This is a genomic window from Rhodococcus sp. NPDC056743, assembly GCF_042790355.1.
In the GTDB taxonomy this organism is placed as follows: domain Bacteria; phylum Actinomycetota; class Actinomycetes; order Mycobacteriales; family Mycobacteriaceae; genus Rhodococcus_F.
On record NZ_JBHTZI010000007.1, the window covers coordinates 57,672 to 114,806 of the forward strand.

Genomic DNA, 57,135 nt, shown 5'->3' on the forward strand with positions numbered 1-57,135 from the left:
CATCCGAACAACAACTGTGGGCCAGGTTGTCGGTGTTTGCCGGGACATTCGGGCTCGACGCCGCAGAGAGTATCTGTGGCGACGATCAGCCGGCAGGCGCTTTGCTCGACTCGTTGTCATCGCTCGTGGACAAGTCGATCCTGATCCGAGAGGAACAGGGGTCAGTGGTGCGGTTGCGACTGCTCGAGACATTGCGAGAGTACGGCCGTGAGAAGCTGCAGCAACTGGGTGAATCGCTGAAACTACGTCGGCGGCACAGTGATTGGTACGAGCAATGGGCGCTCGATGCGGAAGGGGATTGGATCAGCTCCCGTCAGCTCGAGTGGCTTGGTCGACTCGAACGAGAACAAGCCAACTTGCGGGAGGCGCTGGAATTCTGCGCGCGCGGCGACCAGGCGGCGGCCGATTCCGGGTTACGCATGGCTGCCGCGATGTTCCACATCACGAGTTCGCAAGGTATGCACGGGCAGGAGCGGGGGTGGTTCGACCAACTCCTTGCCAAGCATTCCGGGCGGCCGACCGCCGGGCGAATCAAAGGGCTCTACGCTGCCGGCATGTGCGCCGCGATGGCCGGAGATATGCAGGCAGCGAACGACCACGTCGAACAGGTCAGAGCTCTCGCGGGGATGATCGACGATCCGGTTATCGCTGCTCGCATCCCGCTTGCAGAAGGGATGTTGGCACTGTTCAGCGGTGACGCGGCCCGCGCCCGCGCCAGCCTGGAGACGACCTTGGGCATGTTCAACCCCGATGACGATCTCACTGTGCATGTCGGTGCATTGCATTCACTCGGGCTAGCCTGCGATTTGCTCGGTGACGCCGCCCAGGCCATCCACTGCTACGAGCGCGTTCTGGAAATCACCGCGGCCCGAGGCGAATTGATCTTCCGCACGTACACGTTGTGGACAATGGCCATAGCGGTGTGGCACCAGGGTGAACAAGTTCGGGCGACGGAGTTGCTCGAACAAGCACTGCGACTGGCAAGTCTGACGAACAATTCGCTGTCGATCGCCCTGTGTCTAGAAGTGCTCGCTTGGATCGAAGCCGAGAAAAGGATCTTTCAGCGTGCCGCGGTTTTGATGGGTGCGGCAGAGAAACTTGCTCAATTCGGTGGCATCTCGGTCTTGTTTCCCGACCTGCTCCGTTATCGCGAGGAGTCCGAGCGGACGGCTCGGAGTGTGTTGGGTGAGAGGGCTTTCGGGTCGGCCAGCACCCGAGGTCGGCAGATGCGGTTCGACGCCGCGGTCGCGTATGCGCTGGGAGAGCAGCCCCCTGACTCTGCCCCGGCCAGTGTAGGTGCATCCGAACTCACCAAACGGGAGCAACAGGTCGCCGATCTAGTCGCGCAAGGGCTGACCAACAAAGAGATCGCCACCAAGCTGGTGATTTCGCACCGCACCGCACAAGGGCACGTCGAGCATGTTCTCGCAAAACTCGGATTCAACACGCGCGCTCAAGTCGCGGCATGGGTGGTAGAACAGACGCAAGGCGAAACGGATTGACAGCGCAGCTCCCGCAGCCACATTCGGGCGTGCCGAGTCATTGTGGCACGATATGCCACAATGGAGGGTGTGGATGCATCCGACCAATCCAAGCTTTCCTTGACGGAACGCCGCAAAGAGACGACCAGGCTGGAGATCTCTCATCGTGCTGCTGAATTGTTCAGCGACGCACAAGCCGAATCCGTCACTGCCGACTCGATCGCCAAGGCATCGGGAGTCGGCTTGCGCACGTTCTATCGCTACTTCCGTACCAAAGAGGATGCAATCGCGCCGTTGCTGGAGAACGGGGTCGGGGATTGGCTGAATTTGATCGAATCAACCCCTGCCTCAGTATCTATCGGCGTCACACTCGAGCAAGCGGCTCGTCGTTCTTTCACCGAGCTCCGGACGTCTACAGAGAATGTCGCCCTGGTGCGACGACTTCTCCGCGTAGTGGTCCATGACCCGGCACTTCTCAATGTATGGCTGCGGGTAGTGAACGACACCGAGATCAAGTTGATATCGGTGCTGGAAACCCGGATGCGCCCTGGAACTGATCCGCTCGAGATTCAGCTGTTTGCGGTTGCAGCGAATACCGCTCAGCGAATGGCGATTTCAGCGTGGGTGCACGGCGCCAAACCGGAATCCGCCGAAAATGAGCCGGTAGATATCGCCGTGAGATGTCTCCGTATACTCACCGCGGGATTGGACACGGATGCACACGCATGAAGTGGCGTGATTTCAGGTGGATGGCTGTTCACAACTCGACAAGATCGCCGATGAAACATGTGGAAGGCCAGGCGCCGACCGCTGCCGGCATCGAGCGCAATGTTCGCACCCGCCTGCCGAACTCGGGGGATCGCGCGCCGAACTGACCCACCGCTTGCCAAATTGCTGTTGCGGTCGTCAGCAGCGGCACCGCGCTCTGGTGATCAAGTCGCAGGCGACTCGAAGGTCCACAAATAGACACTGCTGCAACAGCTTTCCCGATAGGCCCGATCGGGGTGGCCATGCAGTTCAATCCTGCGACTGTCACACCGGATTCATAAGCAATTCCGAAGTCTCGAATGCGCTCGATATCCTCGCGTATCGACTGTGGCAGATCCCTCTCGGCGGAAGCGTTTTCGCTGTACGCCAGGAGTGCGCGTCCGAGGGCGGTTTCGTGCGCGGCCCTCCGACCTCCGACCCGAGTGGGCACGGCTGCCGCATGTAGGCCGCCGATTTTCCCCAGATACACCACGTCGGTGCCGTCAAGGACGCCCAGATGGACGACCATGCCGCTGATTCTGTGCAGTTCGCTCAGTAGTGGCATTGCTGCCGCGTACAGTCGATTCTGCTGCACCACAGTCGATCCCAACTCGAAGAGTCTCATTCCAAGCTCGTACTCACGACCGACCTTCCGTAACCATCGTTTGGCAACCAGTTGATCGAGCATTCGATGCACGGATGAGCGAGGAAGTCCTACGTGTGCGACAACTTGGCGAAGTGTCAGGCGTCCGGAGTCTTCGAACGCATCCAGGATCGTCGACATTCGATCGAACACGGCGATCGGTGCATCCGGCGCCTCCAGGTTGTCAATTATCACGGTCTTCTCCTCAAGAAACAGCTTCATCCCCGCGCCTCGGTGGGCGAAACTAGTATGGCACGTTGTGCCACTCTGACATAGAGTGCTGTCGGTTTGATTCAGATCCGGGGTTGCGATCACGCCACAACTCTTGCTCGCGCAGCCAGATTGCGGGGCAGTCATATGGCCCGCACCCATACCCGTTTCACGATGACCGAGGCAACTTGTGTATTTGCTCGTCCTGCACCGTCAGATTCATGATTGCCCTGTAGGCGTCGGGTAGCGGGTTTCCGCACGTCCCGTCAACGGGAAAAGCGACCCTCACCGCGTTTTCCTCCGCGTTGACCAGCCACACGACAGGGGTGGGAATGGTTGCTGCGGTGGGGCATTCGCCGAACTAAGGCCGTTTGACCGAAGGGCGATTAAATCATTCCCGGGGGCGGCAACGGATCTACCGATGGCTCCGGTGAGAGCACAGGCACCGGGATCAGCGACGAAAGCACAGCGGGTGCCAGGCAGGTGGGTTGTCCGATCGTCACTCCTTGCGGTGCTGGTGTCGGATTTCGTCGTTCGTCGAGCAGGCCGAGGACCAGGATTCCCACAGCCAAGAGGCCTCCACAGGTTCCTGCCGCCGTTAACCACGTACGCAATCGCCGCATGGCTCACACTATCGAGTATGAGGGGATCGACGATGCGAACAGCGGGAGTTATCGGAGGCGGTATCGGGGGCCTGGCAACGGCGCTAGCGCTCGCGAACGCAGGCTGGACGGTCACGGTGTTCGAGAAGGCTCCGGTCCTTACCGAGGTGGGTGCCGGAATCACTTTGTGGCCGAACGCACTCGCCGCGCTGGATCACCTCGGAGTTGGCGATGACATTCGCAGCAGAGCCGCCCCAGGTTGGGTAGGCGGGATACGCAATCGCCAGGGTAGGTGGTTGCTCCGGACTGATGCGGAGAGGTTTCGCAAGTTGCACGGCAACTTCGTGGCCATGCACCGCGCCGATCTGGTCGATGTTCTCCGCACAGCACTTCCGGAGTCGGTGACCTTACGACTCGGCGGCGCAGTCACCGGGATTGAAGTGGGTGGTGGGATTCGGTGTGGTGATCGCACCGAAGACTTCGATCTGATCGTCGGCGCGGACGGAATAGACAGTCTCACACGTCGAGTAATGTTCCCCGAGTATCCGGCTCCGCGGTCGCTGGGAATTCGCGCGTGGAGGTGGATTGTCGACGACGTCGATCTTGTCGATGTCGGTGTTGTCGAGGTCGGGGGGATCCTCGGTGCAGGAGGAGAATTCGGCATCGTTCCGCTGGGGAACGGGCGGTTGTACGTTTTTGCTGCCGCCAGGCTGTCGAAGGAAGAACCGGACCCGTCTCTGGATGATTTTCTGCACTGGCCGGATCCCGTTCCTCAACTCATCTCCGCAGTTGCACCGCAGATGATTCTTCGGCACGACATCAGAGATCTTCCAGCGTTACCGTCGTTCGTTCGAGGAAGCGTTGTGCTCGTGGGTGACGCCGCGCATGCGATGGGGCCGCATCTCGGTCAAGGTGCATGTCAGGCCCTCGAGGATGCTGTCGCGCTGGGTGCTCATGCTCACGATGTGGCGACCTACGATTACCTACGCACCAAGAGGACCCATCGCCTTCAAATACGCTCGCGCCGGTCCGCCCGAATAATCCTCACTCGAGGTGCCGGCGCCACGCTCGTTCGAGACTTCGCACTGCGAGCGCTCCCAACCGAGTTGTTTCTTCGGGGTATGGGATCGAACTTCAGCACTCGCAACATGATGTAGTTCTTCGAGTCCTAGGAACGAGAAGGATCCCAGGTAGCCATACCCAGAATGATCAGTCGCAACTGCTTCTCGGCCCGCGCGATCACGAGATCTTCGCTGGGGTATCCGGGTGAGTCGGCGTCGAGTAGTGCAACGACCGCAGTGAACATCACGCCGACGATCAGGTCGGCTGCGATTTCAAGATCGTCGTGTCGCCAGTTTTCCAGGCCCGCCATTCGAGAGAGGTCGACGGTGAGCTCGCTGACGAACAATCGCATCTCGGTGTTGATGGCGCGTCGTATCTCGCTGATGCCGCCGTAGCGTTCGCGGCACAGGAAGCGAAACTCTCGCTCGTGTGAATGAACCTGGCGGACAAGAATATCGAGTGAGGTTCCGGCATTCTTGGGACTGGGGTCGCGTCTGGCGTCACGCAGCATTTGCCGAAGCATGCGCATGCTTTCCTCGACCAGGACGACTCCGAGGTCTTCCATCGAGGCGAAGTGGCGATAGAAAGCCGTGGGAACGATGCCCGCTTCGCGGGCCACTTCGCGGAGGCTGATGCCGGCAAAGCTGCGGTCGGTGAGGAGATCCATCGCAGTATCGAGCAGCGCTTGGCGCGTGCGCTCCTTCTTGGCGGCGCGATTTTCCGGCTCAGCCTTGGTCACGATGTACGAGTGTAGGTACCGGCACTGCGGACTCCTTCTGTGGATCGCGTAACCCACGTCACAATCATCTTGACATGTACCTGTGTGTACCTGTCACACTATTATCAGTGAACATTTGTACACTGAAATTATGCAACCCGGAAGGAGTGGCTGACAATGGCATCGACCTCCAAGACTCTTGCCCGACGCGGGCTGGCCCTGATCGAAGCCATGGCTGCTCCGCATCAGATCGACAGGTATCTCGAACTCGTCAATCCCATGGCGACGGTGCGCGATGTTCGCGCGCAGGTTGTATCGGTCGACCATCCGACTGCTGATTCAGTGACAGTGACGCTGCGACCGACGCGCCAGTGGCGCGGATTCTCTGCCGGACAGTTCGTCCAGGTGGGTGTCGTGATCGACGGGGTGCGTCATACTCGCTGTTATTCACCAGCCGGTTCCGCGTCCAGCCGCGACGGGCTTATCGAACTCACCGTGAAAGCTCATCCCGGCGGTCTGGTGTCGCAGTATCTGAATGCGCATGCCGAACCGGGACTTGTGGTCAGCTTGTCGCAGGCCGACGGCGTTTTCGTGCTTCCCACTCCACGGCCCTCCCACATCCTCCTGATCAGCGGTGGCAGCGGAATCACCCCCGTGATGTCGATGCTGCGCACGCTCGTCGACGACGGGCACAGCGGCGAGATCGTGTTCCTGCATTACGTGAACACCAAGAAAGATGTGTCGTATCTCGACGCGTTGACGGCCATCGCCGAGCAGTATCGGAATGTAAAACTGGTACTGGTGTACACCGAATCCGGTGGGGGAGACCTCGACGGTTTCTTCGGCGGCACGCACCTGAGCGCAGTGGCGCCCTGGATCGCTGATCCGGAAACGGCCGATGCGCAGGCGTACCTCTGCGGACCACCCGGACTGATGCACGGGGTACGTGAAGTCTTTCGTGAATTCGAGGTAGAGCATCTGCTCCACACGGAGGAGTTTGCGCCCACAGTCGCGGAACCTGGCGAGGCCGGCGGCGAAGTGCTGTTCACCAAAAGTGGAGTGGCAGCGGAAAACTCGGGTCAGACACTCCTCGAGCAGGCCGAAGCAGCTGGGTTGAGCCCCGAATACGGTTGCCGCATGGGCATCTGCTTCTCCTGCACCTCGGTCAAGAAACTCGGCCGCACCCGCAACGTTCGCACCGGTGAGACCGACGACGAACCCGACAAGAAGATCCAACTCTGCGTCAGTGCGCCCGTCGGCGATGTCACCGTAGAGATCTAAGCGCAACGATTTCCAAACGCACCAATACTCTTTGGAGACTGCCATGTTCGGACTTTCACTTTCCACCTTGCCTTTCCTGAACAACGGATCCGACAAGAACGACGCTCCGGTTGTACTCACCTACGATCAGGTCGAGGAAATCGGCCGCGAATTGGATGCGATACGAGATCGCACGGTCGCTTCGCTCGGCGCCGAGGACCGTGAGTACATCTATCGGATCATCAAGGCGCAGCGGGGTTTCGAGGTTGCCGGCCGAGGCCTGATGTACTTGGGCTTCCTGCCGCCGGTGTGGCTCGCGGCGGTTGGTGCGCTGAGTATCTCGAAGATCCTCGACAACATGGAGATCGGGCACAACGTCATGCACGGTCAGTACGACTGGATGCGTGAACCCGGCCTCAATTCCGAAGTGTTCGAATGGGATACGGTGTGCCCGGCGGACCAGTGGCGTCACTCGCACAACTACATGCATCACACGTACACAAACATCCTGGGTAAAGATCGGGATATCGGATACGGCATTCTGCGCATCGACCCCGCCCAGAAGTGGAACCCCTACTACCTCGGTAATCCGGTGTGGGCGTTTGCACTGATGATGCTCTTCGAGTGGGGCGTCATGATGCACGATCTCGAGATCGAGAATGTGCTCGCCGGAAAGCGGAAATGGTACGACGTCAAGCCGCTTCTCAAAGGCTGGTGGAAGAAGGCAGGCAAGCAGGTCCTCAAGGATTACGTTATCTTCCCAGCCCTTACCGGCCCGCTGTTCGTCACGACTCTGGCAGGAAATGTCACCGCCAATCTCGTGCGGAACGTGTGGACGTACTCGATCATCTTCTGCGGCCATTTCCCCACCGGCGTACAGAGTTTCACCGAGGACGAGACGGCCGAGGAGACTCGGGGACAGTGGTATGTCCGTCAGATGCTCGGCAGTGCAAACATCCAGGGTAGTCCGCTGTTTCACATCATGTCCGGCAACCTGTCCCACCAGATCGAGCATCATCTGTTCCCGGACCTGCCGGCACACCGATACCCGCAGATTGCGCCCGAGGTCGAGGCGCTGTGTGCGCAGTACGGTTTGCCGTACAACACGGGCGGCTTCTGGAAGCAGATCGGATCGGTGTGGGGCAAGATCTTCAAGTTTGCTCTGCCGCCTGGAATGATCAAGTCACAGAGTCTCACCGGTGTTATCGTCGAACGCCAGAGAACCGTAGCCTGAGAGGCGCACATGTGATGGTCGGGAAATTTGAACGTCGCAAGGACACCGTCCAGGAATTGACGGAATCGGCTGCGACGCACGTCGGATCCATCGCGATGATTATCGCTGGTGCGGTCCGCGACGTGACGCGGGAAATTGGAGACTGGGTATCCGACGGTATCGAGATGCGTGAGGCGGCAAAGAAAGCCGCCGCCGACGATGACACCGATCCGCCAACTTAACTGATTCGTCATCAAAAAGGACGCCCCCACATCCGTGGAGGCGTCCTTTTTCAGTCAAACAGTACTTCTTAGATAACGCCCAGCGAGATCATGGCGTCGGCGACCTTGACGAAGCCGGCGATGTTCGCGCCGTGCACGTAGTCACCGGGCTTGCCGTACTCGGCAGCTGTGTTGATGGTGCGGCTGTGGATGCCACGCATGATGCGGGCGAGACGCTCGTCGGTGTACTCGAAGCTCCAGGAATCGCGCGATGCGTTCTGCTGCATTTCGAGAGCCGAGGTGGCGACACCACCGGCGTTGGCTGCCTTACCCGGAGCGAACGCGACGTTGGAGTCGCGGAAGAGTGCGATGCCGCCGGGGGTGGTGGGCATGTTCGCGCCTTCGGCAACAGCCTGAACACCGTTGGCGATCAAGGTCTTTGCTGCGTCTTCGTCGAGCTCGTTCTGGGTTGCGCAGGGGAGCGCAACGTCGCACGGCACGTCCCAGATGGAGCCGCCGGCGATGAACTGTGCGTGCGGAACTGCGTCGGCGTACTCGCTGATGCGGCCGCGGCGAACTTCCTTGATCTCCTTGAGGAGGTCGAGGTCGATGCCCTTCTTGTCCACGATGTACCCCGAGGAGTCGGAGCAAGCGATCGCGACGCCGCCGAGCTGGTGGATCTTCTGGATCGCGTAGATGGCCACGTTGCCGGATCCGGAGATCACGACGTTCTTGCCCTCGAGGCTTTCGCCCTTGGCCTTGAGCATTTCGGCGACGAAGTACGCAACGCCGTAGCCGGTGGCTTCGGTGCGAACCTGAGATCCGCCCCAGGTGATGCCCTTGCCGGTGAGAACGCCGGACTCGTAGGTGTTGGTCAGTCGCTTGTACTGGCCGAACAGGTAACCGATCTCACGGCCACCGACGCCGATGTCGCCGGCGGGAACGTCGGTGTATTCACCGATGTGGCGGTGCAGTTCCGTCATGAAGGACTGACAGAAGCGCATGACCTCGGCGTCGGTGCGACCCTTGGGGTCGAAGTCCGAGCCGCCCTTGCCGCCACCGATGGGCAGGCCGGTGAGGGAGTTCTTGAAGATCTGCTCGAAGCCGAGGAACTTCACGATGCCCAGGTTGACACTGGGATGGAAGCGCAGGCCGCCCTTGTACGGGCCGAGTGCGCTGTTGTACTGGACGCGGAAGCCACGGTTGACGTGAACGTTGCCGTTGTCGTCGGTCCACGGCACGCGGAAGATGATCTGGCGTTCCGGCTCGCAGAGGCGCTCGATCAGTCCGGCGTCGGCGTAGCGCGGGTGGCGCTCGAGTACGACGTGGAGGGATTCGAATACTTCAGCTGCAGCCTGGTGGAACTCCGGCTCACCTGCATTGCGAACCAACACCTGATCATAAATCTGCGCTACGCGGTCACGTACGGACACCGCTCACCTACCTGACATTGTGAGTACTTTTTTACATTTCCGTTACATACTAGGCGTCTTTGATGCCCAATCCGGCATCCGTTGGGTGAAGGTGAAATCCGCCACACCGTATTTCTCCTGGAAATCAAGTGACCGTTTTATAACGATTTGCTCTTCTTTCACTCTGTTAACACGGCGCTGGTGGTTTGCTGGCGGAGCGAATGAATAGACAGAGGGGATGCGTGTGCGCTCGAAACGGTCTTTGTCAGCGTTGTTATCCATCGGTGTAGTCACGATTGCGGCAACCATCGCGTCGGCCCCGGCCGCATCCGCCGTGGGTGGTCCGTGTTGGGGAGGCGGTACCGGTTCGCTGGGCTCGCTCGGCTCGATGACAGGTTCTCTTTCAGGCTCTGCGGGAACGGGATCGCTGGCGAATTCTCTGCCCTGGATCACGGGCGCACCGAACGGCGCATTGCCCGTCTTGACCGGCCGGACCAAGGCGATCGAGATGGTGACCGGGCCGGGCAGCCCGAACGATACGATCAACCGTTTCAACGTCTCAGGTACAGATCTCGGAATCATGTGGGACAACGGGCTTTCCGGAGTCGACCACAACGTCTTGATGGCATTCGGTGACACTGTCGGCGACTGCGAGATCGAAGGCGACGACTGGCGCAGCAACGTGCTCTTCCGCAGCAGCAATACCGATTTCCAGGATCGCCTGAGGATCGACAGTTCGCCCAAGGACCTTCCGAATCACTCGAAGGAGATCATCCCGGGATTCGGTATCCCGTTCGAGTTCACGACGATCCCGACGGCAGGCATCGCGTACGGCGGTGTGCAGTACATCCGGTTCATGTCCGTTCGAACGTGGGACGAGCCGGGCTCCTGGACTACCAACTATTCTGCGCTCGCGTACTCGACGGACAACGGCGAGAACTGGGACATCGATCCCGCGACGGTCCGCGCAAACACTCCCGGCCTCGATATCCCGGGAATCCCGGCGGTGTCCTCGATCAACGAGAACTTTCAGCAGAGCGCGTTCCTCGACGGCGGTGACGGCTATATCTACGAGTACGGAACGCCGTCCGGACGCTTCGGTAAGGCAGTGTTGGCGCGTGTCCCGGGTCTCGAGATCCGAAATCCCCTTGCCTACACGTACTGGGACGGCTCGGGCTGGAGCGTGAACTCCGACGACGCGGTGCAGGTCATCAAGGCTCCGGTCAGTGAACTCGCGGTGCAGTGGAACGACTATCTGGACAAGTACGTCGCTATGTACACCAGCGCGGACGGCAGCCTGGTGATCCGCCAGGCTGATCATCCCGAGGGGCCGTGGAGTGGAACGCAGACCCTACTCAGTGGGTATACCTTGCCGAGCCTGTACGGCGGGTTCATGCACCCATGGACCTCGCGGACCGGCAACACTCTCGAGTTTGTCGCGACAACGTGGGATCGCTACAACGTGATCTATATGCAGACAGACCTGACTGGCATGAAGATGGCATCGTCGGATTCGCGTGACCGTCCGGACCCCGCGACAACCGGTGAAGCCGAACTCCTCGAGATGAGAATGCCGGCAGAATAGAAATATGGCCTGCAACTGGAATTCGGTTGCAGGCCATATTCTTTGTCGTCAGAGGATGTAGAGCATTTCCTGATAAGTCGGGAGCGGCCAGTGGTCGTCCGCAACCATCGTTTCCAGGAGATCCGCAGCGGTGCGAACATCCGCCATTGCCGGCATCAATACCTCCTGCGCATGCGTGGCAGCTTCGAGCGGCGAGCCGTGGGGGATTTCCTTGATCGCCGCGCGCAAGGCGGCAAGCGCTGCCCGAAGAGCGGTTACCGGTTCGGAAACCTCGGTCAGGGGCGCGGAATCCGGTTCCATACCCGCAGCCTTCAGGGCAACGAAGTTCTGCGCGATCTCGGTCTGATGGCGCACTGCGGCGGGGAGGATCAGCGTCGTGCCGATTTCAACCGCAAGGCGTGCCTCGACGCCGATGCTCAGCGCGTACTGCTCGAGACCAACCTCGTAGCGGCTGTGCATCTCTCGATGGTTGAAGACGTTGTACTTGTCGAAGAGTTCCAAAGCGGATTCGGAGATGAGTTCGGGCAGAGCGTCCAACGTGGTCCGCAGGTTGGGAAGTCCGCGTGCCTCCGCTTCGATCTGCCAGTTCTCCGAGTAGCCGTCACCGTTGAAGACGACGGCGCCGTGGTTGGTGATGATGTCGGTCAGCAGGTTCTGGACAGCGGTGTCGAAATCGGCTCCGTCGGCAACTGCCGTTTCGAGTTCGGTTGCCATGTAGTCGAGAGCATCGGCCATGATCGTGTTGATCGTGACCATCGGACCGTTGACCGTCTGCATGGAACCTGGGGCGCGGAACTCGAACCTGTTGCCGGTGAAGGCAAATGGGCTTGTCCGGTTGCGGTCGCCGGGATCGGTGGGGAGAACGGGGAGCGTGTCGGCACCGATCATCATGGTGCCCTTGTCCTTCGACGACGTCGCAGCGCCCTTCGCGATCTGCTCGAACACGTCGGCAAGTTGGTCGCCGAGGAAGATCGAGATGATCGCGGGCGGAGCCTCATTGGCGCCGAGACGGTGATCGTTGGTAGCCGACGCCACCGATGCGCGCAGGAGTCCGGCGTACTTGTGGACGGCGCGGATCACAGCGGCACAGAACACCAGGAACTGGGCGTTGTCGTGCGGATTATCGCCGGGGACAAGCAAACTGCCGAGTTCCGAGTTGCCCAGCGAGAAGTTGACGTGTTTGCCGGAGCCGTTGACGCCGTCGAACGGCTTCTCGTGGAACAAGCACTCCATGCCGTGCTTCTTGGCGACGGTCTTGAATGTGGTCATCAAGAGCTGCTGATGATCGGCGGCGATGTTGCCGCGCTCGAACATCGGCGCGATCTCGAACTGGCCGGGAGCAACCTCGTTGTGGCGGGTCTTTGCGGGAATGCCGAGTTTGAACAGTTCACGTTCGGTATCCATCATGAAGCCGAGCACACGCTCGGGGATGGCGCCGAAGTAGTGGTCGTCGAACTCCTGGCCCTTGGGCGGCTTGGTGCCGAAGAGTGTGCGGCCCGCATTGAGCAGGTCGGGGCGGGCGAGGAAGAAGTGCCGATCGATCAGGAAGTACTCCTGCTCGGGGCCGCAGAAGGACACAATCTGCTCGGGTTCGGTATGGCCGAACAGCTTCAGGATGCGTTCGGCATGCAGGCCCATTACCTGCTGTGAACGCAGAAGCGGAGTCTTGTGGTCGAGCGCTTCGCCGGTCATCGACACGAAAACCGTAGGGATGCAGAGTGTATTACCGTTGGGGTTCTCGAGAACGTAGGCCGGGCTGGTGACGTCCCAGCCGGTGTAACCGCGCGCCTCGAACGTATTGCGCAGCCCGCCGTTGGGGAAGCTCGATGCATCCGGCTCACCCTGGATGAGCGTCTTGCCCGCGAACTCGGCGAGCGCCGATCCGTCGCCCACCGGCTCGAAGAAGCTGTCGTGCTTCTCGGCCGTGAGACCGGTCAAGGGGTAGAAGACGTGCGCGTAGTGGGTGGCGCCCTTCTCGAGCGCCCAGTCCTTCATGGCCGATGCGACGGCGTCTGCAACTGCCGGGTCCAGAGGCTTGCCCTGTTCGATTGTCGCGATCACGGACTTGTAGATCTGCTTGGGCAGGCGCTTCTGCATCACCACCTTGTTGAACACGTTGGCGCCGAACACTTCACCGGGAGCTTCGTCGCCTGAGAAACTCACAACGGGAGGCGTGTAGGCCTCGACGTCTTTGATCGCTTGCAGGCGAACTGCGTTTCCACTCATCTACGTACCCCTCGCGCGGCCAGGGCAGCTTGTTGCGACCCGATTGCCGAGCAGCTTACGAACCTTCTGTATCGGGAATGTTTCGTAGATATTTCGCCTGCTTGCAAACTTGTCGGTAGGTTCGGGCAGGATTGGCGAAATGTCAGCGATCCGGGTGTTGGTGGGCAGTACGGTCGAGCCGGAAAATCTTGCGGAGGTCATTGATCTCTACCGCGAACTCGTGCGCGAGACCCGCAAGGAGAATGGCTGCATCAGCTACGAATTACTTCAGCGCGGCGACAATCCCGGTGAGCTGATGTTGGTGGAGGAATGGGAATCTCAGGCACACCTGGACGCCCACACGCACACCGAGCATTTTGTGCGGCTGGTTGCTGCCCTGGACGATCTCGAGAAGGCTGTCCCGGCACAGATTTATTCAAAAGTGTTGTGACGCAGCTATTCCCGTAGGTATCGATTGCTGCTAGAATCGATTGTACGTTCAAACTGGGGGGGTTTGATGAGCGACACTGTGGATGCATTGGTCGAAGGACATGCTTCCATTGCGCGCGCCCAGTTCCTCGAAGTTGATGCCGTCACGTCGCTCTATTTCGAACGCTGCTCCGAGGATGAAAAGGCCGGACGCAACGCTGCGGTTCAGGGCGAATTTGTTCATGTCGAGGTTGCGTTCGTTCTGAGTATCACCGAGTATGCGGCGACGCGGATGATCTCGTTGGGGTGTGATCTGCGTTTGCGGTTGCATCGTGTGTCTGCGGCATTTGCGTCAGGTGAGATTGATCTCGGCAAGGCGACCGCGTGCTCGGATGCGCTGGCCAATGTGTCCGATGATGCACTTGATCTTGTTGAACGGTTACTTCTGGACGGCGCAGCCGCATGCAGCAGCAGCCGTCTCAAGGCACGGGCGCGCAGTCTCATTGCACGCCACGATCCGGAAGGTGCACGCGCGCGGCGTCGCCGCGCGCAGGAAGATCGTGACGTGCGGATCAGTGCAGGTGTCGACGGTATGTCGACGCTCGACGGTGTGCTGCCGGCAGTGGGTGCGCAGGCAGTGGCGGCGAAGCTGGCGACCATGTCGCGGCAGGTGTGTGCTCGCGATCCTCGCACGTTGGCACAACGTCGTGCCGACGCTTTGGTGGCGATGTCGCAGGGGCGATCGACCCTCGCCTGTGCGTGCGGCACTGATTGTGGGCGAGATGTGGAGCCGGCATCCACCCCGTCCCAAGCGACGATCCTGGTGGGCGTCAATGTTTCCACATTGCTCGGCTTCGATGATCTGCCGGCTTTTCTGCATGGCTACGGTGCCATCGACGCCGAGTTGGCGCGGGAAATCGCGGCCGATGGTGTGTGGCGGCAAGTGCTGACGCTCTCGGAGAAAGATCGTCAGATTCTCTGCCAAAACCTCACCGGAGCATCAGGTTTCAAGTCCGGTGGACCAGTGCTCGGAGTGGGCAGGCGGTCGGCTGCGCCCCTCCTCACACCAGCTGCCGTCGCAGCCCGAAAACGTCACCGGGAAGAGCGGACGTATCGACCGTCTGCTGCACTGGCGCAAACGGTTCGGACCCGCGACGGCACGTGCCGGTTCCCGAATTGTGGTGCGCGGGCTGAGAATTGCGATCTCGACCACACGGTGGCGTTCAATCATGCGAATCCTGACCGTGGTGGGCTCACCACCGAGCAGAATCTGGCATGCGTGTGTCGCAAGCATCATCGGCTCAAGACGTTCGGATATTGGTCGGTGCGGCAAATTGGGGGAGGCGAACTCGAATGGGTCGCGCCGACTGGTTCTGTTGTCGTGACGAAGCCTCGGGGTGCGTTCACTGACCCCGATGTGCGGCCCGACGAAGTCGAGCGGTTCGGGCTTACCGAGAATCATGTGGTCGAGAGATTGTTCCGATGCCACGGCCGTGGTGTCGAGGCAGATCTCGAGTTTCTGCTCGACTCCACGGTGGCGGGATGGCGGCGAAGGCGGAAACTGGCTCGTGCTGCGATTCCAGCCCAGGTGGTGGACGAACCGCCACCGTTCTGACCAGAAAGTATGGTGCCCCTGGCAGTAAAAATGCCCCTGCCTAGCGAAGGGGCGGGGCATTTTCACTACGACGTTAGACCCTATGACTTGCCTGGATATCTGCGAGCGCATTTATGCGACGCTGCAGATACCGAGTGTGGGACCCAAACCACGCGGGCGCCCACAGCCAGGTCATTACCGGCGATACTTGCACCGGCGAATTCATCATCCCGTGCGCCTGATTGAGTCGCTTCGCGGTGCGAGACAGGCCGACGAGTCCGTAGAAGGGAATGATCTGCGACCACCATCGGGTCCACCCCTCGCGCTCATTGCCGGTGAAGGATGCGAGTTCGCCGTTGATGCGGTCGTACCAGACCAGGTAGTAGATCCCCAGCGTGATGCCGGTCAGCCACCACAGTCCCCATGCCCCCTGCTTCCTGATTGTCGTTTGCTGAACCGTCGTTTGGATCCCCTGTTGCGTCACTGCGCTGCCCTTCGAGTGTTTGCCCACACGTTGCTTGGTGGGTGCTAGATACTCATACCAGACAGACCGGTCGCAATGAGTATTAATGGCCACTTATTCACCTCGGGGCGGGGGATCCTGTGCGTGTGGCGGAACCGCGAGAGTGAGGGTATTCAGCGCTTCGATGTATGCCGTCTTATCTCAGGCAGTCTCCTGCACAGTTGACTGCCGAACTACGCATCGTGGCTGCGGTTGCGGCGAAAGCAAAGACCTTTTCGCGTCCACCGCCCGACGTACTTCGAGTTGGCGTAACCGTTTCGCCCCAGGTCGCGCGCACGAATTGACCTGGGGATTCAATCAAAAAAGTGCCCCCGGCAGGATTCGAACCTGCGACCAAGAGATTAGAAGGCTCTTGCTCTATCCCCTGAGCTACGGAGGCGCGGAGACGATATTACCTGCCCGCCGGACTGCGCTCGATCACCCCCGTCTGGAATACGCTCGATAGGAGAAGACGCCGAATGGGAGCTGCAGATGCGGGATGTTCTGTCCGAACTGATGAAGGTGTGGCGCGCCGACGGTACGGCAGGTGTCGGAACAGTGGTGCGGACGTTCCGGTCAGCTCCCAGAATGCCGGGCGCGTCGATGCTGGTGGCCCCGGACGGTTCCGTCACCGGCTCGGTCTCCGGTGGGTGTGTTGAAGGCACTGTCTACGAAACAGCTACGGAGGTAATCGAATCCGGCGTACCTACCCTCGAGAAGTACGGCGTAGCTGACGACGACGCGTTTGCTGTCGGGCTGACATGCGGCGGCACGATCGAGGTATTTGTCGAACCGGTGTCGAGAGAGACTTTCGGCAGTCTCGAGAGTGTGGCCGCCGATGTCGAGGAGCATCGCCCGGTAGCGGTGGCAACCGTAATCGCTCACCCTGATCCGCTGTGGGTGGGCCGACGGTTGGTGGTGCGACCGGACACCACGGACGGGTCGATCGGGTCGGCGCGCGCGGATTCGGCGGTGACCGACGACGCTCGTGGCCTGTTGGCAGCGGGACGCACGGAGGTGCTGACGTACGGGCCGGACGGTGAGCGTCGGGGAGAGGGGATGCGGGTTTTTGTCGCGAGCTACGCGCCCCGCGCCCGGATGCTGGTATTCGGGGCCATCGATTTTGCGGCCGCAGTTGCCAAGCAAGGTTCATTTCTCGGGTACCGGGTAACGGTGTGTGACGCCCGCGAGGTTTTTGCGACGCCGTCACGGTTCCCGACGGCCGATGAAGTGGTGATCGACTGGCCGCATCGGTATTTGGCAGCGCAGGCGGAGGACGGGGCAATCGACTCACGCACCGTGATCTGCGTACTGACCCACGATCCGAAGTTCGACGTGCCACTGCTCGAGGTCGCGCTCCGACTACCGGAAGTCGGGTTTGTCGGCGCGATGGGTTCGCGTCGCACCCATCAGGACCGACTCGAGCGATTGCGCGCGGCGGGTGTCACCGACCATGAGTTGACGAGGCTGGCGAGTCCGATCGGTTTGGACCTCGGTGCGCGGACGCCGGAGGAAACCGCGGTGTCGATCGCTGCGGAGATCATTGCGCTGAGGTGGGGCGGTGAGGGTAAGCCGCTGAGTGGGTTGGAGGGTCCCATTCACCGCAGTTCAGGTGAATCGGAGGCTCGCTGACCTGGGGAATTGTGCAGCCACCCGTGGCCCCCTTGACTCGTTGTGATGCTCGGCAGAAGCTGGGATAACAGTCGAATGTGGGGTGCATCACATGCAGGTTCCTGGGCCGTTCGAGTACGAGCGGGCAACCGGTATCGACGACGCCATCGGATTGCTGGAGCGACTGGGCGATCAGGCGCGCGTTGTTGCGGGCGGACACAGCCTGCTTCCGATGATGAAACTGAGACTGGCAAACCCCGGGTATCTGATCGATATCAACGATTTGGCCGAGGAGCTTGGCTACGTCACCTTTGATGGTGGACACGTTCGGATCGGCGCGATGGCCCGCCATCGGCAGCTACTCGAATCCGACGAACTTGCCGACGCCTTCCCGATCTTTCGGGATGCGGAAAAAGTGATCGCCGATCCGGTGGTGCGAAACCGCGGAACCATCGGCGGCTCGTTGTGTCAGGCCGACCCGGCGGAAGACCTCAGCACAGTGTGCTCGGTGTTGGAGGCGACGTGCGTCGTACGTGGTCCTTTGGGAGCCCGCGACATTCCGATGGCGGAATTTCATGTCGGCCCCTATGAGACTGCCTTGGGTGCCAACGAGATTCTGGTCGAGGTTCGGATTGCGCGTCGGGCTCACAGCTCGAGCGCCTACGCGAAGGTGGAACGCCGGGTGGGGGATTGGGCGATCACCGCTGCGGGTGCATCTGTGTGGATGGCTGACGGCGCGATATCAGGAGCCCGACTCGGCCTTACCGCTGTCAATTCCGATCCGCAGGCGCTTGCCGAGATTTCCGGGTATCTGGAGCGGAAAGCGCCGTCCGAGGAGGTTTATCGGCGCGCAGGGGAGATGGCCGAGCAGGCTTGCGAACCCGTCACCGATCAGCGCGGAAGTGCCGACTACAAACGCCACCTTGCCGGCGAACTTACCGTCCGCACTCTGCGAACCACTGTGGCCAGGATTGGGGAAGATTGATATGCGGGTAACGATGACGGTCAACGGCGAGCCGGTGTCGGAAGACGTGGAACCGCGCATGTTGTTGGTGCATTTCCTGCGAGACCAACTGCAACTCACAGGAACTCACTGGGGATGCGACACGAGCAATTGCGGGACCTGCGTGGTGACGGTGGACGGGGAACCGGTGAAGTCGTGCACGATGCTCGCGGCTATGGCCGACGGTCACGAGATCGGAACCGTCGAAGGTCTCGAACGCGGCGGCGTGCTCGATCCGATTCAAGAGGGCTTTATGCACTGCCACGGATTGCAATGTGGCTTTTGCACTCCGGGGATGATGATTACCGCGCGAGCACTCCTTGATCGCGATCCCGATCCTGACGAACTGACGATCAGGGAAGCGATTTCCGGTCAAATCTGCCGTTGCACGGGATATACGACGATCGTGCGTTCGGTGCAGTGGGCTGCGGCGCATCCGGTAGGAGGTGCGTGATGACCACCGTGGACTCGGCTCCCGAGCTCGAGGTCAACGACGGAAAGCCGTGCGGGCACGGGCGAATGCTCCGAAAGGAGGATCCCCGCTTCATTCGGGGACAGGGTCACTATCTCGACGACGTGCAACTGCCCGGCATGCTGCATTTGGCAATTCTGCGGGCTCCGGTGGCACATGCACGACTGGTGAGCATCGATACCACTGCGGCGCAGGAACATCCGAAGGTGAAGGCAGTGGTGACCGGAGCGGATCTGGCCGAACAGGGTCTGGCCTGGATGCCGACGCTGTCGAGCGACGTTCAAGCGGTGCTGGTCACTGACAAGGTGCGCTTTCAAGGGCAGGAGGTTGCATTTGTCGTGGCCGAGGATCGGTACTCGGCGCGCGATGCCCTGGAGTTGATCGAGGTCGAGTACGACATCCTCGATCCGGTGATCGACGCGCGTACCGCATTGTCGCCGGACGCCCCGGTGATCCGCACGGACCTCGACGGCAAGACGGACAATCACTGCTTCGACTGGGAGACCGGTGACAAAGCCGCCACCGACGCGGTGTTTGCCGCAGCCGATGTTGTGACAAAACAGGAGATCGTCTACCCGCGTGTGCATCCGGCTCCGATGGAAACCTGTGGGGCAGTGGCCGATTACGACCGTGTCTCGGGAAAGCTGACCTTGTGGTCGACCAGTCAGGCTCCGCACGCGCACCGCACTCTCTACGCTCTGGTGGCAGGTTTGCCTGAACACAAGATCCGCGTGATCTCCCCGGATATCGGGGGCGGGTTCGGAAACAAGGTGCCGATCTATCCGGGGTACGTGTGTGCGATCGTTGCCTCACTCGTGACCGGGAAACCGGTCAAGTGGATGGAAGACCGCAGCGAAAACCTCACCAGCACAGGCTTTGCCCGCGACTACATCATGCTGGGCGAAATTGCGGCAACCAAGGAAGGCAGGATCCAGGCCATCCGCACTCATGTGCTGGCCGATCACGGCGCATTCAACGGGACGGCGGCACCTACCAAGTATCCGGCTGGGTTCTTCGGCGTCTTCACCGGCAGTTACGACCTCGAAGCCGCATACTGCGCGATGACGGCCGTGTACACGAACAAAGCTCCGGGCGGAGTGGCCTACGCGTGTTCCTTCCGGATCACCGAGGCGGTGTACTTGGTGGAGCGGTTGGTGGACTGCCTTGCGTTCGACTTGGACATGGACCCCGCAGAACTGCGATTGAAAAACCTGCTGAAGCCGGATCAGTTCCCCTACACGAGCAAGACCGGCTGGAAATACGACTCGGGCGACTACGCAACAACCATGCGCAAAGCGATGGACATGATCGGCTACGACGCATTGCGACGCGAGCAGGCTGAGAAGCATTCACGCGGCGAGTTGATGGGCATCGGTATGTCCTTCTTCACCGAGGCCGTCGGCGCGGGGCCGCGCAAGAACATGGACATCCTCGGACTCGGTATGGCCGACGGTTGTGAATTGCGAATACACCCGACCGGCAAAGCGGTGGTAAGGATCTCGGTTCAGACACAGGGGCAGGGACACGAAACGACCTTCGCTCAGATCGTGGCCGAAGAACTGGGGATTCCGCCGGACGATATCGACGTGGTGCACGGCGATACCGACAACACGCCATTCGGGTTGGGCACCTACGGCAGTCGATCAACGCCGGTATCCGGTGCCGCCGCTGCGCTGGTGGCACGCAAAGTACGAGACAAGGCCAAGATCATTGCTTCGGGGATGCTCGAGGTGTCCGTCGCGGACCTCGAATGGGAGAAGGGATCCTTTCATGTGAAAGGCGATCCTTCGGCGACGGTCAGCATCGCGGATATCGCGATGCGGGCACATGGTGCCGGTGATCTGCCCGAGGGGATCGAGGGTGGACTCGAAGCCCAAATCTGTTACAACCCGGAGAATCTGACCTATCCGTATGGCGCCTACTTCTGCGTGGTCGACATCGATCCGGGAACGGCGCAGGTCACTGTTCGCAGATTCCTGGCGGTGGACGACTGCGGAACCCGGATCAATCCGATGATCATCGAGGGGCAGGTGCACGGCGGTATCGTCGACGGTATCGGCATGGCGTTGATGGAGATCATCAGCTTCGACGAGGACGGCAACTGCCTCGGCGGTTCGCTCATGGATTACCTCATCCCGACAGCGATGGAAGTGCCCAACCTCGAAACCGGATTCACGGTGACGCCATCACCGCATCATCCGATCGGCGCCAAGGGAATTGGCGAAAGCGCAACCGTCGGCTCGCCGCCCGCCGTGGTGAATGCGGTTGTTGACGCCCTGAAGCCGTTCGGGATTCGACATGCGGACATGCCGTTGACGCCGTCGCGGGTGTGGGAGGCGATGCAGGGTCGAGGTAGGCCCCCGATCTGAGAAACCCGATCCGAGAAAGGTTGCGGCGATGAACGGCACCACTCACGACGTGCGTGTGCGCGCCGAGCAGTTGATCGGTGAGCGCCGTCCTTTTGTGACCGCGACTGTCGTCCGGGCTCAGCAACCCACGTCGGCGCATCCCGGCGATACGGCAATTGTGTTCTCGGACGGAACAATCGAGGGATTTGTCGGCGGACAGTGTGCCCAGAACTCGGTGCGCGAAGCTGCCAGAGGAGCGTTGGACAGCGGTGAAAGTGTGCTGCTGCGAGTACTTCCCGATGGGGCGCCGACATTTCCGAAGGCCAGCGGCGCGGATGTGGTGGTCAATCCGTGTCTGTCCGGTGGCGCGATGGAAATATTCTTGGAACCCACTCTGCCGGCACATGTGCTGTCGCTGTACGGCGATACCCCCATCGCGGATGCGGTGGTCGAGTTCGCGCGCGTGCTCGACCTCGAGGTTGTGCGAGGGTCTGCCGTGGACGCTGTGACGCCGGATGCAACCGCTGTGATCATCGCAAGTCTTGGCGGTGAGGAGGCGCTGACGATTCGCGCCGCGCTCGATGCCGGAGTGCAGTACATCGGCCTGGTCGCGAGTCGAGTGCGGGGCGCCGCGGTGCTCGAACAACTGGAGTTGACGGATTCGGAGCGGGCGCGAGTTCACACTCCGGTCGGGATGTACATCGGCGCCAAAACACCAGCAGAGATAGCGCTTTCCATAGCTGTCGACGTGGTCCGAGCTATCCGTCTCGATGGTGTGAGCGCCGGACGTCGCGAGTACACAACCGGAACAACGGCAGTCGATCCCATCTGCGGAATGACGGTCACCGTCACTGCTGACACTCCGCATCTCGAGGATGACGGCGTCGACGTGTGGTTCTGCTCGCCGGGTTGTCGCATTGAGTACGAGAAGACATGAGCGGCGAATTCACCGACGTTGCGGAGTTGATCCACCGCTTCGACACACATGACTATCTCTTGGATACGGGCACGGCAACAGCGCTGTATCTTGCTCTGGAACTGGGTCGGCCACTGCTGCTGGAAGGTGAGCCGGGAGTGGGGAAAACAACCGCGGCAAAGGCTTTGGCGCTCGCGCTCGACGCGCCGTTGATTCGATTGCAGTGCTACGAGGGGCTCAGTGCGAGTGAATCGCTCTACGACTGGAACTATCAGCGTCAGCTACTGGCGATCAAACTGTCCGAGGCACGTGGGGATGCGCTCGACGAAGCTGACCTGTTTACCGAGGAGTTCCTTCAGGAACGACCCATTCTGCGGTGTGTGCGACACCGCGGGCCGGCCGCTCCCGTGTTGCTCATCGACGAAATCGACCGCGCGGACGACGAATTCGAGGCGCTGCTCCTCGAGTTTCTGGGTGAATCCTCCGTGACGGTTCCTGAATTGGGTACGTTCACGGCGCTGCACCACCCGGTGGTGGTGTTGACGTCGAACCGCAGCCGCGACCTCCATGACGCGCTCCGGCGGCGTTGCCTCTACCACTGGATCGACTACCCCGAACCGGAGCGTGCGGTCGCGATCGTACGGCGCATGGTGCCGTCGGCGAATTCGGCGCTGATCGAGCATGCCACCGCATTTGTCGGACAAATTCGGGGAGCCGATCTCGACAAGGCGCCGGGCATCGCCGAAACCATCGACTGGGTATCGGCACTCGTGACGTTGGGGGTGGCCGATCTGGTTCGGGAGGATGTGATTGTCAGCTTGGGTGCATTGGCAAAAACTCCGGACGATCGCGCGGTACTGCGCGGCGAGTTGATGAAAGGGCCACCATGAAGATCGCACACGAATTCACCGTCACCGCACCCGTCGAGCAGGCGTGGACAACCCTGACCGACCTCGAAGGAATCGCGCCCCTGCTACCGGGAGCACAGATGACCGGACGGGAGGGAGACGATTTCCTGGGCACCGTGACCGTCAAAGTGGGACCGGTACTCAGCGAGTTCGCCGGCCGCGCAACATTCGTGGAGAGGGATGAAGAAACACACAAAGCCGTGATCAATGCCCGTGGCCGTGACAAACGCGGATCCGGAAATGCGAGCGCCACCATCACGGCGCAGCTGCATCCCGAAGGGGCGCAGACGCGGGTGAGTGTGGATACCGATGTGAAGATCGTCGGAAAACTGGCGCAGTTCGGCAGTTCCGTGATCACGCAGGTCTCGGAGAAGCTGATGGGGGAGTTTGCGGACTCCTTGGAACAGAAACTTGCCGGACCAGTAGAGGCAACGGAAGTGTCGGCGCCCGAGGCTCCGGCTGTCGAACCCCTCGACCTTGTCGAACTCGCCGGCGGGTCTGTCGCGAAACGTGCCCTGCCATTACTTGTTGCGGTAGCAGCGGCGATCGTCGTGTTCGTACTGCTGCGTCGCCGAAGCAGATGATCCCCAGTGCGAGCGCCACTTTATTGCGCGGTGTGGATGTTGCGGCCTTCGCCACCGCCTTGGTCGAGGTGTTGCGCCGGCACGGTGTCGGAGTCTCCGCCGTCGGGGCTGCCAACTTCAGTGAAGCCTTGCATGTCCAATCGCCACGCACCCGGACCCAGTTGTACTGGACCGCGCGGATCACTCTGATCAACCGCCAGGAAGATCTCGAGGTCTTCGACGCGCAGTTCGCGCGAGTATTTGTAGGCGCGACTCTGGGCCTGGACCCGATTGCGCGCCGGGTGGGCTGCGATCGCGCAGTCGGTGACGCTCCTCGCGCTGTGGGTGGTGCTTCTCGCGGCGGCCGGGAAATCATCGACGTTCCGTGGATCGGGCGTGCGACGTCAGGTGGGCGAGAAGCCGGGCCGGATCAGGTTCGGCCGGGTCTGCTACTGCCGAGCGCGCTCGCCGGAAAATCCGAGGAGCCTTTTGCGCAGTTGAGCCCGAGCGATCTTGCACTCCTCGGACAGTGGCTCGAACAGGCCGAGCCGGACTGGCCGAAGCGCCGCCGCAGAAGGCGAAGACTGGGCCCGCGCGGAACCATCGACCTGCGAGCAAGCATGAGCACCGCGAGACGTACCGGTTTCGAGTTCGTACGCCTGGCCCGTGCTCGCCCGCAGCAGCGGCCGCGCACGATTGTGGTGCTGTGCGACGTCAGTCGCTCGATGCACGGATACGCGGACATGTATCTGCATCTGATGAGAGTCGCCGCCCGGCGGGGCGACGCCGAAGTTTTTGCCTTCTCGACCACGCTGACCCGGCTGACTCCGATCCTGGCGCATCGCAGCGCCGACGCGGCCATTGCCGAAGCCAATACCCGAGTTGTCGACCGGTACGGCGGCACCCACATCGGAACGTCCATCGCGTCACTGCTCGCCTCGCATCATGGGCATACCTTGCGAGGCGCAGTTGTGATCATCGCCTCCGACGGCTGGGACAGCGACGAACCCGACATCCTCGAGCGAGCTATGGCCCGAGTTCGGCGTCGCGCCCACCGAGTCGTGTGGCTCAATCCACGCGCCGGTGCAACCGGGTTCGAACCCCTGACCGGTTCTATGGCAGCGGCCTTGCCCTACTGCGACACCGTGCTCCCGGCAGACCGATTGACCGCTCTGCGAGCCCTGTTCACAGCAGTCTCCGACGCACAGTAGTAGGTGGATTGTCGTCGAGGATCCCCGACGTCCTACCCTGGTAGCTATGGCTACACCCGACCTTGCGCAGACTGATTCCCCTCCACAACCAGGCGTCCGCGCTTCTTCGACCGCAATCTTCGTGGTCTGTGGACTGATTGCCGGGATGGTCGCAGCTCTCGTCGTCGGGTTTTCCGCGTCTCAAGCGTTGACTCTGCTCGGCATTCCCGACCCCGGCGCGATCACGACATACGGGCTGCCGGCAGTTCGCGCTGTCGCCGAGGTCGCCGCGGTCATCGCGATCGGGTCATTGCTGTTGGCGGCGTTTTTCGTGCCGCCGCAAAAGTCCGGCGTACTCGACGTCGACGGCTACCGGGCTGTTCGGACGGCCTCGCACGCAGCGATCGTGTGGGCGGCATGTTCGCTGGTGCTGATTCCGCTGACGCTCTCCGATACGTCGGGTCAGTCGTTCTCCGAAGCGATCAAACCGGCAAACCTGTGGTCCGGACTCGATCAGGTGGAAATCGCCGGTGCCTGGCGGTGGACGGCCGTCATTGCGGTGGTTCTCGCCATTCTGGCTCGGCTGACACTGCGCTGGTGGTGGACACCCCTGCTGCTGGTGGTCGGCCTGCTCGGACTCATGCCCCTCGCCCTCACCGGGCACTCGTCTTCGGGCGGTTCGCACGACATTGCTACCAACAGCCTGATATTGCACCTCGTTGCGGCGTCTCTGTGGGCCGGTGGTTTGTTTGCGCTCCTGGCACATGCTCGTCGCGGCGGTGACCACACGGACGTCGCTGCCCAGCGCTTTTCGACTGTTGCCACCATTTGCTTTGTCGTCATGGGTTTCAGTGGTGTCATCAACGCGATTGTTCGTCTCCCACTCGACGACCTGTTCACCACGACGTACGGCCGCCTGATTGTCGCGAAGATCGTTGCGCTGATCGTCCTCGGATTCTTCGGTTGGCTGCAGCGCAGTCGCGCGTTGCCTGCGCTCACCGAGAACCCGAACTCCCGTTCGGCGTTGATTCGCTTTGCCGGCGGCGAAGGCATCATCTTTGCCGCCACCATCGGGTTGGCGATCGGCCTCGGCCGCACGCCGCCGCCTCCGCCGTCGAGCATCCCGACGATTCCCGAGGTCGAACTCGGCTACAACTTGCCGGACCCGCCGTCGTTCATGGCGTTCGTGACCGAGTGGCGTTTCGATCTGATGTTCGGCACCGCCGCGATCGTGGCTGCGGTCCTGTACTTCCTCGGCTTGCGCAAGCTGTCGAAGCGCGGAGATTCCTGGCCGGTGGGCCGCACGATTTCCTGGATGATCGGATGCGCGGTACTGCTGATCGCGACCTCGTCTGGTGTGGGCAAATACGCGACCGCGGTATTCAGCGTTCACATGGCCGGGCACATGGCACTGTCCATGCTGGCGCCGGTCCTGCTGGTTCTGGGTGCACCCATCACGTTGGCGTTACGCGCTCTCGAACCCGCAGGCAAGGACGGTGTGCCCGGAATCCGTGAGTGGATCCTGGTTGCCCTGCACAGTCCGTTCTCGCGATTCGTCACGCACCCGATCGTGGCCGCGGTTCTCTTCGTCGGCGGCTTCTACGTGCTCTACCTCGGCGGCATCTACGGCGCTACGGTCGATTCCCACAGCGCGCACCTGCTGATGAACCTGCACTTCATTCTCAGCGGCTATCTCTTCTACTGGGTGGCGATCGGTGTGGATCCGTCGCCGCGCCAACTCCAACCCGTGACCAAACTGGCCATGGTCTTCGGCTCGCTCCCGTTCCACGCGTTCTTCGGTGTTGCGCTGATGAGCACCACCACGATCATGGGCGGCGAGTTCTTCCGCTCACTGGGCTTGGGCTGGAACGACGATCTCCTCGGCGACCAGAAATTGGGCGGCAGTATCGCCTGGGCGACGGGCGAGATCCCGCTGATGGTGGTCATGCTCGCACTGCTCGTGCAGTGGTCACGCTCCGACCGGAAGACGGCCGTCCGCACGGACCGTGCTGCCGAACGTGATCACGACGCAGACCTGGCCGCGCACAATGCGATGTTCGCCGAACTTGCGAGGCGAGACCGTGAGGGCTGGGCCCCGCGTGAAAAGAAGTCGGAGGACTCCTCCTCGTCAGCGGAGTGACTGCTGATCAATCACGATGTGCGACAACCGCTGCGACGAGGCCGTGAACCGATGCGGCTAGACGCTCGGTTTGTCGCGTTCGGATGTGGTGAAGGACGACGTCGGGATTGAGAACGCTCAGTAGCACTCTCGACATCACGACGGCGTCGACCTCAGGTGTGGCTTCTTTGAGCAGTTCGGTGATGTGACGATGCCAGAAGGCGTTGATTTCTTCGGCTTGTGAATCGGTGGTGGCGTTGTCGTACGCAATCATCAGTTCGACGTTGTCGACGATCAGCCGGAACATCGCGTCGAAAAAGGCAAGCAATCTCTCGGCCGCGGGTGCGCCGGGGCCGAGTGGCGGGTCGCCTTCGTTGACCGCGTCGCGCAGAGTCTGAGCGCGCTCGAGAACCAGTGCCCGCATCAATCCCGCACGACTTCCGAACCGGTGGAAGATCGTGCCTTTGCCGACTCCGGCCGCTGCGGCTATCTGGTCGATGGAGACGTTTTCGGCCCCGAACTGCGCGAGTAGTGACTCTGTCACGTCGAGAATCGCTCGACGATTTCGTGCTGCGTCGCTGCGCTCTCGCTTCAATTCCTGACCCATGAGCACGCCTTTGATTGACAAGTTGACCGGCGGTCCATATGTTACAGGAACCCGTAAGTTGACCGTCGGTCATGTTGTTGGGATTGGGAAGGGACGCACAGATGCCGCATTTTCCGAAGCCGCCCGAGGGAAGTTGGACCGAGCATTTCGGGCTGGATACCGGACCGATCACGTTCGAGGATTCGATCAGCCCCGAGTATTTCGACGTCGAGCGCGAAGCCGTCTTCGGCCACGCCTGGCTCAATGTCGGTCGAGTCGAGCAAGCGCCTGTTGCCGGAAGTTACTTCACCCGGGTGATCGAGGCCGTCCGCGCGTCAGTGGTTGTCACTCGCGCCGCCGACGAGTCCATGACTGCCTGGTCGAGTGCAGGCGACGGACTCGTTCCACTGCAGGTCGATGTGTGGGAAGGGTTCGTATTCGTCAATTTCGATGATACGAACACGATTTCGCTGGGTGACTACCTCGGAAGGTTCGCGGCCGGATTGACGGGCTATCCGTTTGGCCGAATGACTCAGGTCTACCAGTATCAGGCACACGTGCGCAGCAACTGGAAGCTCTACATCGACGCCTTCGCCGAGTTCTATCACGCACCGATCCTCCATTCGAAGCAGTACGTGTCCGACGAATCCAACAAGCTCAAGAGTTACGGGTTCGAGGCGCTTGCATACGACATCGACGGGCCGCACGGAATGGTGTCTTCCTGGGGAGGCATGGCTCCGCCGAAGGATCCGATGATGGTGAAACCGACGGAGCGACTGTTGCGAAGTGGCAACTTCGGGCCGTGGGACAAACCTGATTTCCCCGAACTTGCCACGCTCCCAGCCGGACTCAATCCGACGAAGCATAAGTCCTGGGGTCTCGACTCCTACGTCCTGTTCCCGAATTTCATGATCGTGGTGTGGGAACCCGGGTGGTACCTCACCTATCACTACTGGCCGACCGCCTACAACGAGCACACCTTCGAGGGCACGCTGTATATGCCGCCACCGAAGAACGCCACCGAGCGGATGCGGCAGGAACTGGCTGCGGTCACCTTCAAGGAGTTCGGACTCCAGGACTGCAACACGCTCGAAGCCACGCAGACGATGCTCGAGTCGAGGGCTGTTTCACATTTTCTGCTCTGCGATCAGGAAGTGCTGGTCCGGCACCTGCACACCGCGTCGCAGCGATTTGTCGACGAGATTTTGCAACGGACGTAAGGAAATGAGGAGAACACACATGCCCGACACTTTGCCTGCTGCCTTCGCGGACCTCGAGCCTTTTGCGGAGTGGGCGCTACCCACTGAAGCGCAGCGTTACGCAAAGCGCTTGTCCAGCAACATGACCGAACTGCAGACGTTCTACGACGCCGCCTTACCTCGATTGCTGGATGCGGGGAGCTATCTCGACGAGTTCCCGCTCGACGACTTGCCTGACGACGCCTATCGGCTACTGCAACTGTGCTATTCGCTGATCAACGTGTCGTTTCCCATCGAGGCCTGGTCGCAACCGAGAGTGCCCGATACCGGCGCATCAACCATGGACGCGATCTTCGAGCCGGTGCCGTGATGAAGACTGCTGTTGTTACCGGAGGGGCCTCGGGGATAGGTCAGGCCATCGCTAGCCGTCTGGGCTCGGACGGCTACCAGGTTGCCACCATCGATCGGACGCCGAGTAACTCCGACAATGCCCACACTGCGGATGTCACCAACCGCGAACAGGTCGAGGCAGCAATGGCCTCGATTCGTGAGCGTCTCGGCCCGATCACGGTTCTCGTGAATGCCGCAGGCATCGTCGGGAATGGGCGCTTCGTCGATATCGACTTCGACGAATGGCAGAAGGTGATCGGAGTCAGCCTGAACGGGACGTATCACTGCACTCAAGCCGCGCTGCCCGACATGATCGCGGGAAAGTGGGGCCGGATCGTCAATATCTCTTCCTCCAGTGCACATTCCGGTCAGCCGTACATGGCGCACTACGTTGCTGCGAAGTCCGCGGTCAACGGGCTGACAAAATCACTGGCCCTCGAATTCGGTCCTTTGGGTATCACGGTGAACGCAGTGCCGCCCGGGTTTGTCGACACTCCGTTGCTACGCCGCGACGAGGAACTCAACCGACTCGGCGGGACCGTCGAGGACCACATCTCGAAGACGCCGGTTCGCCGTGTCGGAAAGCCGGACGATGTTGCCGCAGCCTGCTCATTCCTGATCTCCGAAGAAGCCGGCTACATCACCGGGCAGATCCTGGGCGTCAACGGTGGCCGCAACACGTGACAGTGCCGCTTTTCCACAGGCACTGTGTTCATCCACAGGTTGATTTCGATTTCGAAGGCACACCGCTTTTCGGTTGAGAATCATCAGGTACCGATGATCGATCGGTGTGTGGCTGAACAGTTTTAGAGGGGGGATCGGAATATGTACGAGACATCTGCAACCGTTGTCGGCACCGTCATCACCAATCCGGTGAAGCGGCAGACCGCCAATGGTGAAGAGGTGCTGAGCTTTCGGATGGCCAGCAATGCGCGACGTAAGGATCCGGTAACCGGGGAATGGACCGACGGCGCCACGCTCTATCTGAGTGTCACGTGTTGGCGACGGCTGGTCACCGGCGTCGGAGCATCCATCATGAAGGGCGATCCGGTGATGGCGACGGGGGAGTTGCGCACCAACGAGTACACCACGAAGGAGGGCATCGCTCGCTCCGACCTGGAGATGAGGGCTACCGCGGTGGGACCCGACCTTGCCCGGTGTATCGCAAAGATCGAGCGGCACAGCAAGACCACGTCGGCGGAGGAGTCAGGCGAATCCGACGTGACTGTGGCGGCGTAGGTCAGACGCGAGTTTTCGGGCAGTCGCGGGGGCGGCCGTGGTCGTGCCCCGCGTCTACTCGTTCGAGCAGTTCGGTGAGAACCATTCGTTCGGATTCGTCGAGGTCGTCGAAGATGTCCGAGGATTCTCGGCGTTGAGCCTGCGCGACCTCGGCTGCGAGGGCGGCGCCGGCATCGGTGAGTTCGAGGAGCACTGCTCGTCGGTCGTTGGGGTCGGGAGTGCGTTTGACCCATCCTGCCGATTCGAGGGAATCCACGACATCCGTTGCGGAACGGGGAACGATGCGCAGCTTTTCCGCGAGATAGCCCAATCGGACCGGTTCACCTACTCGGGTGAGCACTCTCAGAGCGCGACTCTGTGACGGGGAGAGGCCGAATGGCTCGAGGGCCGCGACCTGGCGTCGTCGAATGGTTCGCGCCACGGACAACACGACATCGGTGAGTTCGCGCTCTCGGGAATGCATGGCGCCAGTCTAGCGTTGTTGGTGTCAGCCTCATAGTGAGGTAACCTCATCAATATGAACCTAGGGTGAGAAAGCCTCCAGGAGGTAAACGTGAAACCAGATCACATCAGAGATTTCGAAAACTCCGCTGTCGAGACCACTCCGGCGGACCCCGTATCACCGCGACGCGTCCTCGAGCTGTTCACGCCGTATCGATCGCAGATCGCCGTCGTCACCGCGGTCATCACGCTCAGCGCCGTCGTGGCCTTGGGCAGCCCACTGCTTCTGCGCGAAATGCTCGACAAGGCAATCCCGGACAAAGACCTCGGACTGGTCAGCATCCTTGCGATCGGCATGATCGCAATTGCCGTGATCACCAGTTGTCTCGGTGTTGTGCAGACCTGGATGTCCAACAGCATCGGCCAGAAACTGATGCACCAACTGCGTGTCCGAGTGTACACGCACCTGCAGAATCAGTCACTTGGCTTCTTCGCCAGAACCAGGACCGGCGAGGTGCAGTCGCGTATCGCCAACGACATCGGCGGTATGCAATCGGTTGTCACCAACACCGCCACATCTATTGCGCAGAACGCGACCACTGTCGCAGCCACGATCGTTGCGCTCTTCCTCCTCGACTGGCGACTGGCGATCTTCTCGCTGGCGATCCTGCCGGTATTCATCCGTATCGCCCGCAAGATCGGTAACGAGCGTCGCAAGATCTCCGGCAAGCGCCAGAAGTTGCTCAGCGATCTGTCCGTTCAGGTCGAGGAATCTCTCTCGGTCAGCGGCATTCTGCTGGGAAAGACAACCGGCGCGAAGTCCGCCCTGACCGATCGCTTTGCCGAACGCTCGGCTGAGGTTGCCGACGTAGAACTTCGCGCGATGATGGCCGGTAAGTGGCGCATGGCGTCGATGTCGATCACCTTTGCGGCCATGCCCGCGCTGGTCTACTGGTTCGCCGGATTCACTCTCGATCACGGCAACACCATCACCGTCGGCACGCTGGTCGCGTTCACGACCTTGCAAACTCAGTTGTTCCGGCCCACCATGATGCTGCTCAACACGGGCGTCGAGGTGCAGAGTTCCATGGCACTGTTCAGTCGCGTGTTCGAGTACCTGGATCTGCCCATCGACATCGCGGATCCGGAAGAGTCGAAGGAGTTCGACGTATCGGGAGTGTCGGGAGAACTGCGGTTCGATCACGTCGACTTCTCGTACCCGGGAACCGAGAGCAAGACTCTCGACAACATCGATCTGACGGTCCCGGCCGGCGGAACCTTGGCACTTGTCGGTTCCACTGGTTCCGGCAAGACCACTCTCGGCTACCTCGCAGCCCGTCTGTACGACCCGACGGCCGGGTCCGTGACGATCGACGGTATCGATCTGCGTGACCTCGATCTGTCGACTGTGTCGGATCTGGTCGGCGTCGTATCGCAGGAGACATATCTGTTCCACACGACGATCCGAGAGAATCTGCGGTTCGCAAAGCCGGATGCAACCGACGAGGAAATCGAGCAAGCTGCACGGATCGCCCAGATCCACGAGTTCATCTCCGGTCTGGATGACGGTTACGACACCATGGTCGGTGAGCGTGGTTACCGATTCTCCGGTGGTGAGAAGCAACGCATCGCCATCGCGCGGACCGTGCTGCGGAATCCGCCGATCCTGGTTCTCGACGAAGCGACGAGTGCGCTGGACAACCGCACCGAGCGTGCGTTGCAGGACGCACTCGACGAACTGATGGTCGGACGCACCACATTGGTTGTCGCGCACAGGCTTTCCACGGTCCGCGACGCGGATCTGATAGCTGTTCTGGATCAGGGTGTTGTGGTGGAGAAGGGCACGCACGACGAACTGGTGCAACAAGGCGGACGGTACGCGCAGCTTCTGGCAGCTTCGTCCAGCGAAGCCCTGGAACTGCCGACCGAACTGCAGAGCGTGTGAACCCGCCGACGCAATGTGGGTAATGCGACAAACACCGATAGGCTGGCGGTCATGGCTGAGTTCATTTACACGATGAAGAAGGTGCGCAAGGCGCACGGTGACAAGGTCATCCTCGATGACGTCACGATGAGCTTTTACCCCGGCGCGAAGATCGGTGTCGTCGGACCCAACGGCGCTGGTAAGTCCAGCATCCTCAAGATCATGGCCGGGCTGGATCAGCCGGGCAACGGCGAGGCCTTCCTCGCCCCCGGCGCATCCGTCGGCATCCTCATGCAGGAGCCGCAGCTCGACGAGACCAAGACCGTTCGCGAGAACGTCGAAGAAGGCCTCGGCGAGACCATGGTTCAGCTCAAGCGATACAACGAGATCGCCGAGCTCATGGCTACGGATTACTCCGACGAGCTCATGGAAGAGATGGGTGAGCTCCAGGAGAAGCTGGACCACGCTGACGCCTGGGAGATCGATTCCCAGCTCGAGCAGGCAATGGACGCGCTTCGATGCCCGCCGCCGGAAGACTTGGTCACCCACCTCTCCGGTGGTGAGAAGCGCCGCGTCGCACTGTGCAAGCTTCTACTGAGCAAGCCCGACCTCCTGCTCCTCGATGAGCCCACCAACCACCTCGACGCCGAGTCGGTCCTGTGGTTGGAGCAGCACCTCGCTGCCTACCCCGGCGCTATCCTCGCCGTCACCCACGATCGCTACTTCCTCGATCACGTGGCGCAGTGGATCTGTGAAGTCGACCGCGGACGCCTCTACCCGTACGAGGGCAACTACTCCACCTACCTGGAGCAGAAGGCCGCCCGCCTCGAGGTTGCCGGCAAGAAGGACCAGAAGCTGCAGAAGCGCCTCAAGGACGAACTCGCGTGGGTTCGTTCCGGCGCCAAGGCTCGTCAGGCCAAGAACAAGGCTCGTCTCGATCGCTACGAAGAAATGGCGAACGAGGCCGAGAAGACCCGCAAGCTCGACTTCGACGAGATCCAGATCCCGGCACCGCCGCGTCTGGGCGACGTCGTTGTCGAGGTCAAGAACCTCGACAAGGGCTTCGACGGCCGTGTTCTGATCAAGGATTTGTCGTTCACTCTGCCGCGCAACGGCATCGTCGGCGTCATCGGCCCCAACGGTGTCGGTAAGACGACGCTGTTCAAGACCATCGTCGGCCTCGAAGAGCCTGACGCCGGTGAGGTCAAGATCGGTCAGACGGTCAAGCTGAGCTACGTCGACCAGAACCGATCCGGCATCGACCCGAAGAAGACGGTCTGGGAGACCGTGTCCGACGGACTCGATTTCATCGTTGTCGGCCAGACCGAATTCCCGTCGCGTGCGTACATCAGCTCGTTCGGATTCAAGGGCCACGACCAGCAGAAGCCGGCCGGAGTTCTTTCCGGTGGTGAGCGGAACCGTCTCAACCTGGCTATGACGCTCAAGCAGGGCGGCAACTTGATCCTGCTCGATGAGCCCACCAACGACCTCGACGTCGAAACCCTCGGTTCACTGGAGAACGCTCTCGAAGAGTTCCCCGGCTGCGCCGTCGTGATCTCGCACGATCGCTGGTTCCTGGACCGTACGTGTACCCACATCCTCGCGTGGGAAGGTGGCTTCGGCGACAACGAAGCTGCGTGGTACTGGTACGAGGGCAACTTCGAAGGCTACGAGGCGAACAAGGTCCAGCGCCTCGGTCCTGACGCGGCGCGTCCGCACCGCGTCACGCACCGCAAGCTCACGAGGGACTGATCGGTGTCGGACGTATTCACGTGTGAGGTTCAGGTTCGGTGGGGTGATTCCGACCGACTGGGGCACGTCAACAACACCAGGTATGCGGAGTACATGCAGGAAGCTCGCATCCAGTTCCTGACGTCGAAGCTTGCCGCCCATGGCGGCCGTCCGGGATACGTCGTTGTCCGAAAGATGTCCATCGAGTTCCTCAAGCCGGTCACCGATCATTCAGGTCCGTTGAACGTCGAGATCTTCACGACTCATGTCGGAACTTCCTCGTTCACAGTCCGTCACGTCGTCCGCGACAACACGGGTACGGAGTGCGCATCCGGTGACGCCTTGATGGTCGGATTCGACCAGGTGACCGAAAAGTCCAGACCGCTCGCCGACAGCGAGCGTTTGGTGCTGGAAGCAGCGCTTGTTCCGGCGTAGTTCACCCTAGGTGGCGGTCACCGCGGCTAGTCTCGAGCATGAGATTGGCCGCGGTGATCAGAACCCACAGGATGTGAGCCAGGAATGACCGACCGAGCACCACGCAGTTCCGAAAGCCTCGACGAAGCGACGTTACTCACGCGCCTTCGCGAGGCTTTTTTCACACATATCGACGAGGGTGACAGCGGCGATGTGATCGACGACCGATCCGATCGGGTACTGAAAGCGCATCTCGAACTCGGGCGCACTCGGGTGCCGGGCACGGCGGTGTGGCGGGTCTATCGTCCCTGGGATCAGGCGAAGTTGGGTGCAGCAATCCAGATCGTCAACGACGACATGTCGCTGCTGGTCGAATCCATTACCGCGTTGCTCAACAGGTTGGGCGTGGGTATCAGTCAGTACGCCCATCCGATCATTCGAGCTGATCGAGACAATTCGGGAAATCTGAAGTCTTTGGGAGACAGTGGAATCCAGGAATCCTGGATGCACGTGCAGTTGGACGCGGGAGCGCAGGACTTCGAACTCGACGCCATCGATGAGCATCTGGGCAAGGTGTTGGCCGACGTCCGAGTGGTCGCCGACGACACCCCGTCCATGACTGCCCTGCAACTGAGTATCGCGGACGAACTCGAGGTGTCGGCGGCCTCCGCCTCCGGCCGCGTTTCGTCGGAAGAGTTCTCCGACACCGCCGGCCTCCTGCGGTGGATGGCGGCCGGCAACTATGCGGTGCTCGGCTACCGGCGGTTTGTCGGTACCGAGGACGGCTCCCGCACGGTGGACGGCAGCGGGCTCGGCGTGTTGCGATCCGACGCGGTCACCGACGGCCCGATGAGCTTGCCGCCGGTTGCCGATCTCCCGGACCGTCCGCTGCTCGTCCTGACGCAGGGGTCGTTCCCCGCCACCGTTCACCGTGCCGTGTACCCGTACTTCGTCGGGGTGTCGATACTCGACGACGACGGAAACATCGTGGGGGAGCACAGGTTCCTCGGCGTCTTCACGGTGGTTGCGCTGCACGAGAACGTCCTTGCCATTCCGCTGATCGAACGCCGAGTGCGCGAAGTGATCCGGCGAGCCGGTGTCGACCTCGATTCGTATTCAGGCCAGGCGATGCTCGAGGTCATTCAGTCCTTCCCCCGCACGGAACTGTTCTCCAGCGACACCGAGACACTGTTCGAGACCGTTCACGCGGTGCACAGCATCGGCCTGCGTCGCCAGGTGCGGTTGTTCGTTCGCGAAGACACGTTCGGTCGGTTCGTCTCCTGCCTGGTGTACTTGCCGCGAGACCGCTACACCACGCGTGTCCGGTTGGCGATGCAGCACACGCTCTGGCGTGAATTCGGTCCGGGCACAGTGGATTACACAGCCAGGGTGAGTGAAAACGACCTGGCGCTACTACACGTGACAATCCGGCGCGCGCCGGACAGCGAGCCGGTTCGGCTCGACGTGTCCGAGGAAAACCGTGAACGGGTACAGGCACTGCTGACCGAAGTCAGTCGCAGTTGGGACGACCGCATCATCGATCTCGTGCGTGAGCGGTCCGACCTCGATCTCGAACTGGTGCAGCGGTACATCCGGGTCCTTCCCGACGGATACAAGGAGGATTTCGAGCCCTCCCGCGCACTGTCCGACATCTCTCGGTTCGAAGCGTTGGCCCCTGGGTCGATCGACGTGCTGCTCTACCGCGGTGAGGATTCCGAACCCGGTCAATGGCGGTTCACGCTGTTTGTCGGCGGCGACGGCATTTCGCTGAGCCAGGTTCTCCCGGTACTTCAGTCGCTCGGTGTCGAGGTGCTCGACGAACGGCCACACGTGGTGCAGCGACTCGACGGAGTGACGTGCTGGATCTACGATTTCGGGTTGTCGGTGCCGGCGGAACTACGAGCGTCCGTGCAGCCGAACCTCGACGCCCAAGTGCCCCTCGAAACCAGCACTGTCGCGCTGACCGAGGTGCAGAAGCGATTCACCGCGGCGTTCGGTGCCGTGTGGTTCGGCCGCGCCGAGGCCGACCGGTTCAACGAATTGGTACTGCGGGCCGGATTGACGTGGCGACAGGCAGTCATCCTGCGGGCATACGCAAAATACTTGCGGCAGGCCGCTTTTCCGTACAGTCAATTTCACATCGAGGGGATCGCGCTGTCGCATCCGCGGACCGCGGCGGCACTCGTGGAACTTTTCGAGGCGAAGTTCGATCCGAACTCCATTGGCGGGGAACGTATCGAGGAATTGGAGACGCAACTGCGGGCTTCGATCGACGAAGTGCTCAGCCTCGACGCCGATCGTATCCTGCGGGGAATGTTCTCGCTGGTGCAGGCGACGTTGCGGACCAACTTCTACGTCGTGGATACGGACGGGCGTTCGCGCCAGTATCTGTCGATCAAACTGGATCCCTCGCGGATCAGTGAATTGCCCAAACCCCGGCCGGCTTTCGAGATCTTCGTGTACTCGCCGGAGGTCGAGGGAGTGCATCTGCGGTTCGGAGCGGTGGCGCGTGGTGGTCTGCGGTGGTCGGATCGTCGGGAGGATTTCCGCACCGAAGTGCTTGGCCTCGTGAAGGCGCAGGCGGTCAAGAACGCGGTCATCGTCCCCGTCGGCGCCAAGGGCGGATTTGTCGTGAAGAACCCGCCGGTCCCGACCGGAGATCCCGCAACCGATCGCAGTGCCACACTCGAATCCGGCAAGGCGTGCTATCGGACTTTCATCTCGGGTCTGCTCGACATCACCGACAACGTCCATCCCGAGACCGGGGAAGTCGTGACGCCGGATCGGGTCGTGCGACTCGACGGCGAGGACCGGTACCTCGTCGTTGCCGCGGACAAGGGAACGGCATCGTTCTCCGATTTGGCGAACTCCGTTGCCGCGCAGTACAACTTCTGGCTCGGTGACGCATTTGCCTCGGGTGGTTCGGTGGGATACGACCACAAGGGCATGGGAATCACCGCTCGCGGCGCGTGGGAAAGCGTCAAGCGGCATTTCCGGGAAATCGGTGTCGACACGCAGTCCGAGGACTTCACGGTCGTGGGTGTCGGAGATATGAGCGGCGACGTTTTCGGCAACGGCATGTTGCTGAGCCGTCACATCCGACTGGTCGGGGCATTCGACCATCGGCACATCTTCCTCGACCCCAATCCGGATGCCGAGCGATCGTTTGTCGAGCGTGGGCGGCTTTTCGAACTTCCGCGATCGTCGTGGAAGGATTACGACGCGAGCCTGATCAGTGACGGCGGTGGAGTGTGGGACCGTACCGTCAAGTCCGTCCCGATCGCCGAAAGTGTGCGGGTTGCTCTGGGATTGGACGAGGGTGTCACCAAACTCTCACCGCCCGAATTGATGCGCGCCATCCTGTCCGCTCCGGTAGATCTGCTGTGGAACGGTGGCATCGGAACCTACATCAAGGCGTCGGCTGAAACCAATGCGCAAGTAGGAGACAAGAGCAACGACGCGGTTCGCGTCGACGGAGCGGACCTTCGGGTCAAGGTGGTCGGCGAGGGTGGCAATCTCGGTGTGACAGCACTGGGGCGCATCGAGTTCAGTGCCAATGGTGGACACATCAACACCGACGCGATCGACAACTCGGCCGGTGTGGACTGCTCCGACCACGAGGTCAATATCAAGATCCTGCTCGACACGTTGGTTCGGTCGGGAGCGCTGCCCGCAGAAGAGCGGAACCCGTTGTTGGCCTTGATGACCGACGACGTTGCCCGCCTCGTTCTGGCAGACAACATCGCCCAGAATGCGCTGTTGGGTATTGCGCGGGTCACGGCGCCGCAAATGCTGGGCGTCCACCGGCGGCAGATCAGCGAACTGAGTACCGCACGCGGGCTCGATCGCGCACTCGAGGCGCTGCCGTCCAACAAGGAGATCGATCGGCGCCTGGCCATCGGATCCGGTTTGACGTCACCGGAATTGGCGACTCTCACCGCGCATGTGAAGCTCGCGCTCAAGGACGATCTTCTCGCCACGGAGCTGCCGGACAACGAGTACTTTGCGCAGCAGATTCCCGGATACTTCCCGGGCGCAGTGCGCGATCGGTTTGCCTCGCAGATCAAGGACCATCCACTGCGCCGACAGATCGTGGCGACCATGCTGGTCAACGAGGTCATCGACAACGGTGGAATTACCTACGCGTACCGGTTGGCGGAGGAAACCGGCGCCAGCAGTACGGATTCGATTCGCGCGTACGCAGCTGTACGTGAGGTGTTTGCGCTCGACGACGTGTGGGGGCGGATCCGCTCGGCCGGACTCGCGGCTGATCTCGAGAACGATCTGATCGTGGAATCGTGCAGACTCCTCGACCGCGCTTCACGGTGGTTCCTCGCTAACCGGCCGCAACCGATTGCCGTGGGAGCAGAAGTGTCTCGCTATTCCGCGGCCTACCGGTCGACCGCACCTCTTGTTCCCGATTTGCTCGCCGGACATCAATTGACGGATCTGCTTGCCCGAGCCCAATCAGTCATCGACCGCGGGGCGCCGGAAGCTCTGGCACTCGAGGTCTTCCGGCTCCTGGACGTGTACTGCCTCCTCGACATCGCGGACATCGCTGATATTGCCGAGCACGACATCACGGAGGTTGCGCAGCTCTACTACGCGCTCGATGCACACCTCGGAATCGATTGGCTGCTCACGGCGGTGTCCGGACTCGAGCGCGGGGATCGCTGGCATTCGCTGGCCCGCCTGGCGCTGCGTGACGATCTGTACAGCTCGTTGCGGCAACTCACGATGGAGGTGCTCGTCGGCGGCGAGCCGGGGGAATCGCCACAGGAGAAGATCGACGAATGGGAGGCGACCAACGCGTCGCGGCTGAGCCGGGCGAGGGCAGCTCTCGGTGAGATCTTCGAGTCTGGGACGCTTGACCTGGCGACGCTCTCGGTAGCGGCGCGGCAGGTTCGCAGCATGGTGCGCAGCATGGGCACCCGATCGGAGGTAGGGCGTTGAGCGAGGGATTTCATGCCGACGTGGCGGTTCGATGGTCCGACATGGACGTCTTCCAACACGTCAACCATGCGCGCATGGTGACACTGCTCGAGGAAGCTCGGATTCCGTGGCTGTTTCACGACGGATGCCCGACGGTGTCGTTGCGTGACGGTGCGGTTGTCGCTGATCTGCATGTGCGGTATCGGGGGCAGTTGCGGCACGACGATTCACCGCTCGACGTGTTGATGTGGGTGGAAAAGATTCGAGCCGTGGACTTTACGATCGGATACGAGGTGCGCCCGAAGTCGGCGGGGCCCTCGGTGGCGCCTTCCATCGTGGCATCGACGCAGATTGCTGCCTTCGACATCGACACGCAACGACTGCGGCGGCTCAGTGGACCCGAGCGTGGGTACTTGGAGCGTTGGCAGCGTGCATGAGCGAATGCTGATCGTGCCCGATGACGCCGAGCGCAAGAACTTGGCCGGCTTCATCGGGCACGCGTTGCGATTGGACGAATCAGCTGTCATCAGGATGCGTCGACGCGGACCCGATCACGTGAGTGTCTGGGCGGCAACAGGGTTCGATGCCCTGGCGACGCGCACCATCGTCGGGACCGTCAACCCGGACGACACCTCGGCGGCGGGCGATGCCTTGTTGGCTGCACTGTCCCATGCGTCCGGCGAGCTGATCGATCCGGGATTCTCGATGGACTCGGCGTGGCGCGGAGCGTTGCCACCGCCAGTGGGATTCGAGCATCTCGACGATGTTCCGGCGAAGGTGCTGATCGAATTGGCGCAGCGCGGAAATGCTTTGGCACAGGAGCATGGCAGCAGCTCAGGGCCGCCCGTCTCGCTGCTCGACCAGGAGGTGATCGAGGTCAGCGGGCCGACCATCACGGCCGGGATCTCGATGCGCGCGATATTTGCGCTGACCGCAATGGGATTCGTCGATGTGAACCGAATCGACGAGTCGGAGCTGGTGCGGGTTCGGGCAAGCAAGTCGTGGATTCGCCTCGATGCGCGCTTCGGTTCGATCTACCGCCACCGCGGTGGCTCGATCCCACTGATGGTGGCTCGCTAGGATCAGGGCTCAGATCAGCCACGCAGCGGTGTTGACGGGCAACAGACCGTCGACCAGGGGAGCGCTGCTGAGGATGACGTCGCCGGAGGGTAGAGAAATCGGCACATCGGATGTGTTGAGGGCACAGATCAAGCCGCCCCGTCGACGAAAGGCCAGGCACCCGGGAGGGCTCCCGTACCAGTCGATTTCGCTACCCGAGATCTCCGGCCGCGACGAACGCAATTCGAGGGCGCTGCGGTACAGCGAGAGCATCGAATCGACGTCCTCGAGTTGGGCCTCGACGGTCAGGGCCGACCACTCGGCTGGCATCGGCAACCACGTGCTCGCGGCAGTGGTGAACCCGAAGGGCGGAGTGGTGCCCTCCCACGGCAACGGCACGCGGCATCCGTCGCGGCCACGCTCGGCATGGCCGGAACGTTCCCACACCGGATCCTGCAGGGTGTCGTCCGGCAGTTCGACGTTGGGCAAGCCGAGTTCGGCGCCGTTGTAGATGAAGGCGGCACCGGGAAGTGCAAGCTCGACCAGGGCCATTGCCCGTGCGCGCGCAGTTCCGATCTCGCCGCCGCCGTATCGGGTGACTTCACGTTCGACGTCGTGGTTGGACAGCGTCCAGGTGGGAACACCGCCGACCTCGGCCACTGCGGCGAGGGAGTTCTCCACTGCGGCCCGCACGGATTCCGCCGCGAACTCGGTTTCTGCCAAGCGGAAGTTGAATCCGAGGTGAAGTTCGTCCGGGCGGATGTACTCGCCGAAGCGCTCGTTGTCGCGAACCCAGATCTCTCCGACGGTCATCGCCTCGGGGAATTCGTTCATGACCTTGCGGATTCCCCGGTGGATCTCGTGGACCTCCGGATTGTTGAATCGAGGGTCGTCGTCGTCGTTGCGCATGAGCTCGTTGAGATCCCAGTCATGGTCGGGCAAACCTGCGGGCTTGGCCATTCCGTGGGCGACATCGATCCGAAATCCGTCGATACCTCGGCTGAGCCAGAAGCGCAGAGTCTTGGCCAGATCCTCGAAAACCTCGGGGTTGTCCCAGTTCAGATCTGGCTGTTCCTTCGCGAAGATGTGGAGGTACCACTGCTCGGGTTTTCCGTCGGCGTCCGTGATGCGGGTCCAGGCCGGACCCCCGAAGATGCTGGGCCAGTTGTTGGGCGGTTCCGCGCCGTTCTCACCCTTGCCGTCACGGAAAATGTACCGGGATCGTTCGGGGGAACCTGGTGCGGAATCGAGGGCGGCTTGGAACCATTCGTGCTGGTCGCTGGTGTGATTGGGGACTAGGTCCATCGTGATCTTGATATCGCGCTCGTGTGCCGCGCTGATCAGTGAATCCATTGCGGCGATGTCGCCGAACAGGGGATCGATGTCACGCGGGTCGGAGACGTCGTACCCGTGATCGGCCATCGGGGACCGCATGACCGGACTCAACCAGAGGGCGTCGACGCCCAGCAGTTCCAGGTATCCGAGTTTGTCTTCGATTCCGCCGAGGTCACCGATGCCGTCGCCGTTGGAATCGGCAAAAGATCGCGGATAGATCTGGTAGAAAACCGCCTCGTTCCACCAAGACGGAGTGGACGGGTTGGTAACGGTCGAATCCGCGGGGCTACTCACAAGTTCTCATAGTGCCAAACCTCGAGCACTCGCACGACTTGGACACGACTGTTCGGTGGTTCTTTACCTCACCTTGGTGTACTTTCCAGGAGCGAAGACACTGCCGTTGGCAATCTTTGTGTTACTGATTTCTCGAGGGGGGAAAATCATGAGCTTGTCGGCAATCGAAGCAGTGAGTTTGGACCAACTTCCGTTGAACGACGATCCGATCAACGCGGACTGGATCATTTCCGGGGATCCGGTCGCGCGTGCCGCGCAGTGGTCTGCCAGCAAGGACGGCACCACGACAACGCATGTGTGGGACTGCACCAAGGGGCGGTTCCGGTGGTACTTCAGCGCCGACGAGATCGTTCAGATCCTGGAAGGCTCGGTGACGGTCGAGTCGGAGGGGGTCGCGAAGCGCACGTTGCGGGTCGGCGACGCCGCGCTCTTCCGTGCCGGCAGTTGGTCGGAATGGCATGTCGAGGATTACGTCCGCAAGCACGCGATTCTGAGCGTGCCGCTGCATCCGAGCGTGTCGTTCGGTGTTCGGGCTGTGCGCAAGCTCGGACGGATGGTCAGACGCTAGCGATTCAGATGCTAGCTGTTCAGATGGCGGAATTGACCATGGACGCTGCAGCCATCTCCATGTAATCGATCAACTGTTGGCGATGCGCGGCGTCCAGGGTCTTCTCGTCGATGGACGCGATCGCCGTGTGCATGCAGCGTAGCCACGCGTCACGTTGGATCGGGCCGATCACGAAGGGATTGTGCCGCATCCGCAAACGCGGGTGTCCACGCTCGTCGGAGTAGGTGTGCGGGCCGCCCCAGTACTGCTCGAGGAACATCCGCATGCGGCGTTCCGCGGGACCGAGATCCTCTTCCGGATACAGCGGGCGAACAACCTCGTCCTTCGCGACTTCCTCGTAGAACCGCGCGGTGAGCTTGTGGAACGTCTCGGCTCCGCCGACGGCGTCGTAGAAGGTCTGCTGTACGTCATTCATGGCGTGTTCCATTGTGCCTGATGGCGGGCGTGGTCGGTTTCCGGGTCGGCTGGAGGTCCGTTCACCCGAAATTCACCGGCAATCCGAGCAATTTTGTGCGAAATGGGAGTGCGTAACCGGAATTTCCGTGGTCAACTTGGGGGCAGTCTCCCGGAGGTCGTATGAAGAACCGACACGCTGCACGAAATCACCGACAACTCCAGCCCGCTGGCGGCCGTGGTGCCATCGCTCGCGCAGATGCGCGGCACGACCACGCGTCAGGGGCTGTTCTGGAAGTTGTTCCTGACGGATTCGGTCACACCGCCGACTTCGCCACGGATCACGTGGTCCCCGAGTGGATCAAACGCCGAGTGCTACTACTCAATGTCACGTACGAACCGCTGACGGCCCTGCCCGCCAGACGGGCCGTGGTCTTGATGGCCTGCGGTAAAGCCGACACGGTTCACGAGGACGAATTCGGACCCATTGTCCACTCTGCGGACTGGTCGGTGCAGGTGCCGTCGGTCATTCGCCTACGAACCTATGTGCGCGTCCCGTATCGCGCGCGCATCCCCATGACCCGCGCCGCACTGATGCATCGTGACCATTTCCGATGTGCGTACTGCGGCGCTAAAGCCGAAACCATCGACCACGTTGTACCGCGCAGTCGCGGCGGCGGGCATTCGTGGGAGAACTGCGTAGCGTGCTGCGCCCCGTGCAACCACCGCAAAGCCGACAAGATGCTCAGCGAACTCGGTTGGACCCTGCGCGCCGAATTGGTTCCGCCGTCAGGTCCGCACTGGCGATTGCTGGCCGCAACCAAGGAACTGCACCCGTCGTGGGTGCCGTATCTCGGTGTCGGTGCCGCCTGACTCGAACTGCCCGAAACAATTGCCTCGATAATTTGTGGCCCTGACGCTGTCCTTCCTGGCGTTCTGGGCTACGTTATCTGGTGTGAGCATTCTCGAGGTAGTACTGATATACGTTGGGATCCCGGCCCTGATCACCGCCTTCTTCGCGGGTGCGTCCTTCCTCGGGAAGAAGACGCCGGGTCCGGTTCCGCCGGCGTTCCATCTGGGTGAGTCGTGGGATCACGCTCCCATCCTGTGGAGTGCTGTCGACGAAGTGACCGTTCGCGGCGGTCACCACGGCAGCGCACACGCGATCGAAGCCGGCTCGGCTGATCTGATTGGAGGAACCGCAAGTGGCAAGTGGTGATCATTCGACAGCGGTCGCAGTAGCGCCCGAAGACCTGCCTATGGGCAGCGTCATCACGGCGAGTGGCCGTATCTCCGGTGTGCATCGTGTAGGGGAGCCGTTCACCGACGACCTTCCGTTCACGACCAAGGATCTCGTGGCCCTCGACGTCGCGCTGACCGAGGCGACGCGTGCTACCAAGGTGCGTTTCAACGTGTACGTCGGCGACCTGGGCGCAGATCCGACGGCCGGTGCCGACGCACTGTTCCCGACCACACCGGAGGCGGAGCGTTCGGTTCTCATCGCCGTATCTCCCAACCAGCGCGTCGTCGAGGTCCGCAGTGGCCGCGTCGTTGCAGATCGGGTCACCGACCGCATTGCGCAGCTCGGTGCCACCGCAGCGGTGAGCTCCATCAGCGAAGGAAACCTGATCGACGGACTGATCAGCGGAATCCGTGTCATGGCAGCAGCAATCTCTGCGCCGTAGTTCTTCGTGATCAAAGACCGGTGCCCGCCTCGATTTTCTCGAGGCGGGCACCGGTCTTTCTGCATCAGCCGGCGTCGAACTTTCGGGCGGCGAGCGATCGAACGACACCGGCCTGACCTTCCACGACCAGACGACGTAGTGCGGGAGGAATGTCTCCTTCGAGGAAACGATCAGCCGCTGCGACGGATTCTGCACTGACCGACCACGACGGGTACAGACCGACGACGACGGTCTGCGCCACCTCACTCGAGCGGCGTTCCCACACGGCGGCGATGTCGTCGAAGTAGCGGGAGACGAACGGTTCGAGCAGATCGTCTTGTCCTTCTCGGGCAAATCCGCCGATGATGGACCGCGCCGTGATGTTGGGTACCGAATCGTCGCCGACCACCTTTGCCCACACCTGCTCCTTCACCGCAGCTTGTGGTCGACCGGCGGCTGCAGCCGCGGCCTGTCTGGCGCCGGCAGCAGTCGGGTCGCGCTCGGCCTCGGCGTCGATGAACGGCGTCTCGAGGCCTTCGGCATCCACTTCGCCGGCCGCGGCGAGAGCTCCGACAATGCGCCAGCGCAGATCGGTGTCGACAACCAAACCGTCGAGGCCGACGGTCGCGGGATCTGCGTCGAGCAATTCGCTCAGGACTTCCGTGTGCCACGGGGAGAGCGCAACTCCGGTGAGCGCGTTGACAAATGCGAGTTGGTGATCGGAACCCGCCTCGGCTTCGCGGGCAAGTTCGAGGAGCTGGTTGGCGAAGTCGGCCCAACCTTCGGCTGCGGCCCAGACCGGATCTGCGTAGCTTCCGATAGCGGTCTGCGCTTGGAGCAGGAGGCGTTGAACCACTCCGACCTCGGTCTCGGCGCTGATGCCGCGCTGAACCAGCGCGACAAAATCACGGGCCTTGAGCTCGGCCTGACGGGTCATCTCCCACGCCGCGGACCAGACCAGAGTGCGGGGAAGCGATTCGGCGATATCGCCGACGCGGTCGATCGCCGTTGCGAGGGACTGCGGATCGAGTCGCACCGAGCAGTACGTGAGGTCGTCGTCGTTGACGAGAACCAATTGACCGCGATGAACTCCGAGAAGTTCGGGGACATCGGTGGTGTCGGTGGCGTCGAGATCGAGTTCGACGCGGCGGCTCCGCACGAGCTTGCCGTCGACGTCGTCGTAGACGCCGATCGCGATGCGATGCACGCGGCGCTCACCGGCGCCGGGGGCTGCGCCGTCCTGCAACACGGCAAAACGAGTGAACTTACCGTCTGCGTCGACGTCGAAGTCCGGGCGCAGAATGTTGAGCCCCGTGGTCTTGAGCCACTGCGTTCCCCAGTCGGAGAGGTCGCGGCCGGAGGACTTTTCGAGAGCACCGAGGAGGTCGTCGAAGGTGGCGTTGCCAAATGCGTGCTCGCGGAAGTACTCCCGCAGTCCCGCGAGGAAGGGGTCGAGGCCGACGTACGCCACCAGTTGCTTGAGAACGCTGGCACCCTTGGCGTACGTGATGCCGTCGAAGTTGACCTCGACTGCAGCCAGATCCGGGATGTCGGCGGCGATGGGGTGGGTGGACGGCAACTGGTCCTGACGGTATGCCCACGACTTCTCGACGTTGGCAAAGGTTGTCCACGCGTTCTTGTACTCGGTGGCCTCGGTCTGGCAGAGCACGGACGCGAACGTCGCAAAGGATTCGTTGAGCCACAGGTCGTCCCACCACGTCATGGTGACGAGGTCGCCGAACCACATGTGGGCCATTTCGTGAAGCACGGTTTCGGAACGCCGCTCGTACGAGTAGCGAGTGACCTTGGACCGGAAGACGTAGTCCTCGAGGAACGTCACCGCTCCGGCGTTCTCCATGGCGCCGGCGTTGAACTCCGGGACGAACAACTGGTCGTACTTCCCGAAGGCGTACGGCACACCGAAGTTTCGGTGGTAGAAATCGAAGCCCTGTTTGGTTTCCGTGAACAGGCGCTCTTCGTCCATGAACTCGGCAAGCGAAGCGCGGCAGAAGATTCCGAGAGGGATGTTGCCGTGCTCGTCGGAGTAGTTGTCGGTCCACTCGGCGTACGGTCCGGCGATGAGCGCAACGAGGTACGTGCTCATCTTCGGTGTGGTGCGGAAGATGTGCTTGCCGGGATCGGCGGCAAGGGTCGACACGACGGCGGAGTTGGAGACGACCTTCCACGAGGTCGGCGCGGTGACGCGGACATCGAACGTGGCCTTGAGATCCGGCTGATCGAAGCACGCGAACATGCGCTTGGCGTCGGCGGTCTCGAACTGCGAGTACAGGTAGACGGCACTGTCCGTCGGGTCGACGAAGCGGTGCAGACCCTCTCCGGTGTGCGAGTAGTCGCAGTCGGCCTCGACGACCAGTTCGTTGCGCGCGGCGAGGTCCGACAAGGCAATTCCGGTGGCCTCGTCGTAGTCGGAGATATCGATCGGGGTGCCGTTGAGCACCGCGGAATGAACTCGGGCAGCGATGATGTCGATCAAACTGCTCGAGCCTGCGGTGGCCGAAAAGGTCACGGTGGTCTTGGAGAAGAACGTCTCCTCACCAGGGGCATCGTTGCCGTCGGTGAGATCGAGTTCGATCAGGTAGTTGTCGACGGTCAGCAGCGCTGACCGTTCTGCTGCCGTCTCGCGTGTCAGGTTCGGTGCGGCCACGAAGATCTCCTCGTTGATGGTGTGGATCTTTATGCGTCCATCCCATCATGACGGGGACTACTTCGTGATCGCGGACGCTTCCGTCAGCGGAACGGCAGGGTCTGCCAGGCGCTTCGGATCTACGGGCGCACCCCCGCCGACCAACTCCTTGATCGCATCACCGGCGTCCCAGATGTTGACGTTCATGCCCGCCAGAACCTTGTTGTCACCGTCGAGCCAGAAGGCCAGAAATTCGCGGCCCTCGACATCGCCGCGGGTCACCACGCAGGCGTAGCTGCCATGGGGAGCGTGCCCGACATACTCCATTCCGAGGTCGTACTGGTCGGTGAAGAAGTACGGCATCCTCACGTACTCGGCCGGCCGGCCGAGCATGGTGTCCGCAGCAGTCGCCGGCTGGTTGAGGGCATTTGCCCAGTGCTCCACCCGGATTCGTGCATTCAGGATCGGGTGCGTCGCGGCCGCGATATCGCCGATCGCCACGACGTCCGGGTCGCTGCTCTGCAGACCCGCATCGACGAGGACTCCGCCGTCGACCTCGATACCGGCGGCAGTGGCCAACTCGATATTGGGGAGGGCGCCCACAGCGATCAGGACGGCGTCTGCCGGAACGACGCTGCCGTCGGCGAGGGTGACGCCCGAGGCGACCCCGTCGGTGACCGCGACGGATTTCACGTCGGTGCTCGTTCGTAGGTCTACGCCGTTCGCGCGGTGCAAAGTGGCAAACACTTCACCCATCTCCGGGCCGAGCGTTGCTTCGAGGGGAAGGCTCGCATGTTCGAGGATCGTTACGTCGACGCCGAATCCGCGAGCCGAAGCGGCGATTTCCAGGCCGATCCACCCGGCACCGACCACAACCAGTTTCTTGTCCGCGGCGAGCGCCTCGAGCAGCGCCGACGCCTGGTCGATCGTGCGGATATAGTGGACACCGTCGGCGTCGGCACCTGGAATATCGAGTCGTCGAGAACGCGAACCGGTGGCGAGAGCCAATTTGTCGTACGAGAGCGTGGAACCGTCGGGGAGAGTCACGGTGTGCGCGACGGGGTCGAATGCCGTTGCGGTTGTTCCCGGTCGCAGGTCCACGTGCTGATCGCGGAACCATTCACCGTCGTGGACCGTGAATTCCGGGAGGGTCTTCTTGCCCGCAAAGAATTCCTTGGACAGCGGTGGACGCTCGTACGGCAGATGGTCCTCGTCGCTCAGAAGGACGATGTCTCCGTCGAAATCCCGCTCTCGCAGGGCCTCCGCAGTTTTTGCTCCGGCCAAGCCGCCGCCGATGATGACGAATCTCCGATTTGCGCTCATGGTTGAACCACTCCTTCGCACTCGTGTTCTTTCGACATTACTGGTGAGAGAAGGTGGTTCGGGAGTATGTGGGAAGGATTGGTGGGGGAAGATTGTTGCCATGGCGGGTGCGCAAATTTTTCGTTCCCGCGAGGACCGCGACCGATAGGGAGTTATTTACGTGAGTGCAGTCGAGAACAAGAGTGCTGACCGGGCTGATTTCTGGTTCGACCCCCTGTGCCCGTGGTGCTGGATCACCTCGCGGTGGATCCTCGAAGCGCAGCAGGTTCGCAACATCGACGCGAAATTCCACGTGATGAGCTTGGCCGTCCTCAACGAAGGACGTGACCTGCCCGAGGAATATCGCGAGATGATGACCAAGGCCTGGGGACCGGTGCGGGTTGCGATCGCCGCTGCGAAGCTGAAGGGTGACGATATTCTGCTGCCCCTGTACACGGCTATGGGAACCAAGATCCACAACGAAGGCAACAAGGACTTTGCCGACGTCATCAAGCGTTCACTCGACGAGGTGGGCCTCCCGGCAGAACTCGCCGATGCGGCCGAGTCGACCGAGTACGACGAAGCTCTCCGCGAAAGTCATCATCACGGCATGGATGCGGTCGGCCCCGACGTCGGAACCCCCACCATCCACGTCAACGGCGTTGCCTTCTTCGGTCCCGTTCTCTCGCGCATCCCGCGTGGCGAAGACGCCGGCCGAGTGTGGGACGGCGCAGTTGCGCTAGCGAGCTACCCGCACTTCTTCGAACTCAAGCGCACACGCAACGAGGATCCGCAGTTCGACTGAGTTCGACCGCACCAGGGCCGGGTGCGCGCCGGGGGATGAGCCTGAGAGAATTGTCCCCATGCGCGTATACCTGGGTGCCGACCATGCCGGATTCGAACGTAAGAACGAGATCATCGAACACCTCACAGCCAATGGCCACGAAGCCATCGACTGTGGTGCTCACGAGTACGACGCCGTGGACGACTACCCGGCTTTCTGCATCGAAGCAGCGAAGCGGGTAGTCGCCGACGAGGGAAGCCTGGGCATCGTCCTCGGCGGAAGCGGCAACGGTGAGCAGATTGCCGCCAACAAGGTTCCCGGCGCCCGCTGCGCTCTGGCGTGGAGCGTCGAAACCGCCAAGCTGGCCCGCGAGCACAACAAGGCACAGCTCATCGGCATCGGTGGACGTATGCATTCCCTCGAGGAATCGCTGGCCATCGTCGACGCCTTCCTCGCCACGGAGTGGTCCGGCGAAGAGCGCCACCAGCGCCGCATCGACATCCTCTCGGAGTACGAGAAGACCGGCGTCGCACCGGCATTGCCGCAGGCCTGATCGAGAAGTAGTCCCGTGCCCGAAGGTCATACCCTGCATCGACTGGCACGGTTGCATGCCAAGAAGTTTGTCGGTTCACCGGTCCGCGTTCTCAGCCCGCAAGGGCGATTTGCCACTGACGCGGCGCTGGTGGACGGGCATGTACTGACAAGCTCCGATGCCTGGGGTAAACACCTGTGGCACACGTACGACAACGGTCTGACCGTCCACGTACACCTCGGTTTGTACGGAAAGTTCACCGACAGCGCCCTCCCGATGGAAGAACCGGTAGGGCAGGTCCGGATGCGAATGGTCGGTGCCGGTTTCGGCACCGACCTTCGTGGTCCCACCGCCTGTGAAGTCTTGCTGCCGCCGCAGGTAGCCGCTATCGAAGCCAGGCTCGGCCCCGATCCACTGCGACGCGACGCCGATCCCCAGAAGGCATGGGCGCGAATCTCGAAGTCCAAGACCGCAATCGGCGCACTGCTCATGGACCAGGCAGTGCTGGCCGGGGTTGGCAACGTCTACCGCGCTGAGTTGCTGTTCCGTCACGGGATCAATCCCGAACGCCCCGGCAACCTCGTCACCCACGACGAATGGACTGCCATGTGGGCAGACCTGGTCGAACTCATGAAGGTCGGCGTACGACGCGGAAAAATGCACGTCGTGCGTGCCGAGCACGACAACGGCGATCCGGCCTACTCCAAGGATCGCCCGCGCACCTACGTGTACCGGCGCGCGGGATCACCGTGCCGGGTCTGCGGAACACCGGTCCTTCATTCCGTCATGAAAGCGCGAAACCTGTTCTGGTGCCCCGTGTGCCAGGCGGTTTAGAAGTCCATCCCGCCGTCGAAGTCCATTCCGCCGCCGTCGTAGCCGTCATAACCGCCGCCGTCGTAACTGCCACCGTCGTAGCCTCCGCCGTCTGCGGTGTCGTCGGTATCGCCATGGTCGTAGCCTCCCTGATCGCCGGCGTCACCTTGATCTGCGGCACCCTGGTCGCCGCCCGCAGCGAAAGTTTCTGCGCCGTAAGGAACTCCGGCCATTCCCGAGAACATGGTCGAGAACAGCATCATCGAACCCAGACCCCAGGCGCCCGCGACGAGGGCAGGTTTCCACCACGGTTCCGAGTACCAACCGGCCGGAACGGGCCGGCCGGCGACGCGGCCGCCGGGGTAGTAGTTGGGGGTACGCGGCGACGGGGTCGGTGATGCCGCGACCTTGCGGCCCTCGAACTCGACCTCTCGGGACTCGGTCACCGCGCCCGCAGCTTTCTGGCCGTCGATGGTGGGAACATCGGGGCCCGGGTCCATTCCCATGGCGACGCGGGCCGCACGAATGTAGTAAAGCCCTTCCAGCGCAGTCTGTTTCGCGAGCCGCGCCTGAACGGGAGTCGCAGCCTGATCGATCTGTGAGCCCGCCGCGGTGTAGCGCTCGGCTGCGTCGGCCAGTGCCTGCCGTGACGGTTCGTCGGTGCCGGTGAGGTTGTACACCTGGCCGCCGAGTCGCTCGATTGCCTGCCTGGCATCAGCTTTGGCGTCGTCGAGTTGTGTCGCGCTGTGGGTAGAACCGCGTTGCTGGCTTTTCATGACCAGGAACACGACGACAGCCAGAACGACGAGAATGAGAAGAATCGTGGTCACGGGGTTGGCCTCCGAGCAGTATCGAACCGGACAACTCCAGGATACGGATCGCGGCAACAAAAAATCCGCACCGGCGAGGCCGGTGCGGATTTTTGTGGAAGCTTCCCTCCGATGGAGGGGATGACGGGAATCGAACCCGCGTGATCAGTTTGGAAGACTGAGGCTCTACCATTGAGCTACATCCCCGTGCACACGCGAACTCGGGATCGCCGTGTTCGTCGTCTGCGATTCGAAACTGTACCCAATGCGGGTGCGGATTTCATAATCGGGGGGTCGAAAGCGTTCTCACCAGGGAAATCTTCGGCGAGGGCTTGTAGTTCACCGTGTGGTGGTGGCTAGTTCACCGTGTGGTGGTGGCCCAGACCGGAGTTTCGAGCCGAATGCAGGCTGCACGTGCTTAGGGCTATCCGCGTACAGGCCATCCGTGTACAAATGGTGGGCGAGTTCGTGAGAGAGTAGAGAGCGCGATAAGGTTTGGCGCAGCCGCAAGTACGCGGCTGTTTTCGCGAGTGTGTTTCAAAGAAGCACGTTTGCGGTAACGGGATGTAGCGCAGCTTGGTAGCGCATCCGCTTTGGGAGCGGAGGGTCGCAGGTTCAAATCCTGTCATCCCGACAAGTACGTATACGAGACTCCACTACTGCACACGCAGGAGTGGAGTGTCGTGCAAGACCGCAAACCTGCAGTAGCCAGTTATGAGCAAGACCAGACGAAGGAGCGAAGTTTCGTGAAGAGCACCGTCGAGCAGCTCAGCCCGACGCGAGTCCGTATCAACGTTGAGGTGCCCTTCGCGGAACTCAAGCCTGATTTCGACAAGGCCTACAAGGCCCTCGCGCAGCAGATTCGTCTCCCAGGCTTCCGTCCGGGCAAGGCCCCGGCCCGCCTCCTCGAGGCTCGCGTCGGTCGCGCCGCTGTGCTCGAGCAGGTCATCAACGACGCTCTGCCGTCGCGTTACTCCGAGGCTGTCACCAGCGCCGGCGTGAAGGCACTCGGCCAGCCCGAGATCGAGGTCACGAAGCTCGAAGACGGCGACGTCCTCGAATTCGCTGCCGAGGTCGACGTGCGCCCCGAGATCGAACTCCCGGATTTCAGCTCCATCAACGTCACGGTCGATCCGATCGAGATCACCGATGAGGCCATCGAAGAGCAGCTCCTCTCGCTGCGTCAGCGTTTCGGCACCCTCACGGGCGTCGACCGCGCAGTCGAGGACGGCGACTTCGTCTCCATCGACCTGTCGGCCACCGTCGACGGTGAGAACGTTGCCGAGGCTACGGCTAGCGGACTCTCGCACGAGGTCGGTTCGGGCCAGCTCATCGAGGGCCTCGACGAAGCCATCATCGGCCTCAAGGCGGGGGAGTCCAAGGACTTCACGTCGACTCTGGTCGCCGGTGAGTTCGCAGGCAAGGAAGCCGTTGTCACCGTGACCGTGCAGACGGTCAAGGAGCGCGAGCTTCCGGATGAGGACGACGAGTTCGCACAGCTCGCCAGCGAGTTCGACACCCTCGACGAACTGAAGGCAGACCTCCGCGAGCGCGTCGGACGCGTCCGCAAGGTCGAGCAGGCCGGCCAGATCCGCGACAAGGTTCTCGAGCAGCTGCTCGAGACCGTCGAGGTTCCGCTGCCCGAGGCCATCGTCAAGGCTGAGGTCGACGCTGCGCTGCACGACGCCGTTCACGGTCTCGATCACGACGAAGAGGCTCTGAACAAGGCTCTCGAAGAGCAGGGCAGCAGCCGCGAAGAGTTCGACAAGGACACGTTGGAGGCCGCTGAGCGCTCCGTCAAGACGCAGCTCCTGCTCGACTCCATTGCTGATGCCAACGACGTCACCGTCGGCCAGGACGAGCTCACCGAGCGCATCCTGTTCCAGGCGCAGCGTTACGGCATGGCTCCGGAGCAGTTCATCCAGCAGATCCAGCAGGCCAACCAGCTTGGTGCGATGTTCGCCGATGTCCGCCGCGGCAAGGCTCTCGCAGCCGTCGTCGAGGCTGCCGGCGTCACCGACAGCAGCGGCGCTGCTGTCGACACCGCTGAGCTTTTCGGTAACGGCAAGGCCGACGAGGACGCAGAGGCGTCTGATTCTGCCGAGAGCGAAGACAAGTAAAAAAGCAGGTTATCGGGTGTTTTCACCACGATCGGCTGCAATGAGTTTTCCGCTTTGAGCGAAGTAGGGCGGCACCGGGACTCCGGTGCCGCCCTACTTGGTTAGTGTCTGTGTCAGCAATTCGTATTTGGCAAAGAAGATCCACATAGAAGGCAGGTACCGTGACTTCCAATCACCTGGAGACTTTGCAGAGTCCCGCCATGACTTCAGCCACCGCTGGGTTGAACCTCAGCGACTCGGTATACGAGCGCTTGCTCCGTGAGCGCATTATTTTCCTCGGTACCCAGGTCGACGACGACATCGCAAACAAGCTGTGCGCGCAGATCCTGCTGCTCTCGGCCGAGGACCCGACGCGAGACATCTCGCTCTACATCAACTCGCCTGGTGGATCCGTCACCGCCGGTATGGCGATTTTCGACACCATGCAGTTCGCGGAGTGCGATATCGCAACCTTCGGCATGGGTCTCGCCGCGTCGATGGGGCAGTTCCTGCTCTCCGCCGGCACCAAGGGCAAGCGTTACGCCCTGCCGCACGCCCGCATCATGATGCACCAGCCGTCCGCCGGTATCGGTGGTAGCGCCAGTGACATCGCGATCATGGCCGAGCAGTTCAAGCACACCAAGCGTGAAATGGCCGAGCTGATCGCCCAGCACACCGGTCAGACGGTCGAGCAGATCACCGCTGACTCGGACCGTGACCGTTGGTTCACGGCGAAGGAAGCCCTCGAGTACGGCTTCGTCGACCATGTCGTCTCTCGTGCGAATCAGGCCGGCGGCACCGGCAACTGAGTCGGTTGATCCGTCCAATCGCTGCCCAATTCATACTTTGGAGAACTGATGACAAACCTTTTCGGAGCTAACTCGCTGGGCGGCCAGGCGCCGTCGGGCCCGCAGTCGCGCTACATCCTGCCCCAGTTCACGGAGCAGACCAGCTACGGCGTCAAGACGTCCGACCCGTACAACAAGCTGTTCGAGGAGCGCATCATCTTCCTCGGCTCGCAGGTCGACGACGTGTCCGCGAACGACCTCATGGCACAGCTGTTGGTTCTGGAATCGCAGGATCCGGACCGCGACATCACGATGTACATCAACTCGCCCGGTGGTTCGTTCACCGCGCTGATGGCGATCTACGACACGATGCAGTACGTGCGTGCAGACATCTCCACCGTCTGTCTCGGCCAGGCGGCTTCGGCTGCTGCCGTACTCCTCGCCGGCGGTACGCCCGGTAAGCGTTTTGCGCTCCCCAACTCGCGCATCCTGATTCACCAGCCGGCCACCGGCGGTATCCAGGGCCAGGTTTCCGATCTGGAGATCCAGGCAGCCGAGATCGAGCGTATGCGTCGTCTCATGGAGAACACGTTGGCTCAGCACACCGGCAAGGATCCGCAGACGATCCGCGTCGACACCGATCGTGACAAGATCCTCACGGCCGAGCAGGCCAAGGAATACGGCATCATCGACGACGTTCTGGCGTACCGGAAGCTCAGCGCGCAGAAGTAGTCGAATCCCGCCTCGTGTCGACCACCGAAATTCGGTGCGCGACGCGAGGCGGATTGGTCGGGAAGTAGCAGGTGGAAGACATGCCTGAACTATTTTCCCGGCAATATTCTTGATAATCCGTCGACGAATCGCCGACAACAGGTCGACCGTGGTTCGGAACAACGGGTACCGTCACATCACGGGCTGGTTCTGGATCTGCGTTCTGGCGAGTGCACGTACATGAAGGAAGTAGGGACCTCACGAGATGGCACGCATCGGCGACGGCGGGGATCTGCTCAAGTGTTCTTTCTGCGGTAAGAGCCAGAAGCAGGTCAAAAAGCTCATTGCAGGACCCGGGGTGTACATCTGCGACGAGTGCATCGACCTCTGCAACGAGATCATCGAAGAAGAACTGGCCGAGTCAAGCGAGGTCAAACTCGACGAGTTGCCGAAGCCCGCGGAAATCCGCGATTTCCTCGAGAACTACGTCATCGGTCAGGACTCCGCCAAGCGGACGCTCGCGGTGGCTGTATACAACCACTACAAGCGCATCCAGGCCGGCGACAAGGGCCGCGATGCCCGCGGCGAAACCGTCGAACTCGCAAAATCCAACATCTTGATGCTCGGCCCCACCGGCTGCGGTAAGACGTATCTCGCACAGACCTTGGCGAAGATGCTCAACGTTCCGTTCGCGATTGCGGACGCAACGGCTCTGACCGAGGCGGGTTACGTCGGCGAAGACGTCGAGAACATTCTGCTCAAGCTGATTCAGGCTGCGGATTACGACGTCAAGCGTGCCGAGACCGGCATCATCTACATCGACGAGGTCGACAAGATCGCTCGTAAGAGCGAGAACCCCTCGATTACCAGAGACGTTTCCGGTGAGGGTGTTCAGCAGGCTCTGCTCAAGATTCTCGAAGGCACGCAGGCCAGCGTTCCGCCGCAGGGCGGACGCAAGCATCCGCATCAGGAATTCATCCAGATCGACACCACGAACGTGCTGTTCATCGTTGCCGGTGCGTTTGCCGGCCTCGAGCGCATCGTGTCCGATCGGGTGGGCAAGCGCGGCATCGGTTTCGGTGCCGAGGTTCGCTCCAAGGCCGAACTCGACACAGTCGATCGTTTCGCCGAGGTCATGCCGGAGGATCTGATCAAGTTCGGTCTGATTCCCGAATTCATCGGCCGTCTGCCCATGATCGCGTCGGTCACCAACCTCGACAAGGCGTCGCTCGTTCAGATTCTGTCCGAGCCAAAGAACGCTCTCGTGAAGCAGTACCGTCGACTGTTCGACATGGACGGCGTGGAACTCGAGTTCACCGAGGAAGCCCTCGACGCGATTGCCGATCAGGCCATCCTCCGCGGCACCGGTGCCCGCGGGCTGCGCGCCATCATGGAAGAAGTTCTTCTTCCCGTGATGTACGACATCCCCAGTCGCGACGACGTCGAGAAGGTCGTGGTGACCGCCGAGAC

The 57,135-nt window shown here is 61.6% G+C and carries 52 protein-coding genes and 3 tRNA genes (2 of these 55 running past the window's edge); 40 read left to right on the forward strand and 15 right to left on the reverse strand.

The window, feature by feature from the left end; genetic code table 11:
- Positions 1 to 1,502: the 3' portion of a protein kinase gene (locus ACFRFQ_RS16890; protein ID WP_378659795.1), read on the forward strand. 1,768 nt of this gene lie to the left of the window's left edge; the window shows 1,502 of its 3,270 coding nt (coding positions 1,769-3,270); its start codon lies beyond the left edge, outside the window; the stop codon is at positions 1,500 to 1,502.
- A gap of 69 nt (positions 1,503 to 1,571) precedes the next feature.
- Positions 1,572 to 2,210 (forward strand): TetR family transcriptional regulator, encoded by a 639-nt coding sequence (locus ACFRFQ_RS16895; RefSeq protein WP_378659798.1) that lies wholly within the window; start codon positions 1,572 to 1,574, stop codon positions 2,208 to 2,210.
- Positions 2,211 to 2,238: 28 nt separating this feature from the next.
- Here ACFRFQ_RS16895 and ACFRFQ_RS16900 read toward each other — a convergent pair whose 3' ends face one another.
- Positions 2,239 to 3,093, reverse strand: coding sequence for an IclR family transcriptional regulator (locus tag ACFRFQ_RS16900; RefSeq protein ID WP_378659801.1), 855 nt, complete (start codon positions 3,091 to 3,093; stop codon positions 2,239 to 2,241).
- 374 nt (positions 3,094 to 3,467) lie between these two features.
- Positions 3,468 to 3,653, reverse strand: a complete 186-nt coding sequence (locus ACFRFQ_RS16905; protein WP_378659804.1) for a hypothetical protein — start codon at positions 3,651 to 3,653, stop codon at positions 3,468 to 3,470.
- Between the two features lie 68 nt (positions 3,654 to 3,721).
- Here ACFRFQ_RS16905 and ACFRFQ_RS16910 point away from each other — a divergent pair, with 68 nt between their 5' ends.
- On the forward strand, positions 3,722 to 4,840 hold the full coding sequence (locus ACFRFQ_RS16910; RefSeq protein ID WP_378659807.1) for an FAD-dependent oxidoreductase: 1,119 nt from the start codon (positions 3,722 to 3,724) through the stop codon (positions 4,838 to 4,840).
- 11 nt (positions 4,841 to 4,851) lie between these two features.
- Here the strand turns inward: ACFRFQ_RS16910 and ACFRFQ_RS16915 are convergent, their stop codons facing one another.
- Positions 4,852 to 5,484, reverse strand: coding sequence for a TetR family transcriptional regulator (locus tag ACFRFQ_RS16915; protein WP_378659809.1), 633 nt, complete (start codon positions 5,482 to 5,484; stop codon positions 4,852 to 4,854).
- Between the two features lie 156 nt (positions 5,485 to 5,640).
- On the opposite strand from ACFRFQ_RS16915, the gene ACFRFQ_RS16920 reads away from it, so the two are divergent.
- From ACFRFQ_RS16920 to ACFRFQ_RS16930, 3 genes are read left to right on the forward strand one after another with little or no spacing between them, the layout of a single operon-like run.
- Positions 5,641 to 6,744: a ferredoxin reductase gene (locus tag ACFRFQ_RS16920; protein WP_378659811.1), complete on the forward strand. Its 1,104-nt coding sequence runs from the start codon at positions 5,641 to 5,643 to the stop codon at positions 6,742 to 6,744.
- Positions 6,745 to 6,787: 43 nt separating this feature from the next.
- The gene (locus tag ACFRFQ_RS16925; protein ID WP_378659814.1) at positions 6,788 to 7,957 is read left to right on the forward strand and encodes a fatty acid desaturase family protein; all 1,170 of its coding nucleotides are present in this window, start codon (positions 6,788 to 6,790) and stop codon (positions 7,955 to 7,957) included.
- A 14-nt stretch (positions 7,958 to 7,971) separates the two neighbouring features.
- Positions 7,972 to 8,178 carry a hypothetical protein gene (locus ACFRFQ_RS16930; RefSeq protein ID WP_378659816.1) on the forward strand — a complete coding sequence of 69 codons (207 nt, stop codon included), beginning with the start codon at positions 7,972 to 7,974 and terminating at the stop codon, positions 8,176 to 8,178.
- Positions 8,179 to 8,246: 68 nt separating this feature from the next.
- Here the strand turns inward: ACFRFQ_RS16930 and gdhA are convergent, their stop codons facing one another.
- A complete protein-coding gene (gdhA, locus tag ACFRFQ_RS16935) occupies positions 8,247 to 9,590 on the reverse strand; it encodes an NADP-specific glutamate dehydrogenase (RefSeq protein ID WP_378659819.1) in 1,344 nt (447 codons plus the stop codon).
- Between the two features lie 217 nt (positions 9,591 to 9,807).
- On the opposite strand from gdhA, the gene ACFRFQ_RS16940 reads away from it, so the two are divergent.
- A complete protein-coding gene (locus ACFRFQ_RS16940; protein WP_378659822.1) occupies positions 9,808 to 11,154 on the forward strand; it encodes a DUF4185 domain-containing protein in 1,347 nt (448 codons plus the stop codon).
- 48 nt (positions 11,155 to 11,202) lie between these two features.
- Here the strand turns inward: ACFRFQ_RS16940 and ACFRFQ_RS16945 are convergent, their stop codons facing one another.
- Entirely contained in the window at positions 11,203 to 13,380 is a 2,178-nt protein-coding gene (locus ACFRFQ_RS16945) for a glutamine synthetase III (RefSeq protein WP_378659824.1), read from the reverse strand.
- Between the two features lie 139 nt (positions 13,381 to 13,519).
- Here ACFRFQ_RS16945 and ACFRFQ_RS16950 point away from each other — a divergent pair, with 139 nt between their 5' ends.
- Together ACFRFQ_RS16950 and ACFRFQ_RS16955 are read left to right on the forward strand one after the other, a co-directional pair.
- The gene (locus tag ACFRFQ_RS16950) at positions 13,520 to 13,810 is read left to right on the forward strand and encodes a putative quinol monooxygenase (protein ID WP_378659827.1); all 291 of its coding nucleotides are present in this window, start codon (positions 13,520 to 13,522) and stop codon (positions 13,808 to 13,810) included.
- A gap of 66 nt (positions 13,811 to 13,876) precedes the next feature.
- Positions 13,877 to 15,403: a DUF222 domain-containing protein gene (locus ACFRFQ_RS16955; protein WP_378659830.1), complete on the forward strand. Its 1,527-nt coding sequence runs from the start codon at positions 13,877 to 13,879 to the stop codon at positions 15,401 to 15,403.
- A 73-nt stretch (positions 15,404 to 15,476) separates the two neighbouring features.
- Here ACFRFQ_RS16955 and ACFRFQ_RS16960 read toward each other — a convergent pair whose 3' ends face one another.
- Positions 15,477 to 15,959, reverse strand: a complete 483-nt coding sequence (locus ACFRFQ_RS16960) for a hypothetical protein (RefSeq protein ID WP_378659833.1) — start codon at positions 15,957 to 15,959, stop codon at positions 15,477 to 15,479.
- A gap of 252 nt (positions 15,960 to 16,211) precedes the next feature.
- Positions 16,212 to 16,284, reverse strand: a tRNA-Arg gene (locus ACFRFQ_RS16965).
- Positions 16,285 to 16,376: 92 nt separating this feature from the next.
- On the opposite strand from ACFRFQ_RS16965, the gene ACFRFQ_RS16970 reads away from it, so the two are divergent.
- The 9 genes from ACFRFQ_RS16970 (at position 16,377) to ACFRFQ_RS17010 (ending at position 27,035) form a co-directional block, all read left to right on the forward strand.
- The gene (locus ACFRFQ_RS16970; RefSeq protein ID WP_378659836.1) at positions 16,377 to 17,516 is read left to right on the forward strand and encodes an XdhC family protein; all 1,140 of its coding nucleotides are present in this window, start codon (positions 16,377 to 16,379) and stop codon (positions 17,514 to 17,516) included.
- Between the two features lie 91 nt (positions 17,517 to 17,607).
- Positions 17,608 to 18,480, forward strand: a complete 873-nt coding sequence (locus ACFRFQ_RS16975; RefSeq protein ID WP_378659838.1) for an FAD binding domain-containing protein — start codon at positions 17,608 to 17,610, stop codon at positions 18,478 to 18,480.
- Position 18,481: 1 nt separating this feature from the next.
- A complete protein-coding gene (locus ACFRFQ_RS16980) occupies positions 18,482 to 18,952 on the forward strand; it encodes a (2Fe-2S)-binding protein (RefSeq protein WP_138873703.1) in 471 nt (156 codons plus the stop codon).
- Positions 18,952 to 21,339, forward strand: a complete 2,388-nt coding sequence (locus tag ACFRFQ_RS16985; RefSeq protein ID WP_378659841.1) for an aerobic carbon-monoxide dehydrogenase large subunit — start codon at positions 18,952 to 18,954, stop codon at positions 21,337 to 21,339. The genes ACFRFQ_RS16980 and ACFRFQ_RS16985 overlap by 1 nt, the downstream gene beginning before the upstream one ends.
- A gap of 28 nt (positions 21,340 to 21,367) precedes the next feature.
- Positions 21,368 to 22,255, forward strand: a complete 888-nt coding sequence (locus tag ACFRFQ_RS16990; RefSeq protein WP_378659844.1) for an XdhC family protein — start codon at positions 21,368 to 21,370, stop codon at positions 22,253 to 22,255.
- A complete protein-coding gene (locus tag ACFRFQ_RS16995) occupies positions 22,252 to 23,124 on the forward strand; it encodes an AAA family ATPase (protein ID WP_378659847.1) in 873 nt (290 codons plus the stop codon). The genes ACFRFQ_RS16990 and ACFRFQ_RS16995 overlap by 4 nt, the downstream gene beginning before the upstream one ends.
- On the forward strand, positions 23,121 to 23,726 hold the full coding sequence (locus ACFRFQ_RS17000; protein WP_378659850.1) for an SRPBCC family protein: 606 nt from the start codon (positions 23,121 to 23,123) through the stop codon (positions 23,724 to 23,726). Before ACFRFQ_RS16995 ends, ACFRFQ_RS17000 begins: the two co-directional genes overlap by 4 nt.
- Positions 23,723 to 24,916 (forward strand): VWA domain-containing protein, encoded by a 1,194-nt coding sequence (locus ACFRFQ_RS17005; protein ID WP_378659853.1) that lies wholly within the window; start codon positions 23,723 to 23,725, stop codon positions 24,914 to 24,916. The genes ACFRFQ_RS17000 and ACFRFQ_RS17005 overlap by 4 nt, the downstream gene beginning before the upstream one ends.
- A 46-nt stretch (positions 24,917 to 24,962) precedes the next feature.
- Positions 24,963 to 27,035 (forward strand): cytochrome c oxidase assembly protein, encoded by a 2,073-nt coding sequence (locus ACFRFQ_RS17010; protein WP_378659855.1) that lies wholly within the window; start codon positions 24,963 to 24,965, stop codon positions 27,033 to 27,035.
- Positions 27,036 to 27,042: 7 nt separating this feature from the next.
- On the opposite strand, the gene ACFRFQ_RS17015 is transcribed toward ACFRFQ_RS17010, so the two are convergent.
- A complete protein-coding gene (locus tag ACFRFQ_RS17015) occupies positions 27,043 to 27,621 on the reverse strand; it encodes a TetR/AcrR family transcriptional regulator (protein ID WP_378659858.1) in 579 nt (192 codons plus the stop codon).
- A gap of 101 nt (positions 27,622 to 27,722) precedes the next feature.
- Between ACFRFQ_RS17015 and ACFRFQ_RS17020 the strand changes: the two genes are divergently transcribed.
- The 4 genes from ACFRFQ_RS17020 to ACFRFQ_RS17035 all read left to right on the forward strand — a co-directional run bounded on the left by ACFRFQ_RS17020 (position 27,723) and on the right by ACFRFQ_RS17035 (position 30,428).
- Positions 27,723 to 28,820, forward strand: coding sequence for an SRPBCC family protein (locus ACFRFQ_RS17020; protein ID WP_378659861.1), 1,098 nt, complete (start codon positions 27,723 to 27,725; stop codon positions 28,818 to 28,820).
- Positions 28,821 to 28,839: 19 nt separating this feature from the next.
- Positions 28,840 to 29,169, forward strand: coding sequence for a hypothetical protein (locus tag ACFRFQ_RS17025; protein WP_378659864.1), 330 nt, complete (start codon positions 28,840 to 28,842; stop codon positions 29,167 to 29,169).
- Positions 29,169 to 29,873, forward strand: a complete 705-nt coding sequence (locus ACFRFQ_RS17030; RefSeq protein ID WP_378659867.1) for an SDR family NAD(P)-dependent oxidoreductase — start codon at positions 29,169 to 29,171, stop codon at positions 29,871 to 29,873. Before ACFRFQ_RS17025 ends, ACFRFQ_RS17030 begins: the two co-directional genes overlap by 1 nt.
- A gap of 141 nt (positions 29,874 to 30,014) precedes the next feature.
- Positions 30,015 to 30,428 carry a single-stranded DNA-binding protein gene (locus ACFRFQ_RS17035; RefSeq protein WP_378659871.1) on the forward strand — a complete coding sequence of 138 codons (414 nt, stop codon included), beginning with the start codon at positions 30,015 to 30,017 and terminating at the stop codon, positions 30,426 to 30,428.
- 1 nt (position 30,429) lies between these two features.
- Here ACFRFQ_RS17035 and ACFRFQ_RS17040 read toward each other — a convergent pair whose 3' ends face one another.
- Entirely contained in the window at positions 30,430 to 30,891 is a 462-nt protein-coding gene (locus ACFRFQ_RS17040) for a MarR family winged helix-turn-helix transcriptional regulator (RefSeq protein ID WP_378659874.1), read from the reverse strand.
- 90 nt (positions 30,892 to 30,981) lie between these two features.
- On the opposite strand from ACFRFQ_RS17040, the gene ACFRFQ_RS17045 reads away from it, so the two are divergent.
- The 6 genes from ACFRFQ_RS17045 to ACFRFQ_RS17070 all read left to right on the forward strand — a co-directional run bounded on the left by ACFRFQ_RS17045 (position 30,982) and on the right by ACFRFQ_RS17070 (position 40,950).
- Positions 30,982 to 32,814 (forward strand): ABC transporter ATP-binding protein, encoded by a 1,833-nt coding sequence (locus ACFRFQ_RS17045; RefSeq protein WP_378659877.1) that lies wholly within the window; start codon positions 30,982 to 30,984, stop codon positions 32,812 to 32,814.
- Between the two features lie 51 nt (positions 32,815 to 32,865).
- The gene (gene ettA / locus ACFRFQ_RS17050) at positions 32,866 to 34,545 is read left to right on the forward strand and encodes an energy-dependent translational throttle protein EttA (RefSeq protein ID WP_378659880.1); all 1,680 of its coding nucleotides are present in this window, start codon (positions 32,866 to 32,868) and stop codon (positions 34,543 to 34,545) included.
- A 3-nt stretch (positions 34,546 to 34,548) separates the two neighbouring features.
- The gene (locus ACFRFQ_RS17055; protein ID WP_378659882.1) at positions 34,549 to 34,959 is read left to right on the forward strand and encodes an acyl-CoA thioesterase; all 411 of its coding nucleotides are present in this window, start codon (positions 34,549 to 34,551) and stop codon (positions 34,957 to 34,959) included.
- Between the two features lie 84 nt (positions 34,960 to 35,043).
- Complete coding sequence (locus ACFRFQ_RS17060) at positions 35,044 to 39,891, forward strand: NAD-glutamate dehydrogenase (RefSeq protein WP_378659885.1); 4,848 nt, start codon at positions 35,044 to 35,046, stop codon at positions 39,889 to 39,891.
- On the forward strand, positions 39,888 to 40,307 hold the full coding sequence (locus ACFRFQ_RS17065) for an acyl-CoA thioesterase (protein WP_378659887.1): 420 nt from the start codon (positions 39,888 to 39,890) through the stop codon (positions 40,305 to 40,307). The genes ACFRFQ_RS17060 and ACFRFQ_RS17065 overlap by 4 nt, the downstream gene beginning before the upstream one ends.
- On the forward strand, positions 40,300 to 40,950 hold the full coding sequence (locus ACFRFQ_RS17070) for a hypothetical protein (protein WP_378659890.1): 651 nt from the start codon (positions 40,300 to 40,302) through the stop codon (positions 40,948 to 40,950). Before ACFRFQ_RS17065 ends, ACFRFQ_RS17070 begins: the two co-directional genes overlap by 8 nt.
- A 9-nt stretch (positions 40,951 to 40,959) precedes the next feature.
- On the opposite strand, the gene ACFRFQ_RS17075 is transcribed toward ACFRFQ_RS17070, so the two are convergent.
- Entirely contained in the window at positions 40,960 to 42,558 is a 1,599-nt protein-coding gene (locus tag ACFRFQ_RS17075; RefSeq protein ID WP_378659893.1) for an alpha-amylase family glycosyl hydrolase, read from the reverse strand.
- A gap of 148 nt (positions 42,559 to 42,706) precedes the next feature.
- Here ACFRFQ_RS17075 and ACFRFQ_RS17080 point away from each other — a divergent pair, with 148 nt between their 5' ends.
- On the forward strand, positions 42,707 to 43,126 hold the full coding sequence (locus ACFRFQ_RS17080; RefSeq protein WP_378659896.1) for a cupin domain-containing protein: 420 nt from the start codon (positions 42,707 to 42,709) through the stop codon (positions 43,124 to 43,126).
- A 19-nt stretch (positions 43,127 to 43,145) separates the two neighbouring features.
- On the opposite strand, the gene ACFRFQ_RS17085 is transcribed toward ACFRFQ_RS17080, so the two are convergent.
- The gene (locus ACFRFQ_RS17085) at positions 43,146 to 43,541 is read right to left on the reverse strand and encodes a globin (protein WP_138872823.1); all 396 of its coding nucleotides are present in this window, start codon (positions 43,539 to 43,541) and stop codon (positions 43,146 to 43,148) included.
- Positions 43,542 to 43,702: 161 nt separating this feature from the next.
- Between ACFRFQ_RS17085 and ACFRFQ_RS17090 the strand changes: the two genes are divergently transcribed.
- The 3 genes from ACFRFQ_RS17090 (at position 43,703) to ACFRFQ_RS17100 (ending at position 45,204) form a co-directional block, all read left to right on the forward strand.
- Entirely contained in the window at positions 43,703 to 44,392 is a 690-nt protein-coding gene (locus tag ACFRFQ_RS17090) for an HNH endonuclease (protein ID WP_185993171.1), read from the forward strand.
- Between the two features lie 82 nt (positions 44,393 to 44,474).
- A complete protein-coding gene (locus ACFRFQ_RS17095; protein ID WP_033233164.1) occupies positions 44,475 to 44,738 on the forward strand; it encodes a hypothetical protein in 264 nt (87 codons plus the stop codon).
- Positions 44,725 to 45,204: a DUF5130 domain-containing protein gene (locus ACFRFQ_RS17100; protein ID WP_378659900.1), complete on the forward strand. Its 480-nt coding sequence runs from the start codon at positions 44,725 to 44,727 to the stop codon at positions 45,202 to 45,204. Before ACFRFQ_RS17095 ends, ACFRFQ_RS17100 begins: the two co-directional genes overlap by 14 nt.
- Before the next feature lie 64 nt (positions 45,205 to 45,268).
- On the opposite strand, the gene pepN is transcribed toward ACFRFQ_RS17100, so the two are convergent.
- Both pepN and ACFRFQ_RS17110 read right to left on the reverse strand, forming a co-directional pair.
- Positions 45,269 to 47,848: an aminopeptidase N gene (pepN, locus tag ACFRFQ_RS17105; RefSeq protein ID WP_378659902.1), complete on the reverse strand. Its 2,580-nt coding sequence runs from the start codon at positions 47,846 to 47,848 to the stop codon at positions 45,269 to 45,271.
- Between the two features lie 57 nt (positions 47,849 to 47,905).
- Positions 47,906 to 49,150, reverse strand: coding sequence for an NAD(P)/FAD-dependent oxidoreductase (locus ACFRFQ_RS17110; protein WP_378659905.1), 1,245 nt, complete (start codon positions 49,148 to 49,150; stop codon positions 47,906 to 47,908).
- A gap of 154 nt (positions 49,151 to 49,304) precedes the next feature.
- On the opposite strand from ACFRFQ_RS17110, the gene ACFRFQ_RS17115 reads away from it, so the two are divergent.
- The 3 genes from ACFRFQ_RS17115 to ACFRFQ_RS17125 are packed head-to-tail and all read left to right on the forward strand — an operon-like array spanning position 49,305 to position 51,279.
- Positions 49,305 to 49,934 carry a DsbA family protein gene (locus ACFRFQ_RS17115; protein WP_378660596.1) on the forward strand — a complete coding sequence of 210 codons (630 nt, stop codon included), beginning with the start codon at positions 49,305 to 49,307 and terminating at the stop codon, positions 49,932 to 49,934.
- A gap of 58 nt (positions 49,935 to 49,992) precedes the next feature.
- Positions 49,993 to 50,466, forward strand: a complete 474-nt coding sequence (locus tag ACFRFQ_RS17120) for a ribose-5-phosphate isomerase (RefSeq protein WP_033232848.1) — start codon at positions 49,993 to 49,995, stop codon at positions 50,464 to 50,466.
- Between the two features lie 15 nt (positions 50,467 to 50,481).
- A complete protein-coding gene (locus ACFRFQ_RS17125; protein WP_378659909.1) occupies positions 50,482 to 51,279 on the forward strand; it encodes an Fpg/Nei family DNA glycosylase in 798 nt (265 codons plus the stop codon).
- On the opposite strand, the gene ACFRFQ_RS17130 is transcribed toward ACFRFQ_RS17125, so the two are convergent.
- The gene (locus tag ACFRFQ_RS17130; RefSeq protein WP_378660598.1) at positions 51,276 to 52,034 is read right to left on the reverse strand and encodes a DUF1542 domain-containing protein; all 759 of its coding nucleotides are present in this window, start codon (positions 52,032 to 52,034) and stop codon (positions 51,276 to 51,278) included. The genes ACFRFQ_RS17125 and ACFRFQ_RS17130 overlap by 4 nt on opposite strands.
- Positions 52,035 to 52,200: 166 nt before the next feature.
- Positions 52,201 to 52,274: transfer RNA gene (locus ACFRFQ_RS17135), tRNA-Gly, on the reverse strand.
- A 353-nt stretch (positions 52,275 to 52,627) separates the two neighbouring features.
- Between ACFRFQ_RS17135 and ACFRFQ_RS17140 the strand changes: the two genes are divergently transcribed.
- The 5 genes from ACFRFQ_RS17140 to clpX all read left to right on the forward strand — a co-directional run.
- Positions 52,628 to 52,701 (forward strand) — tRNA-Pro (locus ACFRFQ_RS17140).
- A 112-nt stretch (positions 52,702 to 52,813) separates the two neighbouring features.
- Positions 52,814 to 54,187 (forward strand): trigger factor, encoded by a 1,374-nt coding sequence (gene tig / locus ACFRFQ_RS17145; protein ID WP_033232854.1) that lies wholly within the window; start codon positions 52,814 to 52,816, stop codon positions 54,185 to 54,187.
- A 200-nt stretch (positions 54,188 to 54,387) separates the two neighbouring features.
- Entirely contained in the window at positions 54,388 to 54,975 is a 588-nt protein-coding gene (locus ACFRFQ_RS17150) for an ATP-dependent Clp protease proteolytic subunit (protein WP_007730960.1), read from the forward strand.
- Positions 54,976 to 55,023: 48 nt separating this feature from the next.
- Entirely contained in the window at positions 55,024 to 55,686 is a 663-nt protein-coding gene (locus ACFRFQ_RS17155; RefSeq protein WP_378659912.1) for an ATP-dependent Clp protease proteolytic subunit, read from the forward strand.
- A gap of 244 nt (positions 55,687 to 55,930) precedes the next feature.
- On the forward strand, positions 55,931 to 57,135 hold the 5' portion of the coding sequence (gene clpX / locus ACFRFQ_RS17160) for an ATP-dependent Clp protease ATP-binding subunit ClpX (RefSeq protein ID WP_033232860.1). The gene runs 76 nt beyond the window's last position; 1,205 of the gene's 1,281 nt are visible here — the first part of the coding sequence; the start codon lies at positions 55,931 to 55,933; its stop codon lies off the right edge, out of view.

Coding starts and splice junctions, on each gene's coding strand:
- ACFRFQ_RS16900 (WP_378659801.1), bottom strand. CDS start 3,093: ATGAAGCTGTTTCTTGAGGAGAAGACCGTGATAATTGACAACCTGGAG.
- ACFRFQ_RS16910 (WP_378659807.1), top strand. CDS start 3,722: ATGAGGGGATCGACGATGCGAACAGCGGGAGTTATCGGAGGCGGTATC.
- ACFRFQ_RS16920 (WP_378659811.1), top strand. CDS start 5,641: ATGGCATCGACCTCCAAGACTCTTGCCCGACGCGGGCTGGCCCTGATC.
- ACFRFQ_RS16925 (WP_378659814.1), top strand. CDS start 6,788: ATGTTCGGACTTTCACTTTCCACCTTGCCTTTCCTGAACAACGGATCC.
- ACFRFQ_RS16930 (WP_378659816.1), top strand. CDS start 7,972: ATGGTCGGGAAATTTGAACGTCGCAAGGACACCGTCCAGGAATTGACG.
- ACFRFQ_RS16940 (WP_378659822.1), top strand. CDS start 9,808: ATGCGTGTGCGCTCGAAACGGTCTTTGTCAGCGTTGTTATCCATCGGT.
- ACFRFQ_RS16945 (WP_378659824.1), bottom strand. CDS start 13,380: ATGAGTGGAAACGCAGTTCGCCTGCAAGCGATCAAAGACGTCGAGGCC.
- ACFRFQ_RS16950 (WP_378659827.1), top strand. CDS start 13,520: ATGTCAGCGATCCGGGTGTTGGTGGGCAGTACGGTCGAGCCGGAAAAT.
- ACFRFQ_RS16955 (WP_378659830.1), top strand. CDS start 13,877: ATGAGCGACACTGTGGATGCATTGGTCGAAGGACATGCTTCCATTGCG.
- ACFRFQ_RS16970 (WP_378659836.1), top strand. CDS start 16,377: ATGCGGGATGTTCTGTCCGAACTGATGAAGGTGTGGCGCGCCGACGGT.
- ACFRFQ_RS16975 (WP_378659838.1), top strand. CDS start 17,608: ATGCAGGTTCCTGGGCCGTTCGAGTACGAGCGGGCAACCGGTATCGAC.
- ACFRFQ_RS16980 (WP_138873703.1), top strand. CDS start 18,482: ATGCGGGTAACGATGACGGTCAACGGCGAGCCGGTGTCGGAAGACGTG.
- ACFRFQ_RS16985 (WP_378659841.1), top strand. CDS start 18,952: ATGACCACCGTGGACTCGGCTCCCGAGCTCGAGGTCAACGACGGAAAG.
- ACFRFQ_RS16990 (WP_378659844.1), top strand. CDS start 21,368: ATGAACGGCACCACTCACGACGTGCGTGTGCGCGCCGAGCAGTTGATC.
- ACFRFQ_RS16995 (WP_378659847.1), top strand. CDS start 22,252: ATGAGCGGCGAATTCACCGACGTTGCGGAGTTGATCCACCGCTTCGAC.
- ACFRFQ_RS17000 (WP_378659850.1), top strand. CDS start 23,121: ATGAAGATCGCACACGAATTCACCGTCACCGCACCCGTCGAGCAGGCG.
- ACFRFQ_RS17005 (WP_378659853.1), top strand. CDS start 23,723: ATGATCCCCAGTGCGAGCGCCACTTTATTGCGCGGTGTGGATGTTGCG.
- ACFRFQ_RS17010 (WP_378659855.1), top strand. CDS start 24,963: ATGGCTACACCCGACCTTGCGCAGACTGATTCCCCTCCACAACCAGGC.
- ACFRFQ_RS17015 (WP_378659858.1), bottom strand. CDS start 27,621: ATGGGTCAGGAATTGAAGCGAGAGCGCAGCGACGCAGCACGAAATCGT.
- ACFRFQ_RS17020 (WP_378659861.1), top strand. CDS start 27,723: ATGCCGCATTTTCCGAAGCCGCCCGAGGGAAGTTGGACCGAGCATTTC.
- ACFRFQ_RS17025 (WP_378659864.1), top strand. CDS start 28,840: ATGCCCGACACTTTGCCTGCTGCCTTCGCGGACCTCGAGCCTTTTGCG.
- ACFRFQ_RS17030 (WP_378659867.1), top strand. CDS start 29,169: ATGAAGACTGCTGTTGTTACCGGAGGGGCCTCGGGGATAGGTCAGGCC.
- ACFRFQ_RS17035 (WP_378659871.1), top strand. CDS start 30,015: ATGTACGAGACATCTGCAACCGTTGTCGGCACCGTCATCACCAATCCG.
- ACFRFQ_RS17040 (WP_378659874.1), bottom strand. CDS start 30,891: ATGCATTCCCGAGAGCGCGAACTCACCGATGTCGTGTTGTCCGTGGCG.
- ettA (WP_378659880.1), top strand. CDS start 32,866: ATGGCTGAGTTCATTTACACGATGAAGAAGGTGCGCAAGGCGCACGGT.
- ACFRFQ_RS17060 (WP_378659885.1), top strand. CDS start 35,044: ATGACCGACCGAGCACCACGCAGTTCCGAAAGCCTCGACGAAGCGACG.
- ACFRFQ_RS17080 (WP_378659896.1), top strand. CDS start 42,707: ATGAGCTTGTCGGCAATCGAAGCAGTGAGTTTGGACCAACTTCCGTTG.
- ACFRFQ_RS17085 (WP_138872823.1), bottom strand. CDS start 43,541: ATGAATGACGTACAGCAGACCTTCTACGACGCCGTCGGCGGAGCCGAG.
- ACFRFQ_RS17090 (WP_185993171.1), top strand. CDS start 43,703: ATGAAGAACCGACACGCTGCACGAAATCACCGACAACTCCAGCCCGCT.
- ACFRFQ_RS17110 (WP_378659905.1), bottom strand. CDS start 49,150: ATGAGCGCAAATCGGAGATTCGTCATCATCGGCGGCGGCTTGGCCGGA.
- ACFRFQ_RS17120 (WP_033232848.1), top strand. CDS start 49,993: ATGCGCGTATACCTGGGTGCCGACCATGCCGGATTCGAACGTAAGAAC.
- ACFRFQ_RS17130 (WP_378660598.1), bottom strand. CDS start 52,034: ATGAAAAGCCAGCAACGCGGTTCTACCCACAGCGCGACACAACTCGAC.
- ACFRFQ_RS17150 (WP_007730960.1), top strand. CDS start 54,388: ATGACTTCAGCCACCGCTGGGTTGAACCTCAGCGACTCGGTATACGAG.
- ACFRFQ_RS17155 (WP_378659912.1), top strand. CDS start 55,024: ATGACAAACCTTTTCGGAGCTAACTCGCTGGGCGGCCAGGCGCCGTCG.